This window comes from Billgrantia campisalis (genome assembly GCF_022341425.1).
In the GTDB taxonomy this organism is placed as follows: Bacteria; Pseudomonadota; Gammaproteobacteria; order Pseudomonadales; family Halomonadaceae; genus Halomonas; species Halomonas campisalis.
Window position 1 is genome coordinate 1 of sequence record NZ_JABFUC010000019.1, and the last position, 57671, is coordinate 57671.

At 67.1% G+C, this 57671-nt stretch carries 47 protein-coding genes (1 of these 47 running past the window's edge); 24 read left to right on the forward strand and 23 right to left on the reverse strand.

The features are described from left to right. Positions 1-172 (reverse strand): hypothetical protein (locus tag HOP52_RS19670; protein ID WP_275298284.1); only part of this gene is annotated, 172 nt, incomplete at its 3' end. 279 nt (positions 173-451) lie between these two features. Here HOP52_RS19670 and HOP52_RS17915 point away from each other — a divergent pair. After that, positions 452-1777, forward strand: coding sequence for a YjiH family protein (locus HOP52_RS17915; protein ID WP_238978839.1), 1326 nt, complete (start codon positions 452-454; stop codon positions 1775-1777). 67 nt (positions 1778-1844) lie between these two features. Here HOP52_RS17915 and hutC read toward each other — a convergent pair whose 3' ends face one another. Together hutC and hrpB are read right to left on the reverse strand one after the other, a co-directional pair. Continuing rightward, on the reverse strand, positions 1845-2561 hold the full coding sequence (hutC, locus tag HOP52_RS17920; protein WP_238978840.1) for a histidine utilization repressor: 717 nt from the start codon (positions 2559-2561) through the stop codon (positions 1845-1847). 78 nt (positions 2562-2639) lie between these two features. Continuing rightward, entirely contained in the window at positions 2640-5078 is a 2439-nt protein-coding gene (gene hrpB, locus HOP52_RS17925; RefSeq protein ID WP_238978841.1) for an ATP-dependent helicase HrpB, read from the reverse strand. Positions 5079-5184: 106 nt separating this feature from the next. On the opposite strand from hrpB, the gene HOP52_RS17930 reads away from it, so the two are divergent. Then, positions 5185-6201, forward strand: coding sequence for an ArsJ-associated glyceraldehyde-3-phosphate dehydrogenase (locus HOP52_RS17930; RefSeq protein ID WP_238978843.1), 1017 nt, complete (start codon positions 5185-5187; stop codon positions 6199-6201). Beyond that, positions 6198-7400 carry an organoarsenical effux MFS transporter ArsJ gene (gene arsJ / locus HOP52_RS17935; RefSeq protein WP_238978845.1) on the forward strand — a complete coding sequence of 401 codons (1203 nt, stop codon included), beginning with the start codon at positions 6198-6200 and terminating at the stop codon, positions 7398-7400. Before HOP52_RS17930 ends, arsJ begins: the two co-directional genes overlap by 4 nt. Here arsJ and HOP52_RS17940 read toward each other — a convergent pair. Next, on the reverse strand, positions 7372-8052 hold the full coding sequence (locus HOP52_RS17940) for a TetR/AcrR family transcriptional regulator (protein WP_238978846.1): 681 nt from the start codon (positions 8050-8052) through the stop codon (positions 7372-7374). The two genes, arsJ and HOP52_RS17940, sit on opposite strands and share 29 nt — an antisense overlap. Positions 8053-8310: 258 nt before the next feature. Here HOP52_RS17940 and xdhA point away from each other — a divergent pair, with 258 nt between their 5' ends. From xdhA to HOP52_RS17965, 5 genes are all read left to right on the forward strand, one after another. Beyond that, on the forward strand, positions 8311-9783 hold the full coding sequence (xdhA, locus tag HOP52_RS17945) for a xanthine dehydrogenase small subunit (RefSeq protein WP_238978847.1): 1473 nt from the start codon (positions 8311-8313) through the stop codon (positions 9781-9783). Then, a complete protein-coding gene (gene xdhB / locus HOP52_RS17950) occupies positions 9767-12259 on the forward strand; it encodes a xanthine dehydrogenase molybdopterin binding subunit (RefSeq protein ID WP_238978848.1) in 2493 nt (830 codons plus the stop codon). Before xdhA ends, xdhB begins: the two co-directional genes overlap by 17 nt. Beyond that, positions 12259-13140 (forward strand): xanthine dehydrogenase accessory protein XdhC, encoded by an 882-nt coding sequence (xdhC, locus tag HOP52_RS17955; RefSeq protein ID WP_238978850.1) that lies wholly within the window; start codon positions 12259-12261, stop codon positions 13138-13140. The genes xdhB and xdhC overlap by 1 nt, the downstream gene beginning before the upstream one ends. A 173-nt stretch (positions 13141-13313) precedes the next feature. Next, a complete protein-coding gene (guaD, locus tag HOP52_RS17960; RefSeq protein ID WP_238978852.1) occupies positions 13314-14630 on the forward strand; it encodes a guanine deaminase in 1317 nt (438 codons plus the stop codon). 361 nt (positions 14631-14991) lie between these two features. Beyond that, positions 14992-16347 (forward strand): NCS2 family permease, encoded by a 1356-nt coding sequence (locus HOP52_RS17965; RefSeq protein ID WP_238978854.1) that lies wholly within the window; start codon positions 14992-14994, stop codon positions 16345-16347. Between the two features lie 78 nt (positions 16348-16425). Here the strand turns inward: HOP52_RS17965 and HOP52_RS17970 are convergent, their stop codons facing one another. Further along, entirely contained in the window at positions 16426-16767 is a 342-nt protein-coding gene (locus tag HOP52_RS17970) for a c-type cytochrome (RefSeq protein ID WP_238978855.1), read from the reverse strand. Further along, positions 16731-17123 (reverse strand): cytochrome b family protein, encoded by a 393-nt coding sequence (locus HOP52_RS17975; protein ID WP_238978857.1) that lies wholly within the window; start codon positions 17121-17123, stop codon positions 16731-16733. Before HOP52_RS17975 ends, HOP52_RS17970 begins: the two co-directional genes overlap by 37 nt. Before the next feature lie 224 nt (positions 17124-17347). On the opposite strand from HOP52_RS17975, the gene HOP52_RS17980 reads away from it, so the two are divergent. Together HOP52_RS17980 and HOP52_RS17985 are read left to right on the forward strand one after the other, a co-directional pair. Beyond that, positions 17348-18352 carry a cytochrome-c peroxidase gene (locus tag HOP52_RS17980; RefSeq protein ID WP_238978858.1) on the forward strand — a complete coding sequence of 335 codons (1005 nt, stop codon included), beginning with the start codon at positions 17348-17350 and terminating at the stop codon, positions 18350-18352. A 166-nt stretch (positions 18353-18518) separates the two neighbouring features. Then, a complete protein-coding gene (locus tag HOP52_RS17985) occupies positions 18519-20339 on the forward strand; it encodes a methyl-accepting chemotaxis protein (RefSeq protein ID WP_238978859.1) in 1821 nt (606 codons plus the stop codon). An 82-nt stretch (positions 20340-20421) separates the two neighbouring features. Here the strand turns inward: HOP52_RS17985 and HOP52_RS17990 are convergent, their stop codons facing one another. The 6 genes from HOP52_RS17990 to HOP52_RS18015 all read right to left on the reverse strand — a co-directional run bounded on the left by HOP52_RS17990 (position 20422) and on the right by HOP52_RS18015 (position 28438). Beyond that, positions 20422-21417: an adenosine deaminase gene (locus HOP52_RS17990; protein ID WP_238978861.1), complete on the reverse strand. Its 996-nt coding sequence runs from the start codon at positions 21415-21417 to the stop codon at positions 20422-20424. 71 nt (positions 21418-21488) lie between these two features. Next, complete coding sequence (gene cydC / locus HOP52_RS17995; protein ID WP_238978863.1) at positions 21489-23213, reverse strand: thiol reductant ABC exporter subunit CydC; 1725 nt, start codon at positions 23211-23213, stop codon at positions 21489-21491. Continuing rightward, positions 23197-24885: a thiol reductant ABC exporter subunit CydD gene (cydD, locus tag HOP52_RS18000; protein ID WP_238978916.1), complete on the reverse strand. Its 1689-nt coding sequence runs from the start codon at positions 24883-24885 to the stop codon at positions 23197-23199. Before cydD ends, cydC begins: the two co-directional genes overlap by 17 nt. Positions 24886-24889: 4 nt before the next feature. Next, positions 24890-25891, reverse strand: a complete 1002-nt coding sequence (gene cydB / locus HOP52_RS18005; protein WP_238978864.1) for a cytochrome d ubiquinol oxidase subunit II — start codon at positions 25889-25891, stop codon at positions 24890-24892. 3 nt (positions 25892-25894) lie between these two features. Next, positions 25895-27313 carry a cytochrome ubiquinol oxidase subunit I gene (locus HOP52_RS18010; protein WP_238978865.1) on the reverse strand — a complete coding sequence of 473 codons (1419 nt, stop codon included), beginning with the start codon at positions 27311-27313 and terminating at the stop codon, positions 25895-25897. A 141-nt stretch (positions 27314-27454) separates the two neighbouring features. After that, positions 27455-28438, reverse strand: coding sequence for a calcium/sodium antiporter (locus HOP52_RS18015; protein ID WP_238978867.1), 984 nt, complete (start codon positions 28436-28438; stop codon positions 27455-27457). A 206-nt stretch (positions 28439-28644) separates the two neighbouring features. Between HOP52_RS18015 and HOP52_RS18020 the strand changes: the two genes are divergently transcribed. The 6 genes from HOP52_RS18020 (at position 28645) to HOP52_RS18045 (ending at position 35702) form a co-directional block, all read left to right on the forward strand. Beyond that, positions 28645-29994: a paraquat-inducible protein A gene (locus HOP52_RS18020; RefSeq protein ID WP_238978869.1), complete on the forward strand. Its 1350-nt coding sequence runs from the start codon at positions 28645-28647 to the stop codon at positions 29992-29994. Next, on the forward strand, positions 29991-31670 hold the full coding sequence (gene pqiB / locus HOP52_RS18025) for an intermembrane transport protein PqiB (RefSeq protein WP_238978871.1): 1680 nt from the start codon (positions 29991-29993) through the stop codon (positions 31668-31670). The genes HOP52_RS18020 and pqiB overlap by 4 nt, the downstream gene beginning before the upstream one ends. 12 nt (positions 31671-31682) lie before the next feature. Next, entirely contained in the window at positions 31683-32270 is a 588-nt protein-coding gene (locus HOP52_RS18030) for a PqiC family protein (protein ID WP_238978872.1), read from the forward strand. Between the two features lie 238 nt (positions 32271-32508). Next, complete coding sequence (locus HOP52_RS18035; RefSeq protein WP_238978874.1) at positions 32509-33834, forward strand: DEAD/DEAH box helicase; 1326 nt, start codon at positions 32509-32511, stop codon at positions 33832-33834. A gap of 121 nt (positions 33835-33955) precedes the next feature. Continuing rightward, positions 33956-34504: a hypothetical protein gene (locus HOP52_RS18040; RefSeq protein WP_238978875.1), complete on the forward strand. Its 549-nt coding sequence runs from the start codon at positions 33956-33958 to the stop codon at positions 34502-34504. Further along, positions 34491-35702, forward strand: coding sequence for an MFS transporter (locus HOP52_RS18045; RefSeq protein WP_238978918.1), 1212 nt, complete (start codon positions 34491-34493; stop codon positions 35700-35702). The genes HOP52_RS18040 and HOP52_RS18045 overlap by 14 nt, the downstream gene beginning before the upstream one ends. Before the next feature lie 18 nt (positions 35703-35720). Here the strand turns inward: HOP52_RS18045 and HOP52_RS18050 are convergent, their stop codons facing one another. After that, positions 35721-36617: a DMT family transporter gene (locus HOP52_RS18050; RefSeq protein WP_238978876.1), complete on the reverse strand. Its 897-nt coding sequence runs from the start codon at positions 36615-36617 to the stop codon at positions 35721-35723. Between the two features lie 141 nt (positions 36618-36758). On the opposite strand from HOP52_RS18050, the gene HOP52_RS18055 reads away from it, so the two are divergent. From HOP52_RS18055 to HOP52_RS18080, 6 genes are all read left to right on the forward strand, one after another. After that, on the forward strand, positions 36759-37490 hold the full coding sequence (locus HOP52_RS18055; protein ID WP_238978878.1) for an ABC transporter ATP-binding protein: 732 nt from the start codon (positions 36759-36761) through the stop codon (positions 37488-37490). A gap of 13 nt (positions 37491-37503) precedes the next feature. Next, complete coding sequence (locus HOP52_RS18060) at positions 37504-39867, forward strand: ABC transporter permease (RefSeq protein ID WP_238978880.1); 2364 nt, start codon at positions 37504-37506, stop codon at positions 39865-39867. 27 nt (positions 39868-39894) lie between these two features. Then, the gene (locus HOP52_RS18065; protein ID WP_238978882.1) at positions 39895-41097 is read left to right on the forward strand and encodes an efflux RND transporter periplasmic adaptor subunit; all 1203 of its coding nucleotides are present in this window, start codon (positions 39895-39897) and stop codon (positions 41095-41097) included. A gap of 57 nt (positions 41098-41154) precedes the next feature. Further along, positions 41155-42207: an asparaginase gene (locus tag HOP52_RS18070; RefSeq protein ID WP_238978883.1), complete on the forward strand. Its 1053-nt coding sequence runs from the start codon at positions 41155-41157 to the stop codon at positions 42205-42207. Between the two features lie 117 nt (positions 42208-42324). Beyond that, on the forward strand, positions 42325-42561 hold the full coding sequence (locus HOP52_RS18075) for a DUF2789 domain-containing protein (RefSeq protein WP_238978885.1): 237 nt from the start codon (positions 42325-42327) through the stop codon (positions 42559-42561). A gap of 63 nt (positions 42562-42624) precedes the next feature. Beyond that, positions 42625-44169, forward strand: coding sequence for a sensor domain-containing diguanylate cyclase (locus HOP52_RS18080; protein ID WP_238978887.1), 1545 nt, complete (start codon positions 42625-42627; stop codon positions 44167-44169). 81 nt (positions 44170-44250) lie between these two features. Here the strand turns inward: HOP52_RS18080 and HOP52_RS18085 are convergent, their stop codons facing one another. The 10 genes from HOP52_RS18085 to HOP52_RS18130 all read right to left on the reverse strand — a co-directional run bounded on the left by HOP52_RS18085 (position 44251) and on the right by HOP52_RS18130 (position 56416). Beyond that, entirely contained in the window at positions 44251-44922 is a 672-nt protein-coding gene (locus HOP52_RS18085) for a TVP38/TMEM64 family protein (protein WP_238978888.1), read from the reverse strand. A 76-nt stretch (positions 44923-44998) separates the two neighbouring features. Beyond that, positions 44999-45166, reverse strand: coding sequence for a hypothetical protein (locus HOP52_RS18090; RefSeq protein WP_238978890.1), 168 nt, complete (start codon positions 45164-45166; stop codon positions 44999-45001). A gap of 94 nt (positions 45167-45260) precedes the next feature. Continuing rightward, a complete protein-coding gene (locus HOP52_RS18095) occupies positions 45261-45671 on the reverse strand; it encodes an SRPBCC family protein (protein WP_238978892.1) in 411 nt (136 codons plus the stop codon). A 189-nt stretch (positions 45672-45860) separates the two neighbouring features. After that, positions 45861-47537 carry a 30S ribosomal protein S1 gene (gene rpsA, locus HOP52_RS18100; protein ID WP_238978893.1) on the reverse strand — a complete coding sequence of 559 codons (1677 nt, stop codon included), beginning with the start codon at positions 47535-47537 and terminating at the stop codon, positions 45861-45863. Positions 47538-47716: 179 nt separating this feature from the next. Next, complete coding sequence (gene cmk / locus HOP52_RS18105; RefSeq protein ID WP_238978895.1) at positions 47717-48409, reverse strand: (d)CMP kinase; 693 nt, start codon at positions 48407-48409, stop codon at positions 47717-47719. Next, on the reverse strand, positions 48406-50706 hold the full coding sequence (locus tag HOP52_RS18110) for a bifunctional prephenate dehydrogenase/3-phosphoshikimate 1-carboxyvinyltransferase (protein WP_238978897.1): 2301 nt from the start codon (positions 50704-50706) through the stop codon (positions 48406-48408). The genes cmk and HOP52_RS18110 overlap by 4 nt, the downstream gene beginning before the upstream one ends. A 2-nt stretch (positions 50707-50708) precedes the next feature. Then, entirely contained in the window at positions 50709-51800 is a 1092-nt protein-coding gene (gene pheA / locus HOP52_RS18115) for a prephenate dehydratase (RefSeq protein WP_238978899.1), read from the reverse strand. Positions 51801-51825: 25 nt separating this feature from the next. Further along, positions 51826-52911, reverse strand: coding sequence for a 3-phosphoserine/phosphohydroxythreonine transaminase (serC, locus tag HOP52_RS18120; protein WP_238978900.1), 1086 nt, complete (start codon positions 52909-52911; stop codon positions 51826-51828). 176 nt (positions 52912-53087) lie between these two features. Beyond that, on the reverse strand, positions 53088-55820 hold the full coding sequence (gene gyrA, locus HOP52_RS18125) for a DNA gyrase subunit A (protein WP_238978902.1): 2733 nt from the start codon (positions 55818-55820) through the stop codon (positions 53088-53090). A 173-nt stretch (positions 55821-55993) separates the two neighbouring features. Then, complete coding sequence (locus HOP52_RS18130) at positions 55994-56416, reverse strand: acyl-CoA thioesterase (protein WP_238978903.1); 423 nt, start codon at positions 56414-56416, stop codon at positions 55994-55996. A gap of 160 nt (positions 56417-56576) precedes the next feature. Here HOP52_RS18130 and HOP52_RS18135 point away from each other — a divergent pair, with 160 nt between their 5' ends. Together HOP52_RS18135 and HOP52_RS18140 are read left to right on the forward strand one after the other, a co-directional pair. Further along, positions 56577-57509 carry a recombination-associated protein RdgC gene (locus HOP52_RS18135; protein WP_238978904.1) on the forward strand — a complete coding sequence of 311 codons (933 nt, stop codon included), beginning with the start codon at positions 56577-56579 and terminating at the stop codon, positions 57507-57509. Positions 57510-57535: 26 nt separating this feature from the next. Continuing rightward, positions 57536-57671, forward strand: partial view of a 1-acyl-sn-glycerol-3-phosphate acyltransferase gene (locus tag HOP52_RS18140; RefSeq protein WP_238978906.1) — the 5' end (the start) only. Its footprint extends 1031 nt past the window's final position; 136 of the gene's 1167 nt are visible here — the first part of the coding sequence; its start codon is at positions 57536-57538; the stop codon falls past the right edge of the window.

Below are 57671 nucleotides of genomic sequence, written 5' to 3' on the forward strand. Positions count from 1 at the left end.
CCACCAGGTCCTCGGGGCGCTCGGCCACGTCCGGGTGGAGGTTGTTCATCAGCATGCGCAGCGGCGCCTCGGTGAGCCAGCTCTTGCAGCTGAGCTCGGTGCCGGTGGGGGCGGCGATCTTGCGGGACGGGTCGTGACGCGGGTCACGGTCGATGGGCTGATACTGGGTCATGAAGGCATCCTCGTTCTTGTGGCCGGACGGGTGCAGCCAAGACAGCCGCACAATCTGTATATACAGATATCGACCATTCCACGAGGTAGCGTCAAGAGGAGAAAATTTCCGAACCGCCCCAATATTAGATAAGATATTGTTTTTCATCTATAAAAAAAATATTATTGGCGAAATTGATAGACTAAAGTCTATTTGCCGAAGGGATGGAAATCGCCAAACCTTGTCAATGCTGTATATACAAGTAGCCCTTCGGACAACAACACGACGGTGGAAGCCCCCATGGAAAAACTGGCGGAATATCCCAAGAACAGAAAAAGCAGCTGGTGGAACCTGATGAAGCTGGTGATTCCCAGCGGCATCGGCATTCTCTTCTTCTTCGTACCCATCGAAATTGCCGGGCGCTCCACCATCCTCCTGGATCACCTCGTGCGCTACTGCATCGGCCTGCTGGGTGACTGGGCTCCCTGGTACGCCTTGGCCGTGATTACCGCCGGTGCCCTCTACCCCTTTATCACCGGCAGTTGGCGGCGCAGCACCACCAACCTGGTGTTTACCCTGCTCAAGGTGGCCGGGGTGGTCTTCATGGTGATGGCCATAAGCGGTGCCGGGCCTGCCCTGCTGCATGAACCCGACAAGTTGCCCTTCCTGCTCGACAAGCTGGTGGTGCCGGTCAGCCTGATCGTACCCATCGGCGCCATCTTCCTGGCCCTGCTCACCACCTACGGACTCCTGGAACTGGTTGGAGTGATCTGCCAGCCGCTAATGCGCCCGCTTTGGAAGACACCGGGTCGCTCCGCCATCGATGCGGTGGCCTCCTTCGTCGGCAGCTACTCCATTGGCCTGCTGATCACCAATCGGGTCTATACCAGTGGCATGTACTCCAACCGCGAGGCGGCCATTGTCGCCACCGGCTTCTCCACGGCCTCGGTGACCTTCATGATCGTGGTGGCGAACACCCTGAACATCATGCATGTCTGGCTGCACTACTTCTGGCTGACCCTGCTGATCACCTTCCTGATCACTGCCATTACCGCCCGTATCCCGCCAATCAGTCGCATGAGCACTGACGCCGCCAACCCTGAGCCGACAGTTCCTCGGGGGGAGCGCCTGAGTAGCGCATTCCATGCCGGATTAGAGGCTGCCCATCGTGCGCCTGGCTTGCCTCGCAACATGCTGAATAACGGACGCGAGGGACTGCTAATGGCCATGAGCATCCTGCCCTCGATCATGTCGGTAGGGTTGATCGGCCTGCTGGTGGCCACCTATACCCCGGTGTTCGACTGGCTCGGCTATGCCCTCTACCCCTTCGTGCTGCCCTGGGGGCTCGATGACGGCCTGATGCTGGCTCAGGCCACCGCCTCGGGGCTCGCCGAGCTGTTCCTGCCAGCGCTGCAGATGACCGAGGCCTCCTTCGTGGCCCGCTTCGCCACCGCCATCGTGTCGATCTCCTCGATCCTGTTCTTCTCGGCGTCGATTCCCTGCATTCTTTCCACCAACATTCCCATTTCCATTCCGCAACTGCTGGCGGTCTGGTTTATTCGCACCGCTATCGGCCTGTTCCTGGCCATCCCGGCCGGTTATCTCGTCCTTTTCCTCACGGGCTAACGCCGGTTAAAACAGCAAAGGCCACCCTTATGGGTGGCCTTTTTCTTGTGTTGCCATGCCTGTCTGACTAAAGGTGACTGACATTCACCCTGGCATTCAGCCTATAGCGAGATCCCGGGTGTAACAGCTGCGTATAGCTGATCAGCAGCTCACCAGACCAGCTGCGTCGAATCACTTTCAGACAGGCCTCACCTTCGGTAATATCCAGTAACGCAGCTTCATGTGGGCTGGGCAGAACCGCCTCAACCGAATGCTCTACGTCAGTGACAGGATAGCGTGCCACCAGAATCGCATTGGGCGTATGCCTCTCAAAGTCCTGCTGCAAATAGTCCGGGGCCAGCTTAGGATTTACATGACGCCGCTCCAACTGGATCTTGACCCCATCTTCTCGGTGCACAATCTCCGAATAAAACACACTCGATCCGGTACGCACACCGAGAAAAATGGCCACATCCTCGGGAGCATTGACCTCCTCCAAGCGGATCACCTCACTACTATGCTTCCCTCCTCGAGTAGCGATTTCATCAGCAATATTCTTGATCTCGAATAGAGAGGACTCGGCCTTGCGTTCCACCACATAGGTGCCGGAACCCGTACGCCGCATCAATAGCCCGTTGTTAACCAGGTCACGGATCGCCTTATTGGCTGTCATACGGCTCACGCCAAAGCTCTTGGCCAACGCATTTTCAGCGGGAATCCGATCACCCGGAGCAAACGTTCCTTCCTCAATCTGCTCAATCAAGTAGTCTTTGATCCTCGTATAGGATGGTTTCATATCCGACATTTCGACCTTCTAAGCTCCCGTTAGACCATCTTCCCACTATACCACCCAGCATAGGCAGACCAGACGCCAGTGCCATTCCTACCCGCGCCGCTTGGTGCGGGCGGTGGCCTCGGCGGTGACGGGGTCTTCCGGCCAGGGGTGCTTGGGGTAGCGGCCGCGCATCTCCTTGCGTACTTCCGGGTAGCCGCTCGCCCAGAAACTGGCCAGGTCGGCGGTGACCTGCAGCGGGCTCCGGGCCGGCGAGAGCAGGTGCAGCAGCACCGCCTCTCGCCCGTCTGCGACCCGGGGGGAGGCCTGCCAGCCGAAGCACTCCTGCAGCTTCACCGCCAGCACCGGCGGCTTGCCCTCGAGACAAGGCGCATAGTCCACCCGATGGCTGGCGCCGCTGGGCACCGCCAGGCGCATCGGTGCCAGGGCATCGAGCCGTGAGCGTAGCGGCCAGTCGAGGCCATCGAGTAGAAAGCGCGCCATCGGCAGGCGCTCCACGGCGTCGAGCCGGGTGATGCCATCCAGATGCGGACCCAGCCAGTCATCCAGGGTGTCCAGCAGCGCGGCCTCTGACCAGTCAGGCCACGCCTCGCCCAGCGCGCGGCGCAGCAGCGCCAACCGACCGCGCAGCTGGATCAGGGCGTCGTCTTGTGGCAGGCCACGCCGGCGCAGCGCCTCGAGCAGGGCCGCCCGGACCGCCTCGGCCGGCAGTTCGGCGAGGGGCTTGCGCTCCAGCACCACCGCGCCCAGGCCGCGCACCCGCTCGCCGACCAGGCGGCCCTGCGCTTCGGACCACTCGAGCCTTGGCTGCCACTCTCGGATCCCGGGATAGAGCGCTTCGAGGCGCTCGGCCGAGAGCGCCGCCGCGCGGAAGATCCGCGCACCGCTGGCCTCCCCGTCGAGCTCGGCCGCCACCAGTAGCTCGGCATGGGCCAGGGGGTGGCTCTCGGGCAAGGTGGCCAGCCCACCGGATGCCAGGCGGAAGCGCCCCGGTGCCTCCAGACGCTGGGCGATGCGCTCAGGATAGGCCAGCGCCAGCAGCGCCCCCAGCGGCGCCAGGCCCGTCACCTCCAGCTTGACGCCGGCAATGCGCGCCAGCTGCCGGGCATCCCGCTGCCACTGGCGATGGGCGTCGGGAGCCTTCAGGCGCGCCTGAAGCGCCCGCTCCAGGTCACGCTCGTCATCCAGATCGCGACCCTCCAGCGCGGCAACCAGGGCACAGGCCAGGGGCCTGGCGCCGAGTTCGGCCGCACGCTCGAGCATCACCGCCAGCCGCGGGTGGGTAGGCCAGCGGGTGGCGGCACGGCCCAGCTCGGTCAAATGGCAGGCGTCATCGAGCAGCCCCAGGCGCCGTAACAGCTCGCGGGCTACCGAAAGCGCCGCGGCGGGTGGCGGGGTCACCCAGGCCAGTGCCTCAGGCTCTACAATGCCCCAGCGGGCCAGCTCGAAGGCCAGCGGGGCGAGATCCGCCTGGCGGATCTCCGGCTCGCCGTGGGGAATCAGCGGCTGCTCCTCGGCCCACAGCCGCAGGCAGAGGCCGGGGCCCTGGCGACCGGCGCGGCCGCGGCGCTGGTCGGCGCTGGCACGGTTGACCCGGCGGGTCTCCAGACGGGTAAGGCCGGTACGCGGCTGGAACACCGCCACGCGCTGATGCCCGGCGTCCATCACCAGCCGCACGCCGTCCACCGTGACACTGGACTCGGCGATGGCGGTGGCCAGTACCGCCCGGCGCCGCCCGTCCGGGTCGGGGCGCAGGGCGCGGCGCTGCGCCGCCAGGGGCAGGCGGCCGTGCAGTTCCATGACGACCAGGTCCGGCGCCCGACCAGCCAGCTCCCGGGCCAGGCGGCGGATCTCCCCAACCCCGGGGAGGATCACCAGGGCGTCCCCTTCCTGCGCCTGCATGGCCTCGAGCAGCGCCCGGGCCTGCTGGACCGCGCCGTCATCGCGGGCATTCAGCGAGCGGTAGCGGGTCTCGACGGGATAGCTGCGCCCCGGGCAGTCGATCACCGGGGTGTCGTCGCCCAGCACCCCGAGCAGGGCCTCGACGTCCAGGGTGGCCGACATCACCAGCAAACGCAGGTCGTCGCGCACCGACTGGGCATCCAGGGCCAGGGCAAGGCCGAGGTCCGCCTCCAGGCTGCGCTCGTGGAACTCGTCGAAGATCACCCCGGCCACCCCCTCCAGCAGCGGGTCATCCTGGAGCATCCGGGTCAGCACCCCCTGGGTCACCACTTCCAGGCGCGTCGCCGGGCCCACCCGGCTCTCGCCGCGCATCCGATAGCCGACGCGCTCCCCCACCTTTTCGCCGAGACTCTCGGCCATGAAACCGGCGGCCAGCCGCGCCGCCACCCGCCGCGGCTCGAGCAGCAGCAGTTTGCCCTCGCGGGCCCAGGGCGCCTCGAGCAGCGCCAGCGGCACCCGGGTGGTCTTGCCGGCGCCGGGCTCGGCCACCAGCAGGGCGCGGGCGTGAGAGCCAAGCGCCGCCTGGAGGGCGTCGAGTCGTGCCTCGATGGGCAGGCCCGTTGTCATCGAACTGTCATACGGTTTCATATACGATTCGCCACATATTCCACGTCACCCTATCGAACCGTCCCCCTGCCAAACAGGCATTCCATCGAACACTAGGAGCTATCCCATGACGATACGTATCGGCATCAACGGCTTCGGTCGCATCGGCCGCCTGGCCCTGCGCGCCGGCTGGACGAACCCGGACCTCGCGTTCGTGCAGATCAACGATCCGGGCGGCGACGCCGCCACCTTCGCCCACCTGCTGCAGTTCGACTCGGTGCATGGCCAGTGGACGGGCGACGGCGATGATATCACGGCCACCGACGACGCCCTGGTCGTCGCCGGCCAGCGCCTGGCCTTCAGTGCCAACCGCGAGATCGAAGACACCGACTGGTCCGGCTGCGACGTGGTGATCGAGGCCTCGGGCAAGATCAAGACCACCGAGAAACTCCAGGCCTACCTGGACCAGGGGGTCAAGCGGGTGGTGGTCAGCGCCCCGGTGAAGGACGAGGGCGTGCTCAACCTGGTGGTCGGCGTCAACGATCACCTCTTCGACCCCGCCGAGCACCGCATCGTGACCGCGGCGAGCTGCACCACCAACTGCCTGGCCCCGGTGGTCAAGGTGATCCATGAGAAGATCGGCATCCGCCACGGCTCCATGACCACCATCCACGATATCACCAACACCCAGACCATCCTGGACGCTCCGCATCAGGACCTCAGGCGCGCCCGGGCCTGCGGGATGAGCCTGATTCCGACGACCACCGGCTCGGCCAAGGCGATCACCGCCATCTTTCCGGAGCTCACCGGCAAGCTCAACGGCCACGCCGTGCGGGTGCCGCTGGCCAACGCCTCGCTCACCGATATGGTCTTCGAGGTGGCCCGCGAGACCACAGAGGCGGAGGTCAACGCCCTGCTCCAGGAGGCCGCCGAGGGCGAGCTCGCCGGCATTCTTGGCTATGAGGCGCGCCCGCTGGTCTCCATCGACTACCGCAGCGACCCGCGCAGCTCCATCGTCGATGCCCTCTCCACCATGGTGGTGGCCGGCACCCAGGTGAAGCTCTACGCCTGGTACGACAACGAGTACGGCTACGCCTGCCGCACCGCGGAGCTGGCCGCCAAGGTGGGTAAGGCCGACGCATGATCGCCCGCGTCGCCGCCCTGCCCCGAGAGATCCGCCAGTACCTGCTGGTCACCGGCAACTACTGGGCCTTCACCCTGACCGACGGCGCCCTGCGCATGCTGGTGGTGCTCTACTTCCACAGCCTGGGCTATTCGGCGCTGGAGGTGGCGCTGCTGTTTCTCTTCTACGAGTTCTTCGGCGTGGTGACCAACCTGGTAGGGGGCTGGCTGGGCGCCCGGCTGGGCCTCAACCGCACCATGAACCTGGGGCTCGGCCTGCAGGTGGTGGCGCTTGCCATGCTGCTGGTGCCGGTGGCCTGGCTCAGCGTACCCTGGGTGATGGCCGCCCAGGCGCTTTCGGGCATCGCCAAGGATCTGAACAAGATGAGCGCCAAGAGCGCCATCAAGACCCTGGTGCCGGCCGGTGACGCCGGCCATCAGTCGCTCTACCGCTGGGTGGCGCTACTCACCGGCTCCAAGAACGCCCTCAAAGGAGTGGGCTTCTTCCTGGGAGGACTCCTGCTGACGCTGATCGGCTTCCAGGGGGCGATTCTCGCCATGGCGGTGATGCTCGCCGGCGTGCTCGGGCTCTCGCTCTTGCGCCTCGACGCCGACCTGGGCCGGGCCAAGGCCAAGCCGAAGTTTCGCGAGATCCTCTCCAAGAGCCGCGCCATCAATATCCTTTCGGCGGCGCGGATGTGCCTGTTCGGTGCCAGGGACGTCTGGTTCGTGGTGGCCCTGCCGGTGTTCTTGGCCACCCAGTTCGGCTGGAACAGCTGGCGAGTGGGGGGCTTTCTGGCCCTGTGGGTGATCGGCTACGGCGCGGTGCAGGCGGTGGCGCCGCGGATCACCGGACAGGCCGCGGGGCGCGGGTCCGCCATCGCCTGGGCCGCGGCACTCGCCGCCCTGCCGGCGCTGATCGCGCTCCTCCTGGAGGTTCAACCACACATCGTGCTGCTCGGGGGGCTTATGCTCTTCGGCGCGATCTTCGCGGTGAACTCCAGCCTGCACAGCTTTCTGATCGTGCGCATGGCGCGCTCGGACGGGGTCTCGCTGGACGTGGGCTTCTACTACATGGCCAACGCCATGGGGCGGCTGATCGGCACCCTGCTCTCCGGCTGGCTCTATCTCACCGGCGGGCTCGTCGCCACCCTCTGGGTCTCCAGCGCCATGCTCGTCGCGACCGTGGTGATCAGTCTGGCGCTGCCGCGGGAGGCCTGACCCCACACCCCTTGAGGATCACCTGGGTCAGGAAGGCGGTGATCCGCTCCACGTCGGCGTCAGTGATCTCGTCCCTGCCGGTGATGCCGAGCACCTGGGCTTCGAAGTCGGCGTAGTGCTGGGTGGCCGACCAGATCAGGAAGATCAGCCAGACGGGGTCCACCGGGTCCATCAGCCCGCGCTCGGCCCACTGCTCGAAGATTCGCGCGCGCTCCTCCACCCAGGTCCGCAGTTCCCCGCTCAGGTAGTCCTGCAGGAAGGGGGCGCCGCCGAGGATCTCGGCGGCGAACAGCCGTGAACCTTCCGGATGACGGCGCGACAGCTCCATCTTGCTGCGGATAAAAGCCTCCAGCACCTCGGCCGGGTCATCGTCCACGCTGATATCGTCAAGCAGCGCATTCCAGCGCGCCATCATGCGCTCGAGCAGGCGAACATAGAGGCCGCGCTTGCTGCCCATGTAGTAGAGCACATTGGACTTCGGCAGCCCCGCCGCTTCCGCAATGGCCTGCACGCTGGCCCCACGATAGCCGTGGGCAGCGAACACCCGCTCGGCGGCCGTCAGAATCTCGCGCTCGTTGCGCTCACGGGTGGCGCCGTTGCTGACACTGGCGATTCGCGTACGCGGTTTCTCCGGGCTTGGCGTTTGTGGCATCAACAGGCTCCCCGCCCTGAATGTGTCGGACTGCAAAGAGTGCCCCAGCCCGCCGCGACCTGCAAATCCTCCGAGGTGTGCCCGCAGCGCCATGCCGGCGACAGCCCAACGGTATTCGCACAAATCGCCAGCCCGGGGCTTGCAAAGTGCGACACTCTGACCCATGCTGAGTACATCCTGACCACATGGTCAACCTCATGGCGGCATCCGCTATCTGCCATCCATCTACAATAAGCAACAGGCGACAGAGACACGGCGATGATCAACTTCAAGCTCAACGGGAAGCCGCAGCAGTGCAGCGCTACGCCCGATACCAGCGTGCTGGAGCTGCTGCGCGACACCCTCGGCAGCACCGGCACCAAGGAGGGCTGCGCCTCCGGCGACTGCGGCGCCTGCACCGTGGCCATCGGCGAGCCCGGCCCCGATGGCCAGCTGCGCTACCACAGCGCCAATGCCTGCATCACTCCCGCCCATCAGCTCAACGGCCGCCACCTGGTCACCGTTGACGGACTCGCCGACGGCGAGGCCCTGCATCCGGCTCAGGCGGCCATGGTCGAGTGCCATGCCAGCCAGTGCGGCTTCTGCACCCCCGGCATCGTGATGTCGCTGTTCACCCTCCATGAAGCGCAGCGGCAAGCCCCGGCGCCGCTGACCCCGCAGCGCCTGGAGGCCGCCCTTGGCGGCAACCTGTGCCGCTGCACCGGCTATCGGCCGATCCGCGACGCCGCACTCTCCATGCACGACTACCCCCATCGGCGTCCCGACTGGCTGGACCTCGGGGTCGATGCCGCCGCCCCCCAGGTGGCCGACGACAGCGATGCCGCCTTTGTGCAGCCCGCCACCCTGGCCGAGCTGATCGAGGCGCGTGGGCGCCACCCCCAGGCGCCCATCGTCGCCGGCGGCACCGACCTGTGGCTTGACATCACCCAGCGACTGGCGCGCTTTACGCGAGTCATCGACGTTACCCGGGTCGCCGAGCTCAACGCCATCGACGAAGCCTGCCTGGAGGACGGCCGCCAGGGCTGGTGGATCGGCGCTGCCGTGTCCTACTCCCGCCTCGAGCCGCTGCTCGAGACACACCTCGAGCCTTTCGCCCACCTGCTGCACCGCCTGGGCTCGGCCCAAGTGCGCAACCGTGGCACCCTGGGCGGCAACATCGCCAACGCCTCGCCGATCGGCGACACCCCGCCGGTGCTGCTCGCGCTGGGCGCGCGGCTTAGGCTAGCCGGCCCCGATGACGGTCATGGAGTGCGCGAACGCGAGATCCCGCTGGACGACTTCTTCCTCGACTACAAGCAGACCGCCCTGGGCGAGGGCGAAGTCATCCACGCCATCTTCCTGCCTCGCCTGGAGGACGGGCAAACCCTCAAGGTATGGAAGCTGTCCAAGCGTCGAGAGGACGATATTTCCGCGGTGCTGGCCGCCTTCAGCTGGAAGCACGAGGCCGGGGTACTGCGCGACGTGCGCCTGGCCTTCGGCGGAATGGCCGCCACGCCTCAGCGCGCCGCCCAGGCCGAAGCCGCGCTGGAGGGGCAGCCCCCCTCGCCGGCCGCCTTTCAGGCCGCCCGGCTGGCCCTGCAGCAGGACTTCCAGCCGATGACGGATGTCCGCGGCAGCGCCCACTATCGCCAGCTGTCCGCCGCCAACCTGCTGGAGCGCCTGCGGCTGGTCCTGGCACAGCAAGAAACCCACGCCCCGGGGGAGGTCATGCTTCATGCGTACGCTCACTAAGCTCGACAAGATGACCGGCGCCACCGCCGACGTCAGCACCGATTCCGCCAAGGCCCGGCTGGAGCAGGAGGGGCGCATCAAGGGCGACGGCCCCCTCGCCCGCGACACCCTGGGCCCCGCGGTCACAGGCCCGAACGCCCGCGCCCACGAGAGCGCGATCAAGCACGTCACCGGCCGCGCCGCCTATATCGACGACCTCAAGGCGCCGGCCGACACCCTGCATGTGACCCTGGGCCTCTCCCCCGTCGCCCACGGCCGGCTCAAGGGGCTCGACCTCGACAGGGTGCGGGCGATGCCCGGGGTGGTCGATGTGATCGCCATCGGCGATGTCCCGGGACACACCGACATCGGCCCGGTGTTCCCGGGCGACCCCATCTTCGTCGACGACGAGATCAGCTACGTCGGCCAGGTGCTCTTTGCCGTGGCCGCCGAGACCCAGCGCGCCGCTCGCGAGGCGACGAGCCCCGCCGTGGTGGCCGAGATCGCCGAGATCGAGGCAGACGCCCCGAGCCTGGATCCCGTCGCCGCCGCCGAGCGCGGCGAGTTCGTGCGCCCCACCCATGTCCAGCAGAGCGGCGACTGGGAGCAGGCGCTGGCCGGGGCCGCCCACCTGGTCGAGGCCGAGCAGTTCGTCGGCGGCCAGGAGCACTTCTACCTGGAGGGCCAGGCCTGCCTGGTCCTGCCCACCGAGGACGAAGGCGTCATCGTTCACACCTCCAACCAGCACCCCAGCGAGACCCAGAAGCTGGTCGCCGAAGTGCTGGGCATCCCCTTCCATGCGGTGACCGTGGAAGTGCGCCGCATGGGCGGCGGCTTCGGCGGCAAGGAGACCCAGGCCTCGCCCTGGGCCTGCATCGCCGCCCTGATCTGTCGACGCACCGGACGCGGCGCCCGCGTCTGCCTGCCCCGCGCCGACGACATGCGCGTTACCGGCAAGCGCCACCCCTTCCACAACCGCTATCGCCTGGGCGTCGACGCGGCGGGCGTGATCCAGGGCGGCGAAATCACCGTGATCGGCGACTGCGGCTACTCGCCGGATCTGTCCGATGCCATCGTCGACCGCGCCATGTTCCACAGCGACAACGCCTACTCCCTGGGCGAGGCCCGGGTGACCGGCCACCGTGCCCGGACCCACACCGCCTCCAACACCGCCTTCCGCGGCTTCGGCGGCCCCCAGGGCATGATGGTGATCGAGGCGGCCATGGACGATATCGCCCGGCGCATCGGCGAAGACCCGCTGACGGTGCGCAAGCGCAACTTCTATCGCCCCGGCCGCCAGACCACCCACTACGGCCAGCGGGTGGATCAGATCGGTCTGCTGCGCGAACTCGTCGAGCGGCTCGAGACCAGCAGCGACTACTGGGCGCGGCGCCGCACCATCACCGAATTCAATGCCGAGAGCCCGATCATCAAGCGCGGCCTGGCGCTGACCCCGGTGAAGTTCGGCATCTCCTTCACCGCCAAGCACCTCAATCAGGCGGGTGCGCTGCTGCACGTCTATACCGACGGCAGCGTGATGATCAACCACGGCGGCACCGAGATGGGCCAGGGGCTGCACACCAAGATCTGCCAGGTGGTGGCCCGCGAGCTGGGCCTCGACCCCGACGAGGTGCGCATCACCGCCACGCGCACCGACAAGGTGCCCAACACCTCGCCCACCGCGGCCTCCAGCGGCGCCGACCTCAACGGCCAGGCGGCCCGCGACGCCTGCGTCAAGCTCAAGCAGCGCCTGTTCGACTTCGCCCACGAGCACCTCTACCGGGACCAGGGGCTCGATCGTGACGATATGCGCCTGGAAGGCGGCCAGCTGGTGGCGGGCCACGGTGAGAGCGAGCGGCGCATTCCCTGGGGCGAGCTGGTCCAGGAGGCCTATCTCAACCGCATCTCGCTCTCCGAGAAGGGCTTCTACGCCACGCCGCTGATCCACTACGACCGCAACGTCGGCCAGGGCCGCCCCTTCTACTACTACGCCTTCGGCGCTGCGGTCTCCGAGGTCAGCGTCGACACCCTCACCGGCGAGTACCAGGTCGACCGGGTCGACATCCTCCACGACGTGGGCGACTCGCTGAATCCGGCCATCGATATCGGTCAGGTGGAGGGCGGCTTCATCCAGGGCATGGGCTGGCTGACCAGCGAGGAGCTCAAGTGGAACGAGGCCGGCCGGCTGATCTCCGACGGCCCGGCCACCTACAAGATTCCCACCTACGGCGACCTGCCGCCGGTGTTCAACGTCGCCCTGATGGAGGGCCACCCCAACTCCATGGCCAGCATCTACCGCTCCAAGGCGGTGGGCGAGCCGCCCTTCATGCTCGGCATGTCGGTGTGGTCGGCGCTACGCGACGCCCTGGCGAGCCTGGCCGATTACGCCGAGGCCCCGGCGCTGGACACCCCGGCCACCCCGGAGCGGGTGCTGCTGGCCGCCGAGGCCCTGCGCACCAAGTACCACCCCTGGCCGCTGGAACAGGGGGACGCCTGATGGAGCGCGGCAGCCAACCGGCCCAGCGTCCGGAGAGCTGGCATGGGGCCCTGCACCGCCTGCAGCGTGAGGGGCTGCCCCACGCCCTGGCCACCCAGGTGACCAGCACCGGCTCCACGCCCCGGGAACCCGGGGCGCGGATGGTGATCACCGAACGGGAAGTGTTCGACACCCTGGGCGGCGGCACCTTCGAGTGGCAGACCATTGCCCTGGCCCGCGGTCGCCTGGCCCGCGGCGAGACAGGAATGAGCCTGGAGGCCTTCCCCCTGGGCGGGCGCAGTGGCCAGTGCTGCGGCGGCTACGTCAACCTGCTGATCGAGGTCTTCCCCGGTAGTCAGACCACCCTGGCGATCTTCGGCGCCGGCCACGTCGGCACCGAGCTGGTGCGACTGGCCGCCCCGCTGCCCTGGCGAGTGCTGTGGCATGACAGCCGCGACGCTGCCTTCCCGGCGTGGGCCGGCCATCAGCCCCGGCTCGAATGTCGGCCAAGCCCCGACCCCGAGGCCGCCGTGGCTGCGCTGCCGCCCGACGCCCACGCCCTGGTGCTGACCCACGACCACGCCGAGGATCGCGCCCTAGTCGACGCCCTGCTGAGCCGCGGCGACATGGCCTCCATCGGGCTGATCGGATCGCACAGCAAGTGGGCCAGCTTCCGCTCGCGGCTACGCGATGCCGGCTTTGATGAGGCGACCCTGGAGCAGGTGCGCTGCCCGATCGGCAGGGTAAGCGGCGCGAATGGCAACAAGCGCAAGAGCGGCGACAAGACGCCCTACGCCATTGCGCTGGCCACCCTGGCCGAGCTGCTGCCGCTGGTGGGCAGCGCCGAGCACGCCGACCTGCGCGGCCTGGAGCCAGCAGAGCTGAGAGCTCTGTTCAGCTAACAATCGCGATGATGCATAGCACGCCAAGAACCAGGGGCGCCGGGGACAGGCCAAAGGGGAGGTCCTTCGCCATGGATGGCGAAGGTAGCGCCCAGGGACGGGTTCACAGCGCCTCCCTGAAGGCCTGTCGCCGGAACAGCCCCGGCCATCGTATCCATTAAGGCCCTGACAAAATGAACCAGAACGACTCGCGCGTAATACGCGCCGAACTGCTGAGCTTCGATGCCGACCCCGGCGAGGGCGATACCCCGGCCGAGGGGAGCGTTCGCCATCTCGAGGACGGCGCCCTGTGGATCGAGGACGGACGCATCCGCGCCGTCGACGCCTATCCCAGGCTGGCAGCCGAGCTTCCCGCCGGGGTCGAGGTCATCGACCACCGGGAGAAACTGATCACGCCCGGCTTTATCGATAGCCACGTGCACTACGTCCAGCTCGAGATCATGGCCTCCTACGGTCGCCAGCTGCTCGACTGGCTCAACGACTACACCTTTCCGGAGGAGTGCCGCTTCGCCAGGCAGGCGCATGCCGAAGCCATCTCCGAGGCCTTTCTCGACGAGATGCTGCGGGTGGGCACCACCACCGCCCAGGTCTTCTGTTCGAGCCACCCCACCTCGGTGGACGCCTTCTTCACGGCAAGCCAGCGACGCGGCCTGTGCATGCTGGCCGGCAAGGTGCTGATGGACCGCCATGCCCCCGAGGCGCTCACCGACGACACCCAGGGCGGCATCCGCGACAGCGAACGGCTGATCGGCGACTGGCACGGCAAGGGCCGGCTGGGCTACAGCCTGACCCCGCGCTTCGCGCCCACCTCGACCCACGCCCAGCTGGACGCCGCCGGCGGAGTGCTGCGCAACGACGACACCCTGTGGCTGCAGACACACCTGGCCGAGAACACCGGCGAGTTGGACTGGGTCGCCGAACTCTTCCCCGGCAGCCGCGACTACCTGGAGGTCTACGAGCAGTCTGGCCTGGTCGGCCCCCGCAGCACCTTCGCCCACGGGATTCACCTCGATCAGGAGATGCGCGCCCGGCTCGCCGAGCGTGGCGCCAACCTGGCGTTCTGCCCCAGTTCCAACATGTTCCTCGGCAGCGGTCTCTTCGACCGCCTGGCGGCCCGCGAGGCCGGGCTGCGGATCACCTACGCCAGCGACGTCGGCGGCGGCACTGATCTCTCGGGGCTCGCCACCCTCAAGGCCGCCTACCAGGTGGGGCAGCTGCGTGGTCAGCCACTCACCGCCTGGCAGGGCTTCTACGGGCTCACCCTGGGCAACGCCCGGGCGCTGTCGCTGGACAGCCGTATCGGTCGGCTGGCACCGGGCATGGAGGCCGACTTCGTGGTGCTCGACCCCGCCGCCACCCCGCTGCTGGCGCGCCGCCACCAGCGCTGTCGCACCCTTTCCGAGCAGCTGTTCGCCCTGATGATGCTGGGCGACGATCGCACGGTGGCAGAAACCTGGGCCGGTGGCAGGCGACAGCACAGCCGCGACTGAGCCTCTCGTCACACGAGCCGCTCACCGGACGTCAATAGCACGGCGATGGCCCATCGGCCATCGCCCTGTTTTGCCGCGTCTGCAACGGCCATTTTCGGCATTGTCGGCACCATTCCCACGGGGTACATGATGCCAATCATTGCCGTCCTTCCTAGGCGAATTTTGCCCACTAACACTATGGTCGAAAACGCACTGTCCAAATGGTCAATTATTGGCTAGGCTGTCTCACGAGCCATGTTGACCAAATGGTCAGCAACAAAGGCTCATGTCATACGCTGGACTTCCATGACCGCATTCGCGCGGCGGGACGCTCCCAAGGCCTCTTTCCATCCTGACCTCCAACAACAATGGATCACTTGCTATGGAACCGACTTCCACATCCCTTGACGGTAACACCGAAGCGCCGAGCCATTGGCTCGACCGCTACTTCGGCGTGACACGCCGCGGCTCGACGCTGCGCACCGAGGTGCTGGCCGGCATCGCCACCTTCCTGGCCGGCATGTACATCATCGTGGTCAACCCGGCGATTCTCTCGGATGCCGGCATCCCCTTCTCCGCCGCGCTCTCCGCCACCGTGCTGATCAGCTTCATGAGCAGCCTGGCCATGGGCCTGTATGCCAGAAACCCGATCCTGGTCGCGCCGGGCATGGGCATGAACGCCCTGTTCACCTACACCCTGGTGCAGGGTGCCGGGCTCTCCTGGGAGGTGGCACTGGGCTGCGTGTTCTGGTCCGGCGTACTGTTCGCGCTGCTGGCCGTATTCAACGTGCGCAAGGCGATCATCGAGGCGATTCCCGCCTCGCTGCGCTATGCGATTACCTGCGGTATCGGGCTGTTTATCACCTTCATCGGTCTGAAGAACGCCGGTTTCATCGTCGGCAGCGATGCCACCCTGGTGACCCTGGGCAGCTTCGACCCGGCACTGATCACCTTCTTCATCGGCATGATGGCCACCGCCATCCTGGTGATCCTGCGCTTCAACGGTGCCCTGATCCTGGGTATCGCCCTGACCACCCTGCTGGCGACGCCCATGGGGCGGATGTGGGGCGGCGATGTGGTGGTGGAGTGGAGCGGCCTGGCCGCCTGGCCCGACTTCAGCGCCGTCATGCAGGTGGACATCTGGGGGGCACTGAAGGTCGCCTACCTGCCGTTCATCTTCGTGATGCTGTTCACCAATTTCTTCGATGCCCTCTCCTGCTTCATGGCGCTGTCGGAGTCGGCGGACCTCAAGGACAAGGACGGCAACCCGCGTAACCTCAAGCGCTCCATGACCGTGGACGCCTTCGCCTCGATGATCGCCGCGCCGCTGGGTACCAGTGCGGCCCAGACCTTCATCGAGTCCGGCGCCGGGGTGGCCCAGGGCGGGCGCACCGGCCTGGTGGCGGTAACCATCGCCCTGCTGTTCCTGCCCTTCCTGTTCCTCTCACCGCTGCTGTCGCTGGTGCCGGGGATCGCCACGGCTCCGGCCCTGGTGCTGGTGGGACTGTTCATGCTGGCACCGATCACCAAGATCGACTGGGCGCGCTACGACCAGGCCTTCCCTGCCTTTCTGGCGATCATCCTGATGCCGCTGACCTACTCGATCACCCTGGGGATCGCCTTCGGCTTCCTCAGCTTCGTGCTGATCAAGGTCTTCACCGGCCGCATCGAGGAGATCAAACCCGCCATGTGGATCTCGGCGGCCCTCAGCGTCGTCATGCTCATCACCACCCACTAGCCTGACTGCGCCGCCAGGGAGGGCGGCGCCTGGCTATCGTCAACCACCCGTTAACCCTCCGCTCTCGATGCCGACCGCTTACTCCTCCTGCTCGGACTCAAGCTCCAGAAGCCAACCCACCAGGGTGCGGATATCCTCCATCGGCACACGACGGTTGGGGGTCATGCGCTCATCCCCCCAGTTACCGCTGCCGCCCTCGCGAACCGTTTCGACCAGGCGCTCGAAAGCTTCGTCATCATCGCGATAGCGTTCGGCGACATCCAGCCAGGCGGGCCCACGTAGGCTGCGGTCCACGTCATGGCAGTTCATACAGCCGCTGTCCCAGGCCAGGTCAATCATCGCCTCGTCGTCCATGTCATCATTTGCTTGAACGGCTCCGATCATCAGGCCACAGGCCAGCATTGCCAGATACTTGCGCATAGTGACCCCCTCCGCTCTGTGGTAAACCGGCTATGCCATACCAGCATGACATCCGTTAGGCGAAACAGCACCAGCACGACGAAGACACCGACATACAGGCTGGGCACCAGATAGTCAGCGCGGGTGAGAATCCATAGGTGGGTGACGCCGAGCCCCGCCGAGACATAAACCAGCCGATGCAGCCAATGCCAGGCACGGTTGCCCATGGCCGCGCGGACGCGCTGAAAGGATGTGATCGCCAGCGGCACCAGCAGCGCCAGCGCCGCCCCCTGGCGCAGCAAGCGCCGTCGCCCTTCGAAAAGCGCCCTGGGGATCACGTCCGATTCGGCAATCTGCGGGTAGCGATAGCGTGGCATCTCATCGGCCTCCTCGGGACTCAGCCAGTAGAAGACACGCCTTGCCACTCTGTACAAGGCCTGTCCATCCAGGACTCTCAGTATCATCAGAAAACTTGACCCAGCGCAAGACGCGTCCTTTTCCGACCGCTGCGCTTGGTTGATATGCCTCAAGAACAGGGAATAACCTGATTCCGCGATAAAGAATATCGACCGTACCGAGTCGCCTATCAGGGGGGAACACCATGACCTATAACGCTCTTACACGGCCCGCTCAGCTTGCCGCTGCCGTCTCGCTTGGCGCTGCGCTCGCCTTCTCCGGGAGTGTTCTTGCCGGCGACGGCTTCGGCGAGTACCGCGACCGCTTCGAGCCACTGCCGCACTTCCCGCCGATTCCCGCCGACAACTCCCTGACCCCCGAGAAGGTCGAACTCGGCAACATGCTGTTCTTCGAGCCGCGCATCTCCTCGAGCGGCGTGATCAGCTGCGCCACCTGTCACAACCCGGCCCTGGGCTGGGCCGACCGCATCCCGCGGGCCACCGGCCATGACGGCCAGATCGGCGAGCGCAACACCCCGACCGTGCTGAATTCCGGCTTCCTTGAAGCCCAGTTCTGGGACGGCCGCGAGCCCGATCTGGAAGGCCAGGCGCTCGGCCCCATCGAGGCTGACATCGAGATGGCCATGGATCTGGACATGGCGCTGGAGCGCCTGGAAGAGTTCGATCTCTACCAGCAGAAGTTTGCCGCCGCCTACCCGGACGACGACGCCCCGATCAATGCCGACAACCTGGCCAAGGCCCTGGCCAGCTTCCAGCGCACCCTGAACACGCCGAACTCGCCCTTCGATCGCTACCTGCGCGGCGACATCCAGGCCCTCGACGAGCAGGAGAAGCGCGGCATGGTGGCCTTCGTCGATAACGGCTGTATAGCCTGTCACAGTGGTCCGGCCCTGACCGACAGCAACTTCTGGGCCATCCAGGTGCCCGGCTCCACCGACGTGGGCCGCTACGAGGTGACCGGCGACGAAGACGACATGTACAAGTTCCGTACGCCGACGCTGCGCAATGTGGGCGTGACCTATCCGTACATGAACAACGGTGCTACCGAAACCCTGGAAGAGGCCGTCGCCATCATGGGTACCGAGATGCTCGGCCGCGACTTCGAGGATGACACCATCGCCGACATCACCGCCTTCCTGCACACCCTGACCGGCGAAATGCCCCACTTCGAAGTGCCGGCACTGCCGTAAAGGGCGCCACGAGCGCTAGAGCAAGGAAGCCTTGGCACCAGGACAATGGACGTCCTGTCACCACAGCCTTCTCCGTCCAGAACGGGGAAGGTTGTATATGCTTATATGCTGCTATATTAATATCCGATCCTATCAACAATACCAACTATCATGGGGAACACTTCGCATGCCACCCACCGAACCATCCCGAGTGCGCGGCCTCGCATCGCCCTTAGCCGGCCTTCAACGGCTGCTTAGGCTCAATCTGCAGAACAAGATTCTGCTGCTGGTGCTGGTGCCGCTGATCATCTCCTCGTCCTGCCTGCTGCTGCTCGAGGCCAGAGAGCGAATAGCGGACAACCGCGCCCAGCTCGATCAGCAGCGCGAACTGATGCTGGCGTCGCGCCAGCGCGGCGTCGAGGGAATCGTCGAGCTGGCCCAGTCGATGGTCCAGCAAATCGCCCAGAGCGCCGACAGCGAAACCGAGGCCAGGCAGGCCGCCAGTGCCCTGCTGAGGAACATGCGCTTCGAAGGCGACAACTATGTCTTTGTCTTCGACTACGACGGCACCATGCTGGTGCAGCCCGCGGTGCCCGAGCAGGAAGGTACCGCCATGCTCGACGCCACGGATGCCAGCGGCCAGCCGCTGATCCGCGACATGATCGACATCGCCCGGGAGGGGGGCGGCGACTACCGCTATGAATGGCCCAACCCAAGCACCGGCGAGGTCGAGCCCAAGCACTCCTATGCCGCCGCCATTCCCGAGTGGAACTGGGTCATCGGCGCCGGCGTCTACGCCACCGATGTGGATGCCGCCATGGCCCAGGCCGAGGCCACCGCCTGGGACAACCTGATCGCATCGCTGGTCCGGCTCTTCTTCATCGCCTCGGCGGTCAACCTGACCATCACCGTCTTCGCCATCTGGATCACGCGACGTACCGTCCGGCAGATTCGCGACACGGCCAGCACGATGCAAGAGATCGCCCAAGAGGTTGCCGACGGCAAGGGGGATCTGACCCGGCGCTTGAGAGTCAACAGCAACGACGAGATCGGCGAGCTGGCCACCCAGTTCAACGGCTTCCTGGCACGCATCCAGGCCACGCTGCTCGATGTGCGCAACGGCGCGCACAGCGTCTATCAGGCCGCCAACAATATCGCCCAGAGCAGTGAGGAGCTGGCATCGCGCACCGACCAGGCGGCGGCCAATCTGCAGCAGACCTCCTCGGCCATGGAACAGATCACCTCGACGGTGGAGAACAACGCCAGCCACGCCACCCAGGCCGACCAGCTGGTACAGTCGAGCGCCGAGGTGGCCCGTCAGGGACAGTCGGCCATGCAGGAAGTCGAGACGACCATGGGCGACATCAACCAGTCATCGGCACAGATCGGTGAGATCGTCTCGATGATCGATTCCATCGCCTTCCAGACCAATATCCTGGCCCTCAACGCCTCCGTCGAGGCGGCTCGCGCCGGCGAACACGGCCGGGGCTTCGCCGTGGTAGCCCAGGAAGTGCGCACCCTGGCCCAGCGCTCCGCCGATGCCGCCCGGGAGATTCGCGAGCTGATCGGTCAATCGGTGGCCCACTCCCAGCACGGTTCAACGATCGTGAAGAAGGCCGGCGAGACCATGCAGCTGATCGTTACCCGGGTCACCGAGGTCACCGACGTCATCGCCGAGATCAGCGCCGGCTCCCAGGAGCAGAGCGCCGGCATCCGCGAGGTCAACACCGCCGTCAACCAGATGGACACCATGACCCAGCAGAACGCTTCCATGGTGGAGCACAACTCGGACACCGCCGGCGAGATGCGTCGTCAGGCCGAGCGCCTCAGCCGGCTGATCGACGGCTTCCAACTGGGCGACGCCCCGTCGGCCGGAGACACCCCCCGCGCCGAGTCATGGGCCGACTCACCTGCCGCCGACGTCAGCAGCACCCGTCTTGTCGCCGTTCGTAGCGAGCGGGAACGTCCCTCGAGTCGCCAGGCGTCGCTGGAGTGGGAGGCGTTCTAGGCCGCCGATATCCACCCGAGCTAGCCCCCGGCTCCGAACAGCCGGGGGCGCAAGTCATCTCGATGCCGTAACGACAGCGGTGTCACACGCTCTCGGCCAACTGGCGATGCAGCGCCAGGCGCCGCTCGCGGCTCATGAAGGCGGCCTCGATGGCGGTGCCGGCGAGCTCGATGAAAACCTCCTCCGACCAGCCGAAGGCCTGCTCACAGGCCAGGAAGTTGTCCAGCACGCCGCCGCCAAAGTAGGCCGGGTCATCGGAGTTGATCGTCAGGCGCAGCCCGGCGTCGAGCAGCCGGGGCAAGGGGTGCTCCTCGATGCGCTCCACGACTTTTAGCCGCACATTGGAGAGCGGGCAGACGGTCAGCACCACCCCCTCGTCGCGCAGCCGCGCCACCAAGTCGGGGTCTTCCAGGCAACGCACCCCATGGTCGATGCGACAGACCTCCAGCAGGTCCAGCGCTTCGCGAATGTATTCGGGAGGTCCCTCCTCCCCGGCATGGGCCACCCGCGGGATACCCAGCAGTCTGGCGCGCTGGAAGACATCCCGGAACTTCAACGGCGGATGGCCGCGCTCGGCGCTGTCGAGCCCCACCGCATCGAGCAGCTCCCAGTAGGGAGCGGCGCGCTCGAGCACCGACATGGCCTCCTCGGCCGGCCGGTCGCGCAGAAAGGCCATGATCAGGGCGGTGGACATGCCCAGCTCCCGCTCGGCCTGGCGACGGGCCAGGCCGAGCCCCTCCATCACCGTCTCCAGTTCGACGCCGCGTATCAGATGCGCCTGGGGATCGAAGTGCAGCTCCACGTGCACCACACCCTCTGCGTGGGCGCGCCGGAAGTAGTCCATGGCCAGGTCGTGGAAGTCCTCGGCGGTGCGCAGCACGCTCATGCCCCGGTAATAGAGATCGAGGAAGGACTGCAGGTCTGTGAAGTCGTAGGCGGCGCGGGCCTCTTCGACCGACGCATAGGGCAGTGCGACGCCGTTGCGCTCGGCGAGGGTGAACATGAGCTCGGGCTCCAGGGAGCCCTCGATATGCAGATGCAGCTCGGCCTTGGGCAGGCGCTTGAGGAAATCGCGCATGGGTCAGCTCTCGGTCAGGAGTGTTTCACCTCATCCTGATAGAAAGACGACATTTGCGCAAAGTGCCCGGCCTACGCCTCGCGTAGGCGCCCCTCCACCAGGGTCAGCTGACGCTCCACGCCCGGCGGGTCGAAGGGGCCAACCCCGAGCTGATGCACCAGGTAGATGACGCTGCGCCCCGTAAGCCAGGCGTCGAGGCGGGGAGCCAGCGCCGCCACGGTCTCGGCATCCAGCCCGGCAAAGGGCTCATCGAGCAGCACCAGGTCAGGGTCGCGAAGCCACAGCCGTGCCAGGGCCAGGCGACGGGCTTGACCGCCGGAGAGCTGGCGCCCGCCCTCGCCGACTCGGGTGGCGAGCCCGGCCGGCAGAGAGTCAGCCCAGCCATCCAGCTCGACCCACGCCAGCGCCTGCCACAGCTCGCCATCGCCGGCCTCGGGTGCGGCCAGCCGCAGATTGGCCGCCAGGCTGTCATCGAACAGGTCACTGCGTTGCGTCAGCGCCGTCACCCGCTCACGCAGCGCCGCCTCTGGCCAGTCTCCAAGCGCCTGCCCACCCAGAGTGATGCGCCCGGCATCGGGCAACAGCTGGCGCAGCAGCAGACCGGCCACACTCGACTTCCCAGCCCCCGAGGCACCGCACAGGGCCAGCCGCTCACCGGGCGCCAGGGTAAAGGAGAGTTCGCTCAAGGCAGGGGTCAACGCGCCAGGATAACGCAGGGTCACCGCCGATAGCGCCACCGATAATGGCCCCGGTGGCGGCGCCGTACGCGCATCGGCGGCAACCGGCTCACGAGAGCGCGCCTCCAGGGCATTGAGTCGCTCGGCCGCTCCCCGGGTGGCACCCAGCCAGGTAAAGGCCGCCGGCAGGGCCGCCAGCGCCTCGCTCATCGCCAGCATGGCCAGCGGCATCATCACCATCAGCGGACCGGACAGCCGTCCGGCCTCCCAGGCCCCAGCGGCAAGCCACAGCGCCAGCAGCGCCCCCCCTCCCACGAACAGGCCGGCCAGGGCATTGCCCAGTGCCACCAGCGCCCCGAGACGCCGCTGGTCACGGTAGAGCCGTGCCTCGATGGTCGCCAGGCGGCGTCGATGCTCTGCCAGGCCGCCATAGGCCTCCAGCTCGGCAAGTCCCTGAAGCTGCTCGATCAACCGAGCTCGCAGCGCCTCCAGGTCGTCCACCTGACGCCGGCTGGCCGCCATGCCGAGCCGCGCCTGCCCCAGGGTCACCCACAGCCAGCCGAGCAGCAGCCAGGCGCCGCTGGCCAGCCCCACCGTGGGCGACCACAGCGCCAGGAAGGCGGCCAGGCCGAGCAGCGCCAGCAGCCCCACCACCGCCGGTGCCAGTAGGCGCAGGTAGAGGCTGTCCAGGGTATCGATATCCGCGGTCAGGCGATTAAGCCAGTCGCTGGCCCGTCGCCGCGAGAGCGCATGGCCATCGAGCCCCGATAGCGCCGCGAACAGCCGGGCCCGCAGATCGGCCAGCAGCCGCAGCACCGTATCATGGTTGTAGAGTCGCTCCAGGTAGCGTGACAGGGTACGCGACACGGCGAATAAACGAATGCCGCCCCCCGGCACATAGACCTCCAGGGAAACGGCCACGCCCGCCGCCAGCAGCAGCCCGGTCAGCCCGGTGGCGGTGATGAACCAGCCCGACAGGGCCAGCAGGCCGATCGCCGACAACAGAGTCAGCCCCATCAGCGCCGCCCCCACAGCCAGCCGAGTGCGGCGCCGCCCCAACAGCTTGAACCAGGGGCCCAGGGTGGCAATCAGCGAGTGGTGTTCAGCCATGTGGCGCATGGTCACCCTCCTCTGCTTGACCAGCCTCCAGCACCAGGCGCCGGGTGCCGAGCGCCATTAGCGCCGGGTGATGGGTGGCAATCACCAGCGTACGCCCTTCGCCGGCCAGCTCGGCCAGGACCTCGACGAGGCATGCCTCACTGTCGGCATCGAGGCTCGCGGTGGGCTCGTCCAGCAGCACCAGTGGCGCCTGGGAAAGAAATACCCTCGCCAACGCCAGCCGCTGGGCCTGGCCGCCAGAGAGGCCCACGCCACGCTCGCTCAGGGTCGCATCGAGCCCCTCGGGCAAGGCGGCCAGCAGCTCCCCCAGCCCTGCCCGAACCAGCGCCCGATGCATTTGCGCTCGGCTCGCCTCGGGACAAGCCAGGCGCAGGTTCTCGGCGAGGCTGCCCTGCACTAGCAGCGGCCGCTGGTCCATCCAGGCCAAGCCGATCCCCGGGGCCAGGCGACGCCGACCGCTGCCGGGCCCCACGAAACCGGCCAGCAACTGGAGCAGGGTCGACTTACCCGCGCCGGAGGGGCCGGTCACCACCAGCACCTCACCGGGTGCGAGGCACAGGCTGAGCGGCCCGAGTACCCTGCCGCGGCCAGGATAGGTGACGCTGGCCCCTTCCAGCTCAACCAGGCTCTCCCCCACGGGAGAGTCGGCCGCTTGGCGGCGCACCGGGTCAGGGGTCTCTTCGAGTAGGCCGACCAGCCCCTCGGCGGCGCCCAGGGCCGCGGCCCGATCATGGTAGTGCTGCGACAGGGTACGCAGCGGCTGGAAAAACTCAGGCGCCAAGAGCAGCACCAGCAGCCCGGTAAACAGGGTCAATTCTGGCGAGGGCCCATAGGTGATATAGCCGAGCAGGCCGAAGCCGACGTAGATCGCCACCACGGCGATGGCCACCGCCGAGAAGAACTCCAGTACCGCCGAGGACAGGAAGGCTACACGCAGGGTGCGCATGCTGCGTCGACGATAGTCGTCGGCGGCCGCCTGAACCTCCTCGGTCGCAGCGGCGCGGCGGCCGAACAACTGCAAGGTGGTTATACCGCGCACCCGGTCGATGAAGTGACCCGAGAGCCGGGCCACGGCGGCGAACTGGTCGCGATTGAGCCGCTCCGCGCCCATCCCCACCAGCGCCATGAACAGCGGGATCAGCGGCGCGGCAAGCAGCAGGAAGAGCGCCGCCAGCCAGTCCAACCAGGCGACCAAGCAGAGGATGAGCAGCGGGCTCAGCACGGCCAGACGTAGCTGAGGAACGAAGCGGGAGAAGTAGCCGTCCAGGACTTCGACCTGCTCCACCAGCTGGTTGGCCAGGGACGCCGAATGGCGCGATGCCAACCTCACCGGCCCCAGCGCAGCGAGATGATCCAGCAGCTCGGCCCGCAGACGGGCACGAATGTCGCGACTCGCCGCCTGCGCCAACGTCTCCTGGGCATACAGCGCTACTCCCTTTAGCAGCTGGATACCGGCCAGGGCAAGAAAAGGCGCTGCCAAGCTGGCGAGCTCATCGCCGGCCACCAGCAGCCGGCTGACAAGCCAGGCCAGCAGCGCCATCTGCGCGATGATCAGCAGTGCGGCGACGCTGCCCGCCAGCACGGCGAGTCCCAGCCGCCGTCGCTCACCGGCGGCCAGGGAGGTCAGCAGTCGTCGCGGCGTCCGCCCGGCCGCTTTCTGGTCAAGCGGCATCGGGTCAGTGATAGCCGTCACCCACCTTGACCTTGCCGCGGAACACCCAGTAGGTCCAGGCGGTGTAGGTCAGCACGATGGGAATCACGAACAGCACCCCGAGCAGCAGGAACAGCTGCGACTCCGGCGCCGAGGCGGCATCCCAGATGGTGTGGTCGGGCGGCACGATTACCGGCCACTTGCTCGCCACCAGGCCCAGGTAGGTGAAGATGAAAAGCCCCAGGGTGGCCACGAAGGGTTGCCCCTCCTGACGCTGACGAGTCGAACGCCACAGCCAGACGGCGCAGGCCATGGCCAGTGTCGGGAAGATCCAGATCAGCTCGATGCGATCGAACCAGCGCGCCCACACCTCGGGGTTCACGAAGGGCGTCCAGAGACTGATGATGGCAAAGACCGCCAGCACCCCCAGCAGCAGCCCGGGCACCATGCGGTAGGCCCAGTCCTGAACATGCCCTTCGGACTTGAGAATCAGCCAGGTCGCGCCAAGCAGCGCATAGCCGGTCATCAGCCCCAGGCCGGTCAGCACGGTAAAGGGGGTCAGCCAATCCATGGCACCGCCGACATAGACGAAGTCCTCCACCGCAAAGCCCTGAATATAGCTACCCACCACGACGCCTTGGGCGAAGGCCGCTACCGCAGAGCCCCAACAGAAGGCGCGGTTCCACCAGTGGCGGTTACGGTGCGACTTGAAGCGGAACTCGAAGGCGATCCCGCGGAAGATCAGCCCCGCCAGCATCAGGAAGACACCGATATAGAGAGCCGGCAGGAACACCGAGTAGACCAGCGGAAAGGCCCCCAGCAGCCCGGCCCCGCCCAGCACCAACCAGGTCTCGTTACCGTCCCACACCGGGGCCACCGAGTTCATCATCACGTCCCGGGCATCCTCATCCGGGGCAAAGGGGTAGAGGATGCCCACGCCCAGGTCGAAGCCATCCATCACCACGTACATGATCACGCCGAAACCGATGATCAGCGCCCAGATCAATGAAAGATCAAACATTTCCATGGGTCATTTCCTCCAGGTCGGGCCAGCATCCTGCTCGAAAGTGGTGTGGGCGGCGGAAAACGGGCGCTTGGCGCGCTCGACTTCACCCTCCACGACCGCCTGCTCATCAGGAGGTAACATGCCGTTGCGCACCACCCGGGTCAGGTAGTAGACCCCGGCCCAGAACACCACCGCATAGACTGCGACATAGCCGACCAGGGTAAACAGCGCCATGCCACCGGTGAGTGACGGCGTCACGCCTTCGGCGTGACTCATCATGCCGTAGACCAGCCAGGGGGCTCGGCCCACTTCGGTGACAATCCAACCCGCCAGCACGGCGATAAAGGGCGTCACGCTCATCAGCCTCAACAGCTGCAGAAAGCCACGATGCTCATAGACGCGACCACCGCGGCGCAGCCAGAGTCCGGCGATCGCCACGCCGATCATCAAAAAGCCAATGGCAACCATGATACGAAACGACCAGAAGACGATGGCCACCGGTGGTTGCTCTTCCGGCGGTACCTCGCTGATGCCCGGCACCACACCGGACGGACTGTGCTTGAGGATGATGCTGGCGAGGCTCGGAATGCCCAGCTCGAAGCGGTTGGTCTGGGCCTCCTGGTCCGGCAGCGCGAAGAGCAGCAGCGGCACATGGGAGCGCGTTTCCCAGTTACCCTCCATGGCCGCCACCTTGGTGGGCTGATGCTCCAGGGTGTTGAGACCGTGGAAGTCACCCACCACGGCCTGGGCAGGTGTCAGGACCAGCAGCAGCCACAGGCACATGGAGAGCGCCTTGCGGTTGGCCTCTACGTCGCGCTTGATCAGCAGGTACCAGGCGCTGACGCCGGCCACCACGAAGCCGCCGGTGAGGAAGGAGGCCATCACCATATGGGTGAAGCGCCAGCCGAAGGAGGGGTTGAAGATCGCCTCGCCCCAGGCGGTGACCCGGAAGCTGCCGTCCATCAGTTCGACCCCGGCCGGCGTCTGCATCCAGCTGTTGGCCGAGAGGATCCAGAACGACGAGATGAAAGTGCCGATCGCCACCATCACCGCGGCGAACAGATGCACCCCCTGGGGCACCTTGCCGCGCCCGAACAGCAGCACGCCGAGGAAGGCCGCCTCGAGGAAGAAGGCGGTCACCACCTCATAGCTGAGCATGGGCCCCATGAAGTTCGCCGATGCCAGGGAAAAGTTGCTCCAGTTGGTGCCGAACTGGAAGGACATCACGATGCCCGACACCACGCCCATGCCGAACACCACGGCGAAGACCTTGGTCCAGAACATCGCCAGGCGGTCCCAGACCGGATTCTGGGTGCGATAGAAGAGCCCGTGCAGCAGGGCGATATAGGACGCCAGCCCGATGGTGAACACCGGGAAGATGGCGTGAAAGGAAACCACGAAAGCGAACTGAAGTCGCGACAGCAGCAGGGGATCAAGCTCCATAACGCATGCCTCATCTCGGGGTAGAAGAGCGCCAAGCAGCATTGTCATTATTAGGGCCAGGCCGTTATCGATATCAGCCTACGACTGTGGCCAAAAAAAGCGATGAAAAGTTGACCCAGGACAGTGTGTCGTGTTGTCGCATCAGGTACCCGAGGCCTGCACCACCAGGCGGACCAGAAAGGCGGTGTAGCCCACGAAGCCGGCCAGCAGCACGGCCCCCTCGAGGCGATTGAGGCGCCCCGGCCGCCCCCGCCAGCCCAGGGCGAAGAGCACCATCAGGGCGGTCATGGCCGCCATCACGCTCCAGTCGCGCCACAGCACTTCGGCCGCCACCTCAATGGGCGTGATCACCGCCGCGAGCCCCACCACGCCAAGGGTGTTGAAGAGATTCGAGCCCACCACGTTACCCAGCACCAGGTCATGCTCACCGCGACGCAGAGCGCTGATCGAGGCGGCCAACTCCGGAAGCGAGGTGCCCACGGCCACCACGGTCAGGCCGATGATCAGGTCGCTGACGCCGAAGCCCTGGGCGATGGCCACCGCCCCCCATACCAGCAGCCGGGAGCTGGCTACCAGCAGCACCAATCCCACGCCGGTCCAGACGAGCCCCGCCGCCAGCGACAAAGGATGCAGGGCGAGACTCTCCTCGGTCTCGGCGGCCAGCGGGTCGCTGACGCCGCGGCGCGCCTGAACGATGCTGACGCCGATGAACGCCGCCAGCAGCGCCAGCAGCAGGGTCCCCTCGAGGCGGCCGACCACGCCGCCCCACATCAGCAGCGCCGAGAGCAGGGTCACCGCCCCCAGCACGGGCAGTTCGCGACGTACCACGCTGGAGTGCACGGTCAGCGGGGCGATCAGCGCCACCAGCCCGAGAATCATGCCGATGTTGGCGATGTTCGAGCCATAGGCATTGCCCAGCGCCAGACCGGGATTGCCCTGTCCGGCCGCCAGCGCCGAGACCATCAGCTCCGGGGCCGAGGTGCCAAAACCAATCACCAGCATGCCGATCAGCAGCGGCGACAGCCCCAGGCGGTGCGAAGTGGCCGCCGCCCCCTCGACGAAACGCTCGGCGCTCCAGACGAGCAGCACCAGACCGACGATCACGGCCGCAGCGGGTAACAGCATGGGAAGTCCTCGGGAACATTCAGGTGTGCATGTTTGTCTATGGTGCGCGTTGCGTCAACGTGTCACACTTTCGCCAGTGCCACGTTTACCAGCGCCACGCTGTCGCCGGGCGGCCCACGATCGACAGCCTTGGCTCTATCTGACAAGTCGACGGGCCGTCGCCGCACCTTCCATCGCAGCTCGTTCGTCTCAGGTGATCATCGCCGGTGTTCAGGCCTCCTTTCACGCTTCCTTCACTACCGCGGGGCGAGCCCCGGGTCGACCAGTCACCCCCCGAGGTACGCACCTCGCGGCGGCGGCTGCGCGCCTGTCACGAGTGTGACTGGCTGGTCGCCCTGCCGCCGCTGCGCCCCGGCGAGAAGGCCGACTGTCCGCGCTGCGGCCATACCCTGGCCACGCGCCACCACCGCCCGGCCCAACGCAGCATGTCGCTAGCGCTGTCGGCGCTGGTGGCGCTGCTGCTGGCGGTCTCCTTCCCGTTCGTCAGCTTCAACGTCGGCGGCATCGGCCATGGCATCGAGCTCTCCCAGACCGCCACCACCCTGATCGGCTTCCACCAGCCGATTGTCGCCATCGCGGTGATCCTCACCATTGTGGTGCTGCCGGCGGTCTACCTGTGCGGGGTGATCTGGCTGCAGGCGGGACTGCTGCGCGGCCAGCCGCTTCCGGCCAGCCGCAGCATCGCACGCTCGCTGGCTCATCTGCACCCCTGGATGATGGCGGACGTGTTCATCATTGGCGCCCTGGTCAGCCTGATCAAGGTGGCCGGCATGGCCCAGATCGAGTTCGGCATCTCCTTCTGGGCGTTCTGCGTTTTCGCCCTGCTGCTGCTGCTCACCACCCAGTCCCTCGACGCCGACTGGATGTGGTTCTCGCTGACCGGCGAGCCGCTGGCTCCCCCAGGCGCCCGTACCGGCACCACTGCGGCTCCCCAGGGCCTTACTGGCTGCCCCACCTGCGGGCTGGTCAACCGCCTGGACGGGCGGGGACACGGCCACTGCCGACGCTGCGGCGAGCGGCTCCACGCGCGCCTGCCGCACAGCCTGCAGCGCACCTGGGCCCTGCTGGCAGCCGCCGCGGTGATGTACCTGCCGGCCAACTTCTATCCGATCATGACCACCACCAGCCTGGGCCAGACCTCCACCTCGACCATCATCGGCGGCGTGGTGGAGCTGGTGCAGATGGGCTCCTGGCCGGTGGCACTGGTGATCTTCGTAGCCAGCGTGATCGTGCCCGTCGGCAAGCTGGTGGCGCTATCCTGGCTGTGCCTGGTGGTCGAGCGCAGCCATGAACTCAACGCCGGGGCCCGGACGCGGCTCTATCGACTGACCGAATTCATCGGCCGCTGGTCCATGGTGGACGTCTTCGTGGTGGCCATTCTGGTGGCGCTGATTCGCGCCGGCTCGCTGATGTCGATCACCCCGGGGCCCGCCGCGCTGGCCTTCGGCGCCGTGGTGGTGCTGACCATGCTGGCCGCCATGACCTTCGACCCCCGACTGATCTGGGACACGCCGCTGCCGCGCGCCTCCCGCCACACGCAAGGAACCTCCGGATGAGCGAGACGCCCCGCGACCCCGATGCCCCGCGGGACATGCATCGGGCCAAGCCCTCTCCCCAGGCCCGGCTGTCGCCGATCTGGATCGTGCCCATCGTGGCCATACTGATCGGCCTGTGGCTGGTCTACGACAACTACCGCAGCCGCGGGCCGCTGATCACCCTAACCATGAGCAACGCCGAAGGAATCGAGGCCGGCAGCACCCTGATCAAGACCCGCAATGTACAGGTCGGCCGCGTCGAGCGGGTGCGGCTCTCCGACGATCTCAGCCATACCGTGATCACCGCACGCATGGCGCCCGATACCGAGGCCATGCTCACCGAGGAGAGCCGCGTCTGGGTGGTCAAGCCGCGCATCGGGCGCGAGGGCATCAGCGGCCTTGGCACCGTGCTCTCCGGCGCCTATCTCCAGCTCGAGCCGGGCCCCGGCGAGGCGGGCCGGCGCGACTTCGGGGTCAGCGACCTGCCGCCGGTGTCGCCGGCCGGCGTGGCCGGGCTGCGCGTCAGCCTGATCAGCCAGATGGGCAACTCGCTGCGGGTCGGGGACCCGGTCACCTATCAGGGCTATACCGTGGGCCGGGTCGAGGAGGTGCGCTTCGACGCCGAGGCGCGGCGCATGGAACAGCGGGTCTTCATCGAGAGCCCCTACGACCGCCTGGTCACCGACAGCACCCGCTTCTGGTCGGCCAGCGGCGTCGACCTGCGCCTGGACGCCGACGGCATCCGGATCAACGTCGAATCGCTGGAGGCGCTGCTCGGCGGCGGGGTGACCTTCGCCGTGCCCGAGGACCTGCCCCCGGGCACGCCGGTGGCAAGCGACACCACCTTCAACCTCTATGCCGACGAGGACAGCGCCCGTCAGGGCACCTTCGATCGCTACCTGGAATACGTGCTGCTGGTGGACGACACCGTGCGCGGCCTCTCCCGCGGCGCCCCGGTGGAGTTTCGCGGCGTACGCATCGGCACCGTGGCCGCCGTGCCCTGGCAATTCAACGCCCCCCAGCCGGAGACCCGCAGCGGCTTCTCGATCCCGGTGCTCATCCGCATCGAACCCCAGCGGCTGGGCATCGAGAACCAGGAAGTGGACCTGATGGAGTGGGAGGCGCGCTTCGAGCGGCTCTTCAACCTGGGGCTTCACGCCTCGCTGAAGTCCGGCAACCTGCTCACCGGCGCGCTGTTCGTCGACCTCAACTTCCAGCGCGACGAGGCCGGCAGCTACGTGGCCGAGACGTTCGCCCAGCGCACCGTCTTTCCCACCACCTCGGCCGGCTTCGCCCAGATCGAGGCCCAGGTGACGGCGCTGCTCGACAAGCTCAACGCCTTGGAGCTCGAGCCGCTGCTGGCCGGCCTGGACCGCAACCTGGCGAGCTCCCAGGCCATGCTCGAGGAAGTGCGCGAGCTCGGCGGCGCCTTCCAGGCGCTGCTGGAGGACCCCGGCACCCAAAGCCTGCCCAGCAACCTCAATGCGACGCTGGAGGCGCTGCAGGCCACCCTGCAGGGTATGTCACCGGATTCCGGCGCCTACCGGGAACTGACCGCCGCGGCCGAGCGCCTGGAGCGGCTGATGCGCGACCTGCAGCCGGTGGCCCGCACCCTGAACGAGAACCCGCGCTCCCTGCTGTTCGACAACCTGGACACCGTCGACCCCCAGCCGCGCGCACCACGACGAGCCCCCTGAGGAAGGATGCCCATGAGAGCCATGCCCTGGATGATCGCCGCCGCTGCCATGCTCTGGCTGAGCGGCTGCGCCACGCCGAGCGCCCCCCACCAGCGCTACACCCTGCCCGGCAGCGATGCGCCACCGGCCGCCGCCGGCGCCGAGGCCGAGCAGGTGCTCAAGGTCCGCCCCCCGCAGCTGGCCCACTACCTGGACGTGGACGGCATCGTGCTGCAGCTCGACGACATCACCCTCAACGAGGCGCGCCAGCACCTCTGGGCGGAGCCCCTGGCGCGCCAGCTGGAGCGCGGCCTGCGCAGCCGGCTCGCCGTGGCGCTGCCCGACACCCGGGTGATCCGCGACGACGGTCAGGGACGCGGCGTCGAGGCTCTCACCCTGAGACTCGAGATCGACCGCTTCCAGGGGCGCTACGACGGCCTGGCGATTGTCAGCGGCCAGTGGCAGCTTTACGCCCCCGGCGGCCAGTTGCTGGCCACGGAGCACTTCCGGGTCGCCACCGAGCTTGCCGACGATGGCTACCCGGCCCTGGTGCGGGCCCTGGGCCGCAGCTGGGACCGGGTGGCCGAGCAGATCGGCGAGGCGATTCGCCAAACAATTTGAAGGGATAAGGCCGGGGGCCGATTCACCGGATTTTTTGGAGCACGGTTTGCTGCGCGAAAGCGGCGGCGTGGCTCCCACGATAAAGCTGCGGCCCGGCGCGCACTGTGGCATACTATGGCCTCGCGGCAACCCGTAGTCCCTCCTGCCGCGCCCCTGAACCGAATTTTCACGCCTTGGCCCGGGACTGGCCACGCGCTTGACGCGCGTGGCACGGCCGAGGCGACTCTGCGGAGACCGCATGACCTTTTCCGACCTCGGCCTGCGTGCCGAACTGCTCCGTGCCGTCGAGGCACAGGGCTACACCATTCCGACCCCCATTCAGCGCCAGGCCATCCCCGCCGTGCTCGAGGGAGGCGACCTGCTGGCCAGCGCCCAGACCGGCACCGGCAAGACCGCCGGTTTTACCCTGCCGATGCTCCAGCGCCTGGCCCAGGGGCCCCGCCCCGGCAAGCGCCAGATCCGTGCCCTGGTCCTGACCCCGACCCGTGAGCTGGCCGCCCAGGTGGGCGAAAGCGTAGCCGACTACGGCCGCCACCTGACGCTCAAGAGCCACGTGATCTTCGGCGGCGTCGGCCAGCAGCCCCAGGTGGACGCCATCCGCCCCGGCCTCGATGTGCTTGTCGCCACCCCGGGCCGCCTGCTCGACCTGCAGCAGCAGAAGCACGTGGACCTCTCGAAAGTCGAGATCCTGGTGCTCGATGAAGCCGACCGCATGCTCGACATGGGCTTTATCCACGACATCAAGAAGATCCTTCGCGTGCTGCCCGAAAAGCGCCAGAACCTGCTGTTCTCGGCGACCTTCTCCAACGAGATCCAGGCGCTGGCCGGCAAGCTGCTCGACAACCCGGCGATGATCGAGGTAGCGCGGCGCAACACCACCGCCGAGCTCGTCGACCAGGCCATCTATCGCGTCGACCGCGAGAAGAAGCGCGAGCTGCTGGCCCACCTGATAACCGAGCAGAACTGGCATCAGGTGCTGGTCTTCACCCGCACCAAGCACGGCGCCAACCGCCTGGCCGAGCAGCTCTCCAAGCAGGACATCCCGGCCATGGCGATCCATGGCAACAAGAGCCAGTCGGCGCGCACCAAGGCACTGGCCGCCTTCAAGACCGGCGACCTGCAGGTGCTGGTGGCCACCGACATCGCCGCCCGCGGCCTGGATATCAGCGAGCTGCCCCACGTGGTCAACTTCGAGCTGCCCAACGTCGCCGAGGACTATGTCCACCGCATCGGCCGCACCGGCCGCGCCGGCAGCGAAGGCCAGGCGGTATCGCTGGTCTGCGTCGACGAGCACGGCCTGCTCAAGGGCATCGAGCGGCTGATCAAGCGCGACCTCGAGAAGCGCATCGAGCCCGGCTTCGAGCCTGACCCCAACGCCAAGCCCGAACCCATCGAGAACGGCCGCAACCGCCGCGGTGGCGGTGGTGGCGGCGGACGCGGGGGGCGCGGTAACGCGCAGGCGCGCAGCGGTGGCAGCGCCTCCCAGGGCCAGCGTCGCGGCGACGAGTCAAGCGGCACGGGGCGTCGCCGGCGGCGCGGCGGCCAGGGTGCTCGCCAAGCTTGACCCAGCGCATGGCAGCCTACTGTGCAATATGCGAATGTAGGCTGCCATTTTCCTGGCGCCGATAAATAGAGGGGTAGGCTATGAAGGCCCTCTGGTGCTCCACGTCGTGGAAGACCCGAGCATGCTGAAATGGTTGACCGGCAAGCAGCCGATACCCGTCTGGGCCATCAAGCAGATCGATGACGATCTGCTGCACCTGTGCGGCCAGGCCAAGGTGACGCCCACGAAGAAGCGCGGCATCACCCTGGCGGCGCTGAACGAGGGTCGCTACCAGGGGGCCGTCAGCATGGCCGGCAGCGGCCTGGTGCTCAATGCCCGTCTGTTTGCCGCCCTGGTACCGGTAGAGAACCTCACGCTGGACGCCCAGGGCCAGGCCCACTGGCAGGGGCGCTGCTGGCAGGTGTCCCAGGTGCCCCAGCGCTGCTGGACCTACGAAGGCCGACTCACGACCCAGCGCCAGCTCCAGGGCGGCCAATCCCTCCTGGTCAGCGTCGAGGATGTCTCATCCATTCGCCGCCATGCCCGGATCAGCGAGGGCCCCAACGTGGTTCCGTTCGACGACAAGAGCGCCGACGATCATCCGCTGATCGCCCCTCGCGACGGCGAACACACACGGCCGGCACGCCCCGGCAAGGGATGGGAACGGCGAACCAATGATGACGAGCACTAGCCCAGACACCCGACGACGACTGCTGTTTCTGTTGCTGATGGTGCTGGTGGGGCTCAACCTTCGCCCGGCCCTCTCCTCCCTGGCCCCGCTGCTGGTTCGGGTCCAGCAGGACACCGGTCTCTCGCCGCTGGCCATCGGCGCCCTCACCACCCTGCCGGTGCTTTGCCTCGGCATCTTCGCCCCCCTGGCGCCCTGGCTGAGCAAGCGGCTGGGCGCCGAGCGCACCCTGGCACTGGCCCTGGGCGCACTGATCGTCGGCCTGGCGCTGCGCGGTATCCCGCCCATTCCGCTGCTGTTTGCCGGCACGCTGCTGGTCGGCGCGGCCATCGGCGTGGCGGGCACCCTGCTGCCGGCGCTGGTCAAGCGCGAACTTCCCGGCAGCGCCGACCTGATGACCGGCGTCTATACCATGGCGCTGTGCCTGGGCGGCGCCCTCGGCGCCGGCCTGAGCATTCCCCTGGCCAACCTCCTCGGCAGCTGGCAGGCCAGCCTGATCAGTTGGTCGCTGCTGGCGGCGGCCGCTCTGGTTGCCTGGATTCGGCTCATGCCACGTTCGCCGCAGGCCGGCGGACTGAGCCCTCCGGGGGGCTCCATGCGCCAGCTGCTCACCCAGCCACTGGCCTGGCAGGTCATGCTGCTGATGGGCAGCCAGTCGTCGCTGGCCTACATCGTCTTCGGCTGGCTGCCAACCCTGCTGCAGACCCGCGGCTACGGCGAGTCGGAGGCCGGCTGGCTGATGGGGGCGTCGGTGATGGTCCAGCTGATCTCGGCGCTGGGTGCACCCTGGCTGGCCCGCCTGGGCCGCGACCAGCGCCCCGCCCTGCTGCTGGTGCTGGCCTGCGTAGGCACCGGGCTGTGGCTGCTGCTGCAGGGGCCTTACAGCTGGCGCTGGGCCGGCGTGGTGCTGCTCGGCCTCGGCCAGGGCGGCAGCTTCAGCCTGGCGCTGACGCTGATCGTGCTGCGCACCGCCAACTCCCGCCTGGCCGGCAAGCTGTCGGGGCTGGCCCAGGGCGGCGGCTACACCCTGGCCGCCATGGGACCGCTGGCGGTGGGTGTGCTGCTGCAGCTGGACGTGGGCCTGCCAACCGTCACCACGGTGCTGCTGCTGATCGTCGCCGCCGCCGCCGGCTTCGCCCTGCTGGCCGGTCGCAACCGCCGACTGGACGTGGACGACGACGGCCGGCTAATCACACGTTAAGGCCATTTCTGAGCATCGCTACCGGCGCTGTGAAATGGCCACCCCCGCCAGGATCAGCAGCAGTGCCAGCAGATGGTTCCACTCCGGTCGCTCGCCAAGAAACAGGATGCCGATGACCACCGCCCAGAGCGGGATCAAGTAGTTGATCAGCGACAGGAAGGTCGGCCCCGCCGCGGCCACCAGCGTAAAGAAGACCACGCTGCCCAGCGCCGTGCAGACGATGCCCAGCACCAGCACCGCCCAGAGCGCCCCCGCTGACAGCTCGGAAAGCGAGAGCCCGGGCGACGCCCCGCCGAGATAGGGCGTCAGCGCCAGCGGCAGGGTCAAGAGCCACGCCATGCCCAGCACCAGTGCCGAGGTGGACCAGGCATCGCTGGCCGGCTTGTGGCGCGAGACGATGGCGTTCACCGCATAGCAGCAGGCCGCCAGCAGCACCGCCAGCTGCGCTACCAGGGTCTCCCCGCGCCCCCCAAGCTCGCGCAGCGCGGCGGGGCCGATCAGCGCCAGGATACCGACGAAGCCGATGCTGAAACCGAGCAGGCGCTGCCGGGTCAGCGTCTCGCCGGGAACCAGGAAGTGCGCCAGCACCAGGGTCACCAGCGGCATCACCGCCATCAGGATGCCGGCCAGCCCACTGTCGATGCGCTGCTGGCCCCAGCTGATCAGCAGAAACGGCGCCATATTGCCGATCACCGCAATGGCCAGCATGAACCCCCAGACGCGGCGCCCCCGGGGCCAAGCCCGGCCCAGCACCACCACCAGCGCCAGCAGCCCCAGGGCTGCCACCATATTGCGCCCGGCCACTACCATGGCCGGCGTCAGCTCCGCCACGGCAATCCGGGTCAACGCAAAGGAACTGCCCCAGATGACGGCCAGCGCCACCAAGAGCCCCCAGTGCGACAAAGGCCGGGTCATGGGCCCACTCTCCCTGCTGTCATTCTTTGATCCTTATCAAGGGCGATACGACTTACCATTTACCCATCGCCATTCACGATATCCCGCTCAGCGCTCAGCCTGCATAATTGGCTGGGCCTTCCCGACCTCGGCAGGCAAGCGATGCACGACTCGGCGCAGGCGGTGTTCCAGACCCGCGGGCTCAAGCGTTTCTACCAGATGGGCGACGTGACCATCCAGGCGCTGCGCGGCGTCGACCTCGAACTTTTCAGCGGTGAGCTGGTGGTGATGCTTGGCGCCTCGGGGTCGGGCAAATCGACCCTGCTCAATATCATGGGCGGGCTCGACAGCGCCAGCGAAGGCAGCGTGCACTATATCGACCACAGCCGGCATACCCATGAGCTGACCCACGCCAGTCAGCGGCAGCTGACCGAATTTCGCCGTCACCACGTGGGCTTCGTGTTCCAGTTCTACAACCTGATCTCGAGCCTCACCGCCCGCGAGAACGTGGCCATCGTCACCGACATCAGCCGCGACCCCATGACCCCGGAGGAAGCCCTGGCCATGGTCGGCCTGGAGCAGCGGCTCGATCACTTCCCCTCGCAGCTCTCCGGCGGCGAACAGCAGCGAGTGGCGATTGCCCGGGCCATCGCCAAGCGCCCCGAGGTGCTGCTGTGCGACGAGCCCACCGGGGCGCTGGACTTCCGTACCGGTATCCGTGTGCTGGAAGTGCTTGAGACCCTCAACCGCACCACCGGCACCACCCTGGCGATCATCACCCACAATGAGGTGATCGGCGAGATGGCCGACCGGGTGATTCGCCTGCGCGACGGTCAGGTAGGCGACATACACGCCAACACCCAGCGTACGCCTCCCGGCGAGCTACGCTGGTGAGGGGGAAGCGGCCGTGAGCACCCTGCACCGCAAGCTCTTGCGCGACCTGCTGCGCCTCAAGGGGCAGTCGCTCGCCATCGCCGCGGTGATCGCCAGCGGCGTGATGACGCTGATCCTCGCCGTCACCACCCTGGATGCCCTGACCCGGGCCCAGTCCGATTTCTACGCCAGCCACCACTATCCCGACCTCTTCGTCGACGTCAAGCGCGCCCCGCTGGGGCTGGTCGACCACCTACAGACCCTGGACGGCGTGAGCCGCATGGCGCCACGCGTGCGCGCCGGGGTGCGACTGGCCGTCACCGGCTTCGACGACCCGGTGCGCGGCCAGATCCTGTCGCTGCCCGACGGCCGCCAGCCGAGCCTCAATCGCCTGCACCTGGTGGCCGGCAGCCTGCCCGAAGCCGGGCGCGCCGACCAGGCGGTGGTCAGCGACGCCTTCGCCGAGGCCCACGGCCTGGCGCCCGGCGACACCCTCGAGGCGATCATCGACGGACGCCAGACCCGGCTGCGGCTCAGCGGCATCGCCCGCAGCCCGGAGGTCATCTACCAGGCCGCCCCCACCGATCTGCTGCCCGACTATCAGCGCTACGCCACCCTATGGATGAATGAGCGCGCCCTGGCCAACGCTTTCGGCATGGAGGGCGCCTTCAACCAGCTGTTGGTGACCCTGCAGCCGGGCGCCGACGCCGCCACCCTCGGCAACGAACTGGACCAGGCCCTGGCCCGCTACGGCGCCACCGGCACCCAGACCCGCCACGACCAGCAGTCGCACCGCTTCCTGGAAGAGGAGCTGGCCCAGCAGCGCGCCCAGGCGGCCATCCTGCCGACGATCTTCCTGGCTGTGTCGGCCTTTCTGCTCAACGTGGTGATGGGGCGCATCATCCGGACCCAGCGCGAACCGCTGGCCATGCTCAAGGCCTTCGGCTATCGCGACGGCGAGCTGGCCCGCCACTACGGCCTGCTGGCGGGGCTCATCGTACTGCTGGGCTGGGCCCTGGGGGTGGCCCTGGGCGCCTGGGCCGCCCGCGGCCTGGGCGGCATCTACGCCGAATACTTCCGCTTCGCGGAGATGCACTTTCGGGTGCCGGCCTGGGCGATGGCGCTGGCACTGGGCGTTGCCGGCATCGCGGCCCTGCTGGGCACCTGGCACGCGGTATGGCGGGCCGTGCGCGAGCCGCCGGCCGCCGCCATGCGCCCTCCGGCTCCGCAGCGGTTTCGCCGCACCTGGCTGGAGCGCTCCGCGCTAGGCCGAGGGCTCGGCCACGAGGCGCGTATCGTGCTGCGTCACCTGCTGCGCCATCCCGCCAAGGCCGGCCTGTCGGTCGCCGGCATCGCCCTGTCCGCCGGCCTGCTGATGATGGGCGCCTATCAGCTCGGCGCGGTCGACAAGATGCTCGACCAGCAGTATCGCCAGGTGATGCGCATGGACATCGAGCTGACCTTCAGCGAGGTCACCCCCGCCCGGGCCGCCGGTGAGCTGCGCCACCAGCCTGGCGTGCTGGCGGTGGAGACCTGGCGGCGGGTGCCGGTGACCCTGATGCACGAGCACCGTGAATATCGCACCAGCCTGCTCGGCACCGAGGCGCAGCCACAGCTGCGTCAGATCCTCGACATCGACGGGCACCCCCAGGCACTGCCCGGCGACGGGGTGATGCTGACCCGCTTTCTCGCCGAACTCCTGCAGGCCGAGGTAGGCGACACCCTGGAGATCGCCGTGCTGGATGGGCGCCGCCAGCGGCTCACCCTGCCGCTGGCGGCCCTGGTCGACGAACCCATCGGCGTCGGCGCCTACCTGCAGCGGGACAGCCTCAATGCACTGCTGGGTGAAGGGCCGGCGATCAGCGGTGCTTGGTTGCTGGTCGATCCCGACCAGGCGGATCGCCTGCACCGGGCGCTGCATCAGTTGCCCAGGGTCGCAGGCATCGGCCTGCTTTCGGAGGCCGAACGCGGCATTCGCGACTACATGGACGAAACCATCCTGATGTTCGCCCTCGTTTTCGTGGCCCTGGCGGGGTCCATCGCCTTCGGCGTCATCTACAACAACGCTCGCATCACCTTCGCCGAGCGGGCCCGCGAGCTGGCGACCCTGCGCGTGCTCGGCTATACCCGCAGCGAGGTCGCCCGCATCCTGCTCGGTGAGATCGCCCTGATCACCGCCCTGGCCATTCCGCTGGGCTGGCTGATCGGCATCGGTTTCAGCGCCCTGCTCAACCAGGCCTTCAGCAACGATCTGTTCCGCGTGCCGCTGGTCCTGACCCCCTACGCCTTCGGCTTCGCCGCCGCCGGAGTGATCGCCGCCTCGCTGGTGGTCGCCGTGCTGGTGATTCGCCGGCTGGGGCGGCTGGACATGATCGGCGTCCTAAAAGCAGTAGAATGAAGCCACAGGGAACCGCGGATGCAGCCCATGATGCCACTCATCAAGCGACTGACCGGCGCTATCGCCGTCCTGGCCGTGCTCGGCCTGCTGGCCTGGGCGCTATGGCCGACCCCGCTTGCGGTCAACGTCGCCACCGTCAGCACCGGCCACTTCGTCGACTCGGTACGTGAGGAGGGTCGCACCCGACTGCGCGACACCTGGACCGTCTCGGTGCCCATTGCCGGCTACCTGCAGCGGGTCACCCTCGAGGTCGGCGACAGCGTCGAGGAGGGTGACGTGCTGTTTCGGCTCGAGCCGACGCCGGCGCCGGCGCTGGACGCACGCAGCCGACAGCAGGCCGAGGAAAACCTTCAGGCCGTCCAGGCACGACTCGGCACCGCCCAGGCCAACCTGGAGACCGCCCGCGCCGAACGTCGCTTCGCCGAATCCGAGTACCAGCGCTATCGCCGACTGCACGAGCGCAACCTGGTGGCCACCGCAGACCTGGAACACCGCCAGAGCCTGAGAGACCGGCAGCGTGCGCTGGAAAACGCCGCCGCCTCCAGCGTCGAGGTCGCCCGCTTCGAGGTGGAAAGCGCCCGTGCGGTGCTGGAGGTGGCCAGTGGCCAGCGCAGCACGCCGGGCGAGACGCCCGAGCTTGAGGTCAAGGCGCCGGTATCGGGCATCGTGCTGACGCGCCACCGCTGCTGCGAAGGCAGTGTGGCGGCTGGCGAACCGATTATCGAGCTGGGCCGCCCCGACGATCTCGAGGTTCAGGTCGACCTGCTCTCCATGGATGCCGTGCGGCTGCGCCCCGGCATGGCGGTCCGGCTCAGCGGCTGGGGCGGCGAAACGCTCGACGGCCAGGTTCGGCGCATCGAACCCGCCGGCTTCACCCGTACCTCGGCGCTGGGGGTGGACGAGCAGCGCGTACCGGTGATCGTCGACTTCACCGGCGACACCGAGCCCGCCCGCCAGGGGCTCGGCAGCGGCTTTCGCATCGATGCCGAGTTCATCATCTGGGAGAGCGACGACGTGTTGCAGATTCCCACCGGCGCGCTGTTCCGCTACCGTGGCGACTGGGCGGTCTTCGTAGTGGAGGAGGGTCGCGCCGTTCGCCGCAGCGTGGAGATCGGCCGCCGACAGGGGCTCGTCACCCAGGTGCTCGCGGGGCTGAGCGAAGGCGAGACTCTGATCACCCACCCCGGCGAGCGCGTCGACGACGGCGTCAGGGTGAGGAGTGAGAGGTGAGGCGCAAGGCGTGAGGCGCTATCATGGCCGCCCGCCCCCCCCCTGCCAGGAGCCGCCATGACCTCACCTTCGCTTGTCTCCCGTTCCGTGCTGGTGCTTTACACCGGCGGCACCCTGGGCATGGTCGAGACCGACCAGGGCCTCGCCCCCGGCCGCGACTTCGAGGCCAGGCTTCGCCAGGCGCTGACCACCCTCCCCCCGGCACGTCGAGCGAGCCTGCCCGAGTTCGTGCTCCGCGAGAGCCCCGACCCCATCGACTCCAGCGCCGCCACGCCTCTCGACTGGCAGCGCCTGGGCCGGGCCGTGGCCGCTGCCCTGCCCGACCACGCCGGCGTGGTGGTGCTGCACGGCACCGACACCCTGGCCTGGAGCGCGGCGAGCCTCGCCTACCAGCTGCAGGGGCTGGACCGCCCGGTGGTGGTAACCGGCGCCATGCTGCCGCTGGAGGCCACTGGCAGCGACGCCCTGATCAATATCGAACTGGCGCTGCGCTTTGCCGTCCAGCCCGAGCTTCAGGAGGTCGCCGTGGCCTTCGCCGGGCGGCTGCTGCGCGGCGTGCGCACCCGCAAGCGGCATACCCAGGCGGCCGACGCCTTTACCAGCCCCAACGCCCCGCTGCTAGGCGAACGGGTGGATGACGATGCCGTACTCTACCCGGGCCGCGGCCTTGCCACCCAGCAGCGCGGTGCGCCGCGCTTCGAGCTGCTCGACTACGAACCCCTGTCGGCGGGGGGCGTGGCGCGCCTCGTCCTATGGCCCGGCATCCAGGCCTGGCAGCTGGCGGCCTGGCTGGAGGATAACCGGGTCAAGGGCGCCTTGCTGGAGGTGTGGGGGAGTGGCAATGTGCCGGACGACCCGGCACTGCTCGGCGTGCTGGCCAAGGCCAGCGGCGAAGGCAAGCTGCTGGCGGCCATCAGCCAGTGCCCCCTGGGCGGCGTTGCCATGGGCCACTACGCGGCGGGACGCGGCCTCGCCGAGGCCGGCGTACTCTCAGCCGGCGACATGACGCCGGAGGCGGCGCTGACCAAGCTGCTGCACCTGCTCGCCCTGCCGCTGCCTGACGCCGAACGACGCCAGCGCTTTCTCACTCCCCTGGTGGGTGAGCGTTGAGGTGGGCGAGCGTTGAGAGAGCGTCCCCCCGGACGGCAGCAGCGTTGAGGCGTTACGAGCACGAAGCCGACCAACGCGCTAGGGTGGAAGTACCGTGAAAGCAAAGGAGCCGTGGCCATGGAACACCCCGTACACCCCTTTACCGAGCTCTTCGAACAGCTGGGGCTGCCCGCCGACGACGCCTCCATCAAGGCCTTTATCGAACGGCATGCGCCGCTGCCCGAGACGATCCCCCTTCACAAAGCGCCGTTCTGGAATCAGGCCCAGGCCGACTTCCTGCATGAGGCCCTGGACGATGACGCCGACTGGGCGGAGGTCGTCGACCATCTCGACGCATCGTTGAGAAAGGGATGAACTCGCTGATCATTCGGTTATGATAACGAAAAAAATCACCCAACCGTTTTATCAGGAGTGGTCATGCCGATCGATTCTCCGTCGACCACTATCGATGACGACAGCAACCAGACGGCTCCTGAGCTTCCCCCGTTGCCCGGCGACCTTCGCGACCGGCTGGCCCGCTGCCAGAGTCTGCCGAGCCTGCCCGCCGCCGCCGCGAGAGTGCTTGACCTCGCCCGGACGCAGGAGCCGCGCCTGGCCGACTTTGCCCGCGCCATCGAACAGGACCCGGCGCTGACGCTGCGCCTGCTCTCGCTGGCCAACAGCGCCTTCTATGCTCGCAACGGCCTCCAGGTCACCACCTGCACAGCGGCCGTATCGCGCATCGGACTCGACGCCACCCTGGCAGCGGCGATGAGCTTCGGACTGCCCAGGCCAGGTGCCCGCCACATCCTGGACTACGACTACCTGTGGCAGCGCGCCATCATTGCCGCGCTGGCCGGCCAGTATCTGGCACAGCGACTGAGCCCTGAGCACGCTGGCCGCGTCTTCACTACGGCCCTGGTTCAGGATATCGGCATCATGGCGCTCGAAGCAGTGGACGGCGACGCTTACTGCCACGGTATTCCTGGGCTGCGCGACCACGGCGCCCTCATCCGGGCCGAGCGCGAGCGCTTCGGCTGCGACCATGCCCTGGTCGGGGCCTGGCTGGCCGCCAGTTGGGGCGTTCCCGACCACCTGGCGCAGGGTATCGCCGATAGCCACGGCCCGCTGGAGGACCACGACATCTCGCGTCTCTGTCTGCGCCTCTCCTGCCGCATCGCCGAGGCCTGGCTCGCACCCGAACCGGCCAGGGCCATCAGCGATCTGCTGCACCAGCTCGCCTCGCTCGACACGCTGGAACCCAATCTGCTGACCGGCGTACTGCAGCAGCTCCAGGAGCGGCTACCCTCCACCGCCCGGCTGTTCGAGATCACCTGCCCGCCCAACATCGACGCCATTACGCTGCTCACCGAGGCCAAGCAGCTGCTTTTTGAACAGAACCTTCGGATCAGCCGCCACCTGGCCGAGCAGCAGACCAAGCTGGAAGCCCTCAACGCCAGCCACGTGGCCCTGGACAAGCAGACCCGTACCGACTCGCTGACCGGACTGGCCAACCGCTCCTGGCTGGAAAAGCTGCTCGAGGTCCATTTCGATATCGCCAAGGCCAATCAACAGCCGCTGAGCGTGATGTTCATCGACCTGGACCACTTCAAGCGGATCAACGACGCCCACGGCCACCGCTTCGGTGACCGGGCCCTGATCCACTTTGCCGGCACCCTGAAACGCATGGTGCGCGGCAGCGATATCGCCGGCCGCTACGGCGGCGAGGAGTTTTTGGTGATCATGCCGCAAACCCGGCGCCACCAGGCCTACGTGCTGGCCGACCGGGTGCGCCAGCAGCTCTCGAAGGGCCCCCTGGCCCATGCCGGCGGGAAGCCGGTGCACGTCACCGCCTCCATCGGCATCGCCGCGCTGGAAGACGACGAGTTTGCCAACGTCGAGGCGCTCGTCGACGCCGCCGATGAGGCCATGTACGTCATCAAACGCGGCGGCCGCGACGGCGTGGGGCTGTTTCATGACTGATGAGCGGGAAGCACTTTTACGAAGTGCCGCCCGCCCCCAGCCATTTCCTATATTCCGGCCGGTATACTTACCCCCATCTGCCTATACTTCCCGCCCCTGCTCGACACGACGGCGCACCCAGGCGCCAATCAGCAGCAGTAGGGTCAGAGCCAGCAGCGGCAACACCACCTCGGGGGTAAGAGCGTCGTCCTTCTCCACCGCCTCCAGCGCGCCATGAATGGCGCTGGCATAGACGGCCCACTTGATTCCCAACCCAATCACGGCGGCAATCACGAAGGTGCGCAGCGGCAGGCGCCGCAGTCCGGCGGCGTAGTTGATAACCGAGTGGGGAAAGCCTGGCAGTACGCGCAGCGCGCACTGGGTGAGAAAGTCGCTACGCTTCTCCAACATACGCATGATCTTGCGGGTCAAGCCCTTGGGACTCCAGCGATCGCCGACGCGGGCGGCCAGGTAGTAGGCGCCTAGGGCACCGCCCACGCTGCCGAGGATCAGCATCGGCGTGGCGACGTGGGGCGGATAGAAGGGCGCAATCAGCCATAGCCCGATGCTGCCGGGAAGCCCGAATGCCAGGGTCACGGCCATGATCAGGATGACGCCGATCACGGTCGCCGGGTGATGGGACGCTTCCTCGGCCCAGTGCCTGATGGCGCTGAGATCCGGCGAGTGCCACATCCACAGGTAGCCGGCCATCAGCACGCTGGCACCGATGGCGACCCACCGCCAGCGCCAGCGAAGAGAGGTGTCCTGGTGCATCGGGTATCCCTTGAGGCCCAAAGAAAGGGCACATGGTGCCACGAGCCCGGCCCGGGGTCACGCGCCGCCGACCACCTCAGGCCTCGAGGTCTCCTTCGGGTTTCGCTGCAAGCAGGTTGGCGGCACCGTCCGATGGCCCCTCTTCCCCCAGGCGTGGCATTGCCGCCACCCGACGATCCACATAGCGCAACAGCAACAGCTGCATGACCAGTACGGCCAGGCACCACATCAGGCCTTTCAGCATGGCGATTTCCTCACGGAGGCCGGCAGCCTCGTCGTGCTGAGTCTAGCTGTAAACCGCGCGCCGCGATAGATAACGGCTTAACCGTTTGGCTCGCTCACAGCCGCGCCTGGACCCGCTCGAGAATCTCGCGGCTGACCTTGTTGACCAGCGGCTTGGCGGCACGGGTAACGGCCTTCTCCACCAGCCGGTTGCGGATGACGTAGGTCAGGGTGAAGGCGACCTTGGTACCTCCATCGACCGGGGTCAGGCGGTAGCAGCCCTGGTTGTGCACGCCCTCGAGCGACTCCCAGGCGAGGAGTTCCGGCGCCTGGCACTCGGTGATCTCGACATCGAAGGTCCAGTCCATGCCCACCGCATGGACATGCCAACGGTAGCGATCCCCGCCCAGTGGCTCGATCTCCCGGATCAGATCCGAATAGTCGACGAAGTCCTCGACCCGCTCGAGCAGGGCGAACACCCGCTCGGGGGGCGCCTTGAGGATCGCGCTGTGTTCGATGGTGGCCATGGCGGCTCCCTGTGCTCCTCGACGGCGGATGATGGGTCTTCAGGGGCAAGGGCACAAGGCTCTCCCCTGCGATACAAGTACCAGATTACGCGCGCTGTTTCATACAAAAACGCCGCCCCATAACGGAGCGGCGTTTTCAAGCGGGGACTGGCAGGCGTCGGGCCGCCTAGAGCGGCCCGGCGATGCGAATCAGTCCTGGCCCATCTGCTGCTTGATCAGGTCGCCGATGGTGGTCGGACCACCGCTCTCGGGCGCCTCTTCGCGCAGCTTCTTCAGGTTCTGACGGGTGTCGTCATGCTCCTTGGCCTTGATCGACAGGTTGATCTGACGATTCTTGCGATCGACGCCGATGATGCGGGCCTCGACGCTGTCGCCTTCGTTCAGCACGTTGCGGGCATCTTCGACGCGGTCGGCGCTGATCTCGGAGGCCTTGAGCACGGCGATCACGTCGGTGGCCAGCTCGACCTGGGCTTCCTTGGCGTCGACTTCGATCACGCGGCCGCTGACGATGCTGCCCTTGTCGTTGACGGACAGGAACTCGGCCACCGGGTCGGTATCGAGCTGCTTGATACCCAGTGAAATGCGCTCGCGCTCCGGGTCGATGGAGAGGATAACGGCCTCGGCCTCATCGCCCTTCTTGAAGCGGCGCACGGCTTCCTCGCCGGTTTCGGTCCAGGAGAGGTCGGAGAGGTGCACCAGACCGTCGATACCGCCTTCCAGACCGATGAAGATACCGAAGTCGGTGATCGACTTGATGGTACCGGACACACGGTCGCCCTTGTTGTACTGGGCGTTGAAGGTTTCCCACGGGTTGGCGGTGCACTGCTTGATACCCAGCGAGATACGACGACGCTCTTCGTCGATGTCGAGGATCATGACATCCACTTCGTCGCCGATGTTGACGACCTTGGACGGGTGGATGTTCTTGTTGGTCCAGTCCATTTCGGAGACGTGAACCAGGCCCTCGACGCCCTCTTCCAGCTCGGCGAAGCAGCCGTAGTCGGTGAGGTTGGTGACGCGGGCGGTGACGACGGTGTTCTCGGGGTAGCGATCCTTGATGTTGACCCAGGGATCTTCACCCAACTGCTTCAGACCCAGGGAGACACGGTTGCGCTCGCGGTCGAACTTCAGCACCTTGACGTTGATCTCGTCGCCCACGGCAACGATTTCGCTCGGATGCTTGATGCGCTTCCAGGCCATGTCGGTGATGTGCAGCAGGCCGTCGACGCCACCGAGGTCGACGAAGGCGCCGTAGTCGGTGAGGTTCTTGACGATACCCAGGATCTGCTGGCCTTCCTGCAGGGTGGCGAGCAGAGCCTCACGCTCGGCGCTGTTCTCGGCTTCGAGCACGGCGCGGCGGGACACGACCACGTTGTTACGCTTGGGGTCGAGCTTGATGACCTTGAAGTCGAGTTCCTTGTGCTCCAGGTGCGTGGTGTCGCGCACCGGACGCACGTCGACCAGGGAGCCGGGCAGGAAGGCGCGGATGGAGTCGATATCGACGGTGAAGCCACCCTTGACCTTGCCGTTGATCACGCCCTTGACGATCTCTTCCTTCTCGAAAGCGGCTTCCAGCACCTTCCAGGCTTCGGCGCGCTTGGCCTTCTCGCGAGACAGGCGGGTCTCACCGAAACCGTCCTCGACGGCTTCCAGGGCGACCTTGACTTCGTCGCCGACGCCAATGGTCAGTTCGCCATTGTCGTCGCGGAACTGCGCCGCGGGGATCTGTCCTTCGGACTTCAGGCCGGCATTGACGGTGACCCAGTCACCCTCGATGTCGACAACGGTCGCCACGACAATGGCGCCCGGTTCCATGTTGATGTCCTGAAGTGACTGTTCAAACAGTTCAGCAAAGCTTTCGCTCATGATGTTCCTACGTGATCAACGGTGTTGAGGCGTCGCCGCCTTCTCCGCACCACCAGCGAGTGCGGGCCTTATGTGCCAAGCCCCCGGGGATGTTAGCGCTGGTTGGACCTGGCCGGGCTTTCGGAAAAGGGTTGCCCGACCATGCCATGACATCCTGACGGGAGCGCCGCAAGGGAGAGTCAGGTGTCGCGAGTGAGGCCACGCTGGGCCAGCCACTCCGTCAACCGATCCACCACTTCCGGTATGCTCAGGCTCGTGGTGTCCAGCTCGAGGGCGTCATCGGCCGGTACGAGCGGGGCCACGCTGCGCTGCATGTCGCGTGCATCGCGCGCCTGAATCTCCTTTAAAAGACTCGATAGACTAGCATCCACCCCCGCTTCCTGCAACTGGAGGTGGCGCCGCCGGGCGCGCTCGGAGGCCGAGGCGGTGAGGAATACCTTGAGCGGCGCATCCTCGAACACCACGGTGCCCATGTCGCGACCGTCGGCCACCAGCCCCGGCGCCTGGCGGAAGTCTCGCTGACGCTGCAGCAGCGCCTGGCGCACCGCCGGAAGAGACGCCACTCGCGAGGCGGCGTCGCCCACCTGCTCGGTGCGGATCGCCCGGCTGACGTCATCGCCGTCGAGCAGCACGCGGGCACCCTCCTCTTCGGCGAGGAACACTACGTCGAGGTCGGCGGCCAGCTCGGCCAGCGCCGTCTCATCGTCGAGCGACACCCCGCGGCGCTGGGCGGCCAAAGCCGTCAGGCGATAGAGCGCGCCGCTGTCGAGCAGATGCCAGCCCAGGCGCGCGGCGACCAGGCGACTGACGGTGCCCTTGCCGGCACCGCCGGGGCCGTCCACGGTAAGCACCGGAACCGTCGCCTCGCTCATGACGCCTCCTTCTCGGTCTCCTGGGCAAGGCTCAGCCCCACCCGGCGCGCCAGGTCGATGAAGCCGGGGAAGGAGGTCGCCACGTTGGCGCAGTCATCGATGACGATCTCATCGCCGGCCCGCAGCGCGGCGATGGCGAACGCCATGGCGATGCGATGATCGCCCAGGCTATCGATATGCCCACCGCCGTAGCTTGCGCCCGCGGTCTTGCCGCTGCCCTGGATGTCGATGCCGTCCGGATAGAGGCTGTGCTCGACACCGATCTTGGCCAGGCCGTCGGCCATGGCCTGCAGGCGGTCGGACTCCTTGACCCGCAGCTCCTCGGCGCCGCGCAGTCGGGTGATGCCCTCGGCATTGGCCGCGGCAATGAACAGCGCCGGGAACTCGTCGATGGCCAGCGGCACCTGAGCCTCGTCGATGTCGATCCCCTTGAGCGGCGTATAGCGCACGCGGATGTCGGCCACCGGCTCACCGCCGACTTCGGCCTGATTGGAGAGCTCGAGGTCGGCGCCCATGGCCTTGAGAATATTGATCACGCCGATACGCGTGGGGTTGATACCGACGTGCTCGAGGGTCAGGTCGGCCCCCGGGGTGATCGCCGCCGCCACCAGGAAGAAGGTCGCCGAGGAGATGTCCGAGGGTACGTCGATGGGCGCCGCGGTGAGGCTGCCCCCGCCGGCGAGCCAGCAGGTATCGCCGTCCCGGTGCACCCGGTAGCCGAACCCCTCGAGCATGCGCTCGGTATGGTCGCGAGTCGGCGCCGGCTCTCGCACCCGGGTCTCGCCCTCGGCGTAGAGGCCGGCGAGCAGCAGGCAGGATTTCACCTGGGCGCTGGCCATGGGCATGTTGTAGGCGATGCCCTTGAGCGCCTTGCCGCCCTTGATCTTGAGCGGTGGCCGACCGCCCTCGGCGGTGTCGATCTCGGCGCCCATCAGGCGCAGCGGATCGGCGACCCGGCCCATGGGACGCTTGGTCAACGACACATCGCCGGTCAACTCGGTGTCGAAGGCCTGGCCGGCCAGCAGGCCGGCAAACAGCCGCATGGCGGTGCCGGCATTGCCTACGTAGAGGGGGCCGGCAGGCGCTTTGAGGCCGCGCATGCCGACACCGTGAACGATCACCCGTCCCTGGTGCGGGCCTTCGATGGCCACACCCATCTCGCGAAAGGCCTGCAGGGTGGCCAGGCTGTCCTCGCCCTCGAGGAAGCCCTTCACCTCGGTGACGCCCTCGGCCAGCGCCCCGAGCATGATCGAACGATGGGAGATCGACTTGTCGCCGGGTACGCGGATGCGCCCGGTCACGCTGCCGCCGGGGCTCGCCCGGAAGCGCAGATTAGCTGATTGTTGCATATTATATTCCGCCTGATAGCTGGTCTGGTTCAGGAGAGTGTCGAAATAGTGCCGCGCGTGGCTGGCGCGGTCGAAGGTGGCCAGCAGGGCATCGCCGTCACCGCTCTCCACGGCCTGGCGCAGCCGGGCCACCCCGGCCTCGAAGTCGTCCAGGGAGGCGAGCACGGCATCACGGTTGGCGATGAAGATGTCGCGCCACATCACCGGGTCGCTGCCGGCGATACGGGTGAAGTCGCGAAAGCCCCCGGCGGCGTAACGGAAGATCTCCAGTCGCTCGTCCTGACGCGCCAGGGTATCCACCAGCGAGAAGGCCAGCAGGTGCGGCAGGTGACTGGTGCGGGCCAGCACCTGATCGTGGCGCGCCACGCCCATCTCCAGCACCTCGGCGCCGCAGGCCGCCCAGAGCGCCCGCACCCGGGCCACCGCCGCCGGGTCGGTCTCGGCGGCGGGGGTCAGGATCACCTTGTGGTTGACGTAGAGCCGCGGATTGGAGGCCGCCACGCCGCTCTTTTCGGAGCCAGCGATGGGATGGCCCAGCACCAGATTGGCCGGCAGGCGGCCGAAGACCCGGTGCGCGCAGTCGCGGATGGCCGCCTTGGTGCTGCCCACGTCGGTGATCACCACCCGCACATCGGCCGATGCCAGGCTCTCTGCCAGCTCGCCCATCACCGACTCCATGGCCAGCACCGGCACCGCCAGCACGATCAGCGTGGCCCCTTCCACCAGCGGGGTCAGCACCGTGCCACCGCGGTCGATCAGGCCCATCTCGATGCCGCGGGCGATCTCCTCGGCATCCGGGTCGCAGGCGATGATTTCGGCGGCTCGCTCGCCCTCCCCGAAACCGGCCTCACGCAGTGCCGCGGCGAGCGAGCCGCCGATCAGCCCCAGGCCAACGATCAGGATACGCGGCTCGTCCACCCGGCATCCCGCCTGTAACGCTTGTCGCATGCCTAGAGCACACCCATCGGGTAGGAACCCAGCACCTTCAGCTCGGCGGCACGCAGGCGCACCTCCTCCAGCACGGCGGCGACCCGCGGCTCATCGACGTGCCCCTTGAAGTCGATGAAGAAGACGTAGTTCCACACGCCGCTCCGCGAGGGCCGCGATTCCAGGCGGGTCAGGTCGATCTGGTGACGATGGAAGGGCTCCAGCAGGTCGTGCAGGGCGCCGGGCTGGTTGCGCATGGCCACCACCACCGAGGTCTTGTCCTCACCGGAGAGCGGCACATGCTGGCTGCCGATGATCAGAAAGCGCGTGGAGTTGTCGGGGCGGTCCTCGATCTTCTCGGCGATCTTCTCCAGGCCATAGAGCTTGGCGGCCATGTCGCCGGCGATGGCGGCGCTGTGCCACTCGCCCTTGATCATCTTGGCGGCTTCGGCATTGGAAGAGACCGGCACCCGCTCGGCCCGCGGGAAGTGGGCATCGAGCCACTTGCGGCACTGGGCGAAGGACTGGGGGTGCGAGTAGATCCGCGAGACCTTGTCCCGGCGAGTGGTGTCGGAGATCAGCAGGTGGTGATGGATACGCAGCACCACCTCGCCGCAGATGCGGATCGAGGAGTCCATGAAGGAGTCCAGGGTATGGCTGATGACACCTTCGGTGGAGTTCTCCACCGGCACGACGCCGTAGTTGACGGCGCCCGCCTCCACTTCGCGGAAGACCTCGTCGATGGCCGCCATGGGCAGGCTCACCGCGCTCTCGCCGAAGTGCTTGAGCGCCGCCTGCTGGGTGAAGGTACCCTCGGGGCCCAGATAGGCCACCTTGATGGGCTGCTCCAGAGCCAGGCAGGCGGACATGATCTCGCGGAACAGTCGCGCCATCTCCTCGCTGTCCAGCGGACCGGTGTTGAGCTCCATGATGCGGCGCAGCACCTGGGCCTCGCGCTCGGGGCGGTAGAAGACCGCTCCCGGGTCGGTCTTGGTCTTCACCTCGGCGACCTGCTTGGCGCAGTCCGCCCGGGCGCTGATCAGCCTCAGGATCTCGTTGTCCAGGCTGTCGATACGCTCGCGCAGCGCATCCAGATCGATGGGGGTGTCGCTCATGGGTATCCCCTGCTTGGCAATGTGGTTAACCGTGACGCCGCTCGAAGTCGGCCATGAAATCGATCAGGGCGTCGACACCCGCTTCCGGAACGGCATTGTAGAGACTGGCCCGCATGCCGCCCACGCTGCGGTGGCCCTTGAGGTTAAGCAGGCCAGCTGCGTCGGCCTCATCGAGGAAAAGCGTATCCAGGCGCGCGTCGGCGAGCACGAAGGGCACGTTCATCCGCGAGCGGCTGCGCGCGGCGATGGGATTCGAATACAGGTCGCTGGCATCGATGGCCGCATACAGCTTGGCGGCCTTGCGGGCGTTGATGGCGTCCATGGCCGCCAGGCCGCCAATGTCATGCTTGAGCCACTGGAATACCAGCCCCGCCAGGTACCAGGAGAAGGTGGGCGGCGTATTGACCATGGAGCCGGCCTCCGCCAGGCCGCGGTAGTCGAACAGGCTCGGGATCGGCGCCCGAGCCCGGTCGAGCAGGTCATCGCGCACGATCACCAGGGTCAGGCCCGCCGGGCCGATGTTCTTCTGGGCACCGGCATAGATGAGCCCGAAGCGGGACACGTCCAGCGGGCCGGACAGAATCGACGAGGACATGTCGCAGACCAGCGGTGCCTCGACCTCGGGGATATAGTCGAACTCGAGCCCGCCGATGGTCTCGTTGGCGGTGTAGTGCAGATAGGCGGCGTCAGCGGACAGGGCGATCTGCCCCGGCCTTGGCACCTCGGCATGGCCGCTTGGCTCGCTGGTGCCCGCCAGATGCACCGGGAAGCCCAGGCGCTCGGCCTCGGCCAGGGCCTTCTTGCCCCAGATGCCGGTATAAAGAAAGTTGGCGCTGCCCCCCTGGCCCAGCAGGTTCATCGGCACCATGGAGAACTGCAGGCTGGCGCCTCCCTGAAGGAACAGCACCCGGTAATTGTCGGGGATCGCCAGCAGCTCGCGCAGGTCGGCTTCGGCCTGCTCGGCGATGGCGACGAACTCGGGGCTGCGATGGCTCATCTCCATCACCGAGAGCCCGCGGCCCTGATAGTCGAGCAGCTCCTCTCGGGCCCGCTCCAGCACTGGCGCGGGAAGCGCCGCGGGGCCGGCGCAGAAATTATAGTGTCGTGTCATCAGCGTGGTGTTCCGTTCTACTCATGTCGTGGCCAGGCGAGATGAGCGCCGGGGACAAGCCGTAGCGAGGGTTTTTGCCATGCATGGCAAAAATAGCGCCCAGGGAGGAGTTCACGGCGCCCTCGCGAGACTTGTCGCCGGTACAGCTCATCGCTTACCGGATGTTTCAGACATTCTCATTCGTCGTTGTTTGCTTCGTCTTGGTCGCCGTTCTCGTCCGCGCCCGGCCCTTCCTGAAGATCACTTTCCGACCCACTCTCGGCGCCATCCTCCGGTTCGCTCTCCAGCCCATTTTCGGGCTCGTCGATGCGCACCGTCTTGACCAGCTTCTCGTCGTTGCCCAGGCGGATCAGCATCACGCCCTGGGTATTGCGCGAGGTGATCGAGACTTCCTCGACCCGGGTGCGCACCAGGGTGCCGCGATCGGTGATTAGCATCATCTCGTCGGTCGAGTAGACCTGCATGGCGGCGACGAGCGAGCCGTTGCGCTCGCTGGTCTGCATGGCGATCACCCCCTGGCCGCCGCGGCCGCGCAGCGGGAACTCCTCGAGCCGGGTACGTTTGCCATAGCCGTTCTCGCTGGCGGTGAGGATATAGATCTGACCGCCGTTGCCGTTGATGGACTCGAGCTCGGCCCCCTCTTCGGCGTCGGTTTCGATATCTGCCTCAGCGTCGATCTGCTGACTCTGGGGGATGATCAGGCTGATCACCTCGGCGTTATCCTGCAGGCGCATGCCGCGCACGCCGCGGGCGGTGCGGCCCATGGCGCGCACGTTACCCTCCTCGAAGCGAATCGCCTTGCCGTTGGAGGAGAGCAGCATGGCGTGGTCGCTGCCCGAGGTGATCGCCGCGCCCACCAGGCGGTCGCCCTCCTCCAGGTCGATGGCGATCAGGCCCACGCTGCGCGGCCGCGAGAACTGGTCCAGGCTGGTGCGCTTGACGGTGCCCTTGGCGGTGGCGAAGAAGATGTAGCTGTCGGCGCAGTAGTCGCGCACCGGCAGGATGGCGTTGATCGCCTCGTCTTCGTCCAGCGGCAGCAGGTTGACCAGCGGCTTGCCCCGCGAGCCGCGGCTGGCGTTGGGCATCTCGTAGACCTTGAGCCAGTAGACCTTGCCCTTGTTGGAGAACAGCAGCACGGTGTCGTGGGTCGAGGCCACCAGCAGGTGCTCGATGACGTCCTCATCCTTCATGGAGGTGGCCGACTTGCCGCGCCCGCCGCGGCGCTGGGCCTGGTAGTCGGAGAGCGGCTGGGTCTTGGCGTAGCCGGAGCGCGACACCGTGACCACCATATCCTCCTCGGCGATCAGATCCTCGATGGAGAGGTCGAGGTGGCTGGCCTGGATCTCGGTGCGCCGCGGGTCGCCGAACTGGTCGCGCACGGCGTTGAGCTCCTCGCGGATCACCTCGAGCAGCCGCTCGCTGGAGGCGAGTATTGCCGTCAGCTCGGCGATCTTCTCGAGAATCCCCAGGTACTCGTTGAGCAGTTTCTCGGTCTCAAGCCCGGTCAGGCGGTGCAGGCGCAGCTCGAGGATCGACTGAGCCTGGGCCGGCGAAAGCCGATACTCGCTGCCGGCCGCATTGAGGCCGAAGCCTTCGGGCAGGTCTTCGGGCTTGCAGGAGGTGGCGCCGGCCCGCTCCAGCATGCCGGTGACCTGGCCGGGCTGCCAGGTCCTGGCCAGCAGCTTCTCCTTGGCCTCGGCGGCGCTCGGCGACGCCTTGATCAGCTCGATCACCTCATCGATGTTGGAGATCGCCACCGCCAGGCCTTCGAGGATATGGCCGCGCTCGCGGGCCTTCTTGAGCTCGAACAGCGTACGGCGCGTGACCACCTCGCGGCGGTGGCGGATAAAGGCCTCGAGCACCTCCTTGAGGTTCATGATCTTCGGCTGGCCGCCTTCCAGCGCGACCATGTTGATGCCGAAGACATTCTGCAGCTGGGTCTGGGCAAAGAGGTTGTTGACCACCACCTCCCCGGACTCGCCGCGCTTGACCTCGATCACCACTCGCAGGCCGTCCTTGTCGGACTCGTCGCGAAGCTCGGCGATGCCTTCGATCTTCTTCTCTTTCACCAGCTCGGCGATCTTCTCGATCAGCCGCGCCTTGTTCACCTGATAGGGCAACTCGGTGACGATGATATGGTCGCGACCGCTCTTGTCGTCATGCTCGATGGTGTGGCAGGCACGCACATAGATGCGCCCGCGGCCGGTACGATAGGCCTCGAGGATGCCGGCACGGCCGTTGATGATCGCCCCGGTGGGAAAGTCGGGCCCCGGGATGTACTCCATGAGCGCATCGACCGACAGGGTGTAGTCGTCGATCAGCGCCAGGCAGGCATCGATGACCTCGCCCATGTTGTGGGGCGGAATATTGGTGGCCATGCCCACCGCGATGCCCGAGGAGCCGTTGATCAGTAGGTTGGGCACCTTGGTGGGCAGCACGTCGGGGATGCGCTCGGTGCCGTCGTAGTTGTCGACCCAGTCGACGGTGTCCTTTTCCAGGTCGGCGAGCAGCTCATGGGCGAGCCTGGACATGCGCACCTCGGTGTAACGCATGGCCGCGGCACTGTCGCCGTCGATGGAGCCGAAGTTGCCCTGGCCGTCGACCAGCACGTGACGCATGGAGAAGTGCTGGGCCATGCGCACGATGGTGTCGTAGACGGCGCTGTCGCCGTGGGGATGGTACTTACCGATGACATCACCCACCACACGGGCGGATTTCTTGTACGGCTTGTTCCAGTCGTTACCGAGCTCGTGCATGGCGAACAGCACGCGCCGGTGCACCGGCTTCAAGCCGTCGCGCACGTCCGGCAGCGCGCGGCCGATGATCACGCTCATCGCGTAGTCGAGGTACGACTGCTTGAGTTCGTCCTCGATGTTGACTGGCAGAATCTCTCTGGCGATGTCACCCATGGGTCGTCGAATCCTTTGCACTGCAGCAGGTTGGCGCGCCGCCGAGCCTTCAAAGGGACGCGCCATATCAGCCTGCCATCATACCACTCCGCTTAGCACAAAGGCAGCGCAGGGAGCGCGCACAGGGTACGCGTGGGCCCGGCAAACCGCCTGGCCGGCTTGCCGGGTGACACTCAGTCGGCCAGCACCAGCGGGGCCAGGGCGTCATGCAGCTCGCCCTCGATGGCCACGGCGCGGTTGGCCTTGACATCGAGCAGCACGAAGGTGAGATCGGCGTCGGCCACGACCGCCCCGTCGCCCACCCGGCGAATCTCCTGATGCATGCGGGCGCTGCGCGTGCCCAGCTCGGCCAGCCGAGTGAGAACCTCCAGGTCGTCGCCTGCCACGGCAGCGAGCCGGTAGTTGATGTTGAGATTGACCGCCACGAAGGCAGGATTGCCGCTGGTAAACAGCCGCGCGAGATCGGGCCGGTCATCGAAGTATCCCCAGCGCCCCTCCTCGAGAAACTCCAGGTAGCGAGCGTTGTTGACGTGGCCGTAGCCGTCCAGGTGATAGCCGCGCACGCGCAGGCAAACGCGGGAGAGTCGAGCATCCATGAAGCAAACTCCTTGAAGGGGAAAGCCCCGATTCTAGGCCTCGCCCCGCCACACGTTCAAACAGTAGTTTGAATATCCGGCCGATCGCTTGCCTCCGCGCACTGGTACAGCCGCGCCCCGTTCGCCATAATATGCCTCCTTTTCGTTCTGGGAATGCGTCATGTGGTTCAAGCACTTGCATCTATACCGCCTACACGCCTCAACGGCGATCCCGGCGGCCGATCTGGAAGCGGCCCTGGCCGAACAGGCCGCCCGGCAGCCGGGCGGCAGCGAGGCGAGACGCCTGGGTTGGTGCCCCCCCGCCGGCCGCGCGGGCACGGCGCTGCTCCACGAGCTTCAGGGCCAGCGGCTGATGACCGTGCTGCGCCAGGAGCGGCTGCTGCCGGCCGGCGTGGTTCGCGAAGAGGTCGAGGAACGTGCCAGCGATATCGAGGCGCGCGAGGGGCGCAAGCTGCGTCGTCAGGAAAAGCAGGAGATCAAGGAGCAGGTCTATGAGGAGCTGCTGCCCCGCGCCTTCATTCGCCGCCAGAAGGTCGACCTGTGGTGGGACACCCGACGCGACCTGATCGCCATCAACAGCAGTTCGCGCAAGCGCGCCGAAGAGGCGCTGGACCTGCTGCGTGAAACCCTGGGCAGCCTGAAGGTGACGCCGCTGGCCACCCAGACCCTGCCGATGCGCGCCATGACCCACTGGCTCTCGGATGACCAGGCACGTCCTGCCGATTTGCTGCTGGGCGATCAGGTGGAGCTCAAGGCCAAGGGTGATGATGGCGTGCTGCGCGCCCGCCAGGTCGATCTCGACAGCGACGAGATTCAGCAGCTGCTGGCCGCCGGCCGCCAGGCCAGCCGCATGGCCCTGGAGCGAGAGGGCCAGTTGAGCTTCGTCCTGCACGACGACCTGGCGCTGAAATCCCTGCGGTTCAGTGACGCACTGATCGACGAAGCCGGCGAAATCGAGGACGATGGGGACGCCATCCTGCGCCTGGAGGCCGACTTCATGCTGATGACCCAGGCCCTGGCCGACCTGATCGAGCGGCTGATCGAGTGGCTTGACGGCGAGGCCCAGCACAGTACGACGCAGGGCGTCGCATGACCCACCCAGGCAGACAAGACGCACCGATGAACGACGTGACCTCCCCCGCACAGGATCCCTGGGCCGACATCCGTCCCTATCAGGACGACGAGGTCGCCGCCGTACTGGCGCGACTGGCCGGCAACCGGGAGCTGCTGGACGCCCTGACCCGCTACCGCCTGC

Excerpts from the sequence above, each read along its gene's own strand:
- HOP52_RS17915 (WP_238978839.1), top strand. The coding sequence starts at position 452 with ATGGAAAAACTGGCGGAATATCCCAAGAACAGAAAAAGCAGCTGGTGG.
- hutC (WP_238978840.1), bottom strand. The coding sequence starts at position 2,561 with ATGTCGGATATGAAACCATCCTATACGAGGATCAAAGACTACTTGATT.
- hrpB (WP_238978841.1), bottom strand. The coding sequence starts at position 5,078 with ATGACAACGGGCCTGCCCATCGAGGCACGACTCGACGCCCTCCAGGCG.
- HOP52_RS17930 (WP_238978843.1), top strand. The coding sequence starts at position 5,185 with ATGACGATACGTATCGGCATCAACGGCTTCGGTCGCATCGGCCGCCTG.
- arsJ (WP_238978845.1), top strand. The coding sequence starts at position 6,198 with ATGATCGCCCGCGTCGCCGCCCTGCCCCGAGAGATCCGCCAGTACCTG.
- HOP52_RS17940 (WP_238978846.1), bottom strand. The coding sequence starts at position 8,052 with ATGCCACAAACGCCAAGCCCGGAGAAACCGCGTACGCGAATCGCCAGT.
- xdhA (WP_238978847.1), top strand. The coding sequence starts at position 8,311 with ATGATCAACTTCAAGCTCAACGGGAAGCCGCAGCAGTGCAGCGCTACG.
- xdhB (WP_238978848.1), top strand. The coding sequence starts at position 9,767 with ATGCGTACGCTCACTAAGCTCGACAAGATGACCGGCGCCACCGCCGAC.
- xdhC (WP_238978850.1), top strand. The coding sequence starts at position 12,259 with ATGGAGCGCGGCAGCCAACCGGCCCAGCGTCCGGAGAGCTGGCATGGG.
- guaD (WP_238978852.1), top strand. The coding sequence starts at position 13,314 with ATGAACCAGAACGACTCGCGCGTAATACGCGCCGAACTGCTGAGCTTC.
- HOP52_RS17965 (WP_238978854.1), top strand. The coding sequence starts at position 14,992 with ATGGAACCGACTTCCACATCCCTTGACGGTAACACCGAAGCGCCGAGC.
- HOP52_RS17970 (WP_238978855.1), bottom strand. The coding sequence starts at position 16,767 with ATGCGCAAGTATCTGGCAATGCTGGCCTGTGGCCTGATGATCGGAGCC.
- HOP52_RS17975 (WP_238978857.1), bottom strand. The coding sequence starts at position 17,123 with ATGCCACGCTATCGCTACCCGCAGATTGCCGAATCGGACGTGATCCCC.
- HOP52_RS17980 (WP_238978858.1), top strand. The coding sequence starts at position 17,348 with ATGACCTATAACGCTCTTACACGGCCCGCTCAGCTTGCCGCTGCCGTC.
- HOP52_RS17985 (WP_238978859.1), top strand. The coding sequence starts at position 18,519 with ATGCCACCCACCGAACCATCCCGAGTGCGCGGCCTCGCATCGCCCTTA.
- HOP52_RS17990 (WP_238978861.1), bottom strand. The coding sequence starts at position 21,417 with ATGCGCGATTTCCTCAAGCGCCTGCCCAAGGCCGAGCTGCATCTGCAT.
- cydC (WP_238978863.1), bottom strand. The coding sequence starts at position 23,213 with ATGCGCCACATGGCTGAACACCACTCGCTGATTGCCACCCTGGGCCCC.
- cydD (WP_238978916.1), bottom strand. The coding sequence starts at position 24,885 with ATGCCGCTTGACCAGAAAGCGGCCGGGCGGACGCCGCGACGACTGCTG.
- cydB (WP_238978864.1), bottom strand. The coding sequence starts at position 25,891 with ATGGAAATGTTTGATCTTTCATTGATCTGGGCGCTGATCATCGGTTTC.
- HOP52_RS18010 (WP_238978865.1), bottom strand. The coding sequence starts at position 27,313 with ATGGAGCTTGATCCCCTGCTGCTGTCGCGACTTCAGTTCGCTTTCGTG.
- HOP52_RS18015 (WP_238978867.1), bottom strand. The coding sequence starts at position 28,438 with ATGCTGTTACCCGCTGCGGCCGTGATCGTCGGTCTGGTGCTGCTCGTC.
- pqiB (WP_238978871.1), top strand. The coding sequence starts at position 29,991 with ATGAGCGAGACGCCCCGCGACCCCGATGCCCCGCGGGACATGCATCGG.
- HOP52_RS18030 (WP_238978872.1), top strand. The coding sequence starts at position 31,683 with ATGAGAGCCATGCCCTGGATGATCGCCGCCGCTGCCATGCTCTGGCTG.
- HOP52_RS18035 (WP_238978874.1), top strand. The coding sequence starts at position 32,509 with ATGACCTTTTCCGACCTCGGCCTGCGTGCCGAACTGCTCCGTGCCGTC.
- HOP52_RS18040 (WP_238978875.1), top strand. The coding sequence starts at position 33,956 with ATGCTGAAATGGTTGACCGGCAAGCAGCCGATACCCGTCTGGGCCATC.
- HOP52_RS18045 (WP_238978918.1), top strand. The coding sequence starts at position 34,491 with ATGACGAGCACTAGCCCAGACACCCGACGACGACTGCTGTTTCTGTTG.
- HOP52_RS18050 (WP_238978876.1), bottom strand. The coding sequence starts at position 36,617 with ATGACCCGGCCTTTGTCGCACTGGGGGCTCTTGGTGGCGCTGGCCGTC.
- HOP52_RS18055 (WP_238978878.1), top strand. The coding sequence starts at position 36,759 with ATGCACGACTCGGCGCAGGCGGTGTTCCAGACCCGCGGGCTCAAGCGT.
- HOP52_RS18065 (WP_238978882.1), top strand. The coding sequence starts at position 39,895 with ATGATGCCACTCATCAAGCGACTGACCGGCGCTATCGCCGTCCTGGCC.
- HOP52_RS18070 (WP_238978883.1), top strand. The coding sequence starts at position 41,155 with ATGACCTCACCTTCGCTTGTCTCCCGTTCCGTGCTGGTGCTTTACACC.
- HOP52_RS18075 (WP_238978885.1), top strand. The coding sequence starts at position 42,325 with ATGGAACACCCCGTACACCCCTTTACCGAGCTCTTCGAACAGCTGGGG.
- HOP52_RS18080 (WP_238978887.1), top strand. The coding sequence starts at position 42,625 with ATGCCGATCGATTCTCCGTCGACCACTATCGATGACGACAGCAACCAG.
- HOP52_RS18085 (WP_238978888.1), bottom strand. The coding sequence starts at position 44,922 with ATGCACCAGGACACCTCTCTTCGCTGGCGCTGGCGGTGGGTCGCCATC.
- HOP52_RS18090 (WP_238978890.1), bottom strand. The coding sequence starts at position 45,166 with ATGCTGAAAGGCCTGATGTGGTGCCTGGCCGTACTGGTCATGCAGCTG.
- HOP52_RS18095 (WP_238978892.1), bottom strand. The coding sequence starts at position 45,671 with ATGGCCACCATCGAACACAGCGCGATCCTCAAGGCGCCCCCCGAGCGG.
- rpsA (WP_238978893.1), bottom strand. The coding sequence starts at position 47,537 with ATGAGCGAAAGCTTTGCTGAACTGTTTGAACAGTCACTTCAGGACATC.
- cmk (WP_238978895.1), bottom strand. The coding sequence starts at position 48,409 with ATGAGCGAGGCGACGGTTCCGGTGCTTACCGTGGACGGCCCCGGCGGT.
- HOP52_RS18110 (WP_238978897.1), bottom strand. The coding sequence starts at position 50,706 with ATGCGACAAGCGTTACAGGCGGGATGCCGGGTGGACGAGCCGCGTATC.
- pheA (WP_238978899.1), bottom strand. The coding sequence starts at position 51,800 with ATGAGCGACACCCCCATCGATCTGGATGCGCTGCGCGAGCGTATCGAC.
- serC (WP_238978900.1), bottom strand. The coding sequence starts at position 52,911 with ATGACACGACACTATAATTTCTGCGCCGGCCCCGCGGCGCTTCCCGCG.
- gyrA (WP_238978902.1), bottom strand. The coding sequence starts at position 55,820 with ATGGGTGACATCGCCAGAGAGATTCTGCCAGTCAACATCGAGGACGAA.
- HOP52_RS18130 (WP_238978903.1), bottom strand. The coding sequence starts at position 56,416 with ATGGATGCTCGACTCTCCCGCGTTTGCCTGCGCGTGCGCGGCTATCAC.
- HOP52_RS18135 (WP_238978904.1), top strand. The coding sequence starts at position 56,577 with ATGTGGTTCAAGCACTTGCATCTATACCGCCTACACGCCTCAACGGCG.